The organism is Bacillus cereus group sp. Bc061 (genome assembly GCF_027715825.1).
In the GTDB taxonomy this organism is placed as follows: domain Bacteria; phylum Bacillota; class Bacilli; order Bacillales; family Bacillaceae_G; genus Bacillus_A; species Bacillus_A paranthracis.
In genome coordinates, this window is record NZ_JAQFTZ010000006.1 from 115,343 (window position 1) to 173,013 (window position 57,671).

Here is a 57,671-nt window from a genome sequence, read left to right on the forward strand (position 1 = left end):
CTTCAGCCGCTTTTCTCGCCGCCTCCTCTAACTTTCGAAGCGGTTTAATTAAAAATACGGCTGCTCCATATGCTAAAATTCCAGACCATACTACTCCTAATAGCATAACGATAATATTATATGTAGTTTGACTTACATAACTTTGAAAATAATCATATATCACATAAATAAAAAATATACTTGTTGAATATGTAATTAAAGCTAAAACTGTAGTGAATAGCATAAGTTGTGTACGTAAGCCAAAGGAAAATACCTTCCTTTCTTTTTCCATCTCTTCTTTCCCCCTTTTTATAAGTAATATAAGTACTACCTATATATTATTATCCATATTTTCTTTATAGAAAGATATACAGATTTCCATTTTTTTATTTACATATTAATTACATTACTTTTTCTGTATATAATATGTAAATAATGTATAATTTTATTTGGATGCCCATTATATATTCAACTAAATAATTTAAGGTTAGGTGATTCTATGTTAAAAATTCTATATCGTTTAAACGTTATAAACAGATTAATATTATTAGTAGCAGTACCCATTATTTCCATATTAATTATTAGCGTTGTAAATTATATGAATTTACAACACATGCACAACCAACTTCAAACAGTATATGTCGATCGGCTACAACCTATTAAATGGCTTGGATCTATTGAGAGCAGCCTGTACCAAGAATTTAGTTATGTAAAGGAACTCATTATTACTGAAGATGAAAATCGACGTACTACAATTTTAAATAAATTAAATGATACAAATAAAGAAACCGAAAAATTACAGACTCAATACGAAAATACATATATAACAGGCGAAGAAAAAAAACTCCTTAGCCAATATAAAGAAAAACTAGAAAACTATAAAAAACATCGTGCTCAAATGCTAGATTTCATTAAAGAGAATAAACTGAATCAAGCATATTCATTCTACCTAACTACAGTTGAACCTAATTTATCAGCTACAGTAGGCGCTTTAAAAAATCTTAGTGATTATAATGAAAAGTTAGCTGAAGGTCTGTATAACGACAGCGAACACTCTTATAAACAAGTGATAAGCATAACTATTATTTTATTCATTGCCTGTTTAGTTCTTTGCATTCTTATCTCCTTATTTACTGCTAAATCAATTATAAATCCAATCAATTCATTACGGAGCATAATGAATACAGCTGGAAAAGGGGATTTAACCATTGCCATACCAAAACAATATCATCATGAATTTGGTCATATGTTTAATAGTTTTGATCAAATGATATCAAACTTACGACAAATTATTAACAATGTGATTCAAACAAGTGCAAAAGTCAAAAGCTCTACAAATCATATTGTTGAAACAGCAACCGTTTCCTCTTCCACTATGGATAACATCGCAAATGCAATGAAACAGTTGTCTCACCATATTAATGATCAGTCTGCAAATATTAAAGATAGTTCTACAGCAATGGATGAAATAGCAAATGGAGTGCAAAGCATAGCTGAATCTTCTACAACGATTTCAAACTTAGCTATTTCTACTTCTGATAAGGCGAATGTAGGAACTGAAATCATTGAAAAATCCATTTCTCAAATGACAACTATCCATACTGTCATGGATGAAATATATAAAGTAGTAGATCAATTGGTTGTTCGTACGCAAGATATCGATAAAGCATTACAAACTATTACTTACATTTCTGAACAAACAAATCTATTATCTTTAAATGCCGCAATTGAATCTGCCCGCGCCGGTGAACATGGAAAGGGATTTGCTGTTGTATCTGAAGAAGTTCGTAAACTTGCTGAACAATCAAAACAAGCAGCTACAGATATTACAAAACTTAATTTACTTGTACAAAATGATACAAAAGATGTAGTCAACGTTATGGGGAAAGGACAACAAGAAATTCAAGAAGGCATTCATACTGTGCAAAATGCAAAATTAGCATTCCATAATATTGTGGATCATATTAATGAAGTTACAGATCAAATACAAGATATAACAGCAAGTGCAGAAGAAATGTCAGCAAGCTCAGAAGAAATAAATAGTGCCCTTATTAATATCTCTTCAATTTCACAAAATATAGTTTCGGAGACTAATCATACATCCCAATCTTCACAAGCTCAGTCAGTATCAATACAGGACATTACAAATATGTCTCTTCAAATGCAAAAACTTGTTGACGAATTAGAAAAGTCTGCAACTCAATTTAAAATTTAAAACTTGTAAGTATATGAAAGACCACCTAATTTAGTTGGTCTTTCTATTTTAATTACACATTCAGATTTACTTATATAATAACTGTCCTCCAAAAAAAATAAAGGATTCTGACAATTTGTGACTAATAACAGAAATAAGGGGCAACATTTGTAAAATATATTTTTGACTGGGGGTTTTGTATGATTCAGGTTCGAAATCTAGTAAAATCATTCGGCTCACTTGATGTTTTAAAGGGAATTGATTTAGAAGTAAATGAAAAAGAAGTTGTCGTTTTAATTGGTGCCAGTGGTTCCGGTAAAAGTACATTACTTCGCTGTCTTAACTTTTTAGAAATGTACGATGAAGGTGAAATTCACTTACAAGGTGAACGAATTGATCCAAAGCATTCAAATTTAAACAAAGTCCGCGAAAATGTCGGTATGGTTTTTCAGCACTTTAACCTCTTTCCTCATATGACCTCACTAGAAAACATCATAGAAGCACCTATTCATGTAAAAAAATTAGAAGCAGCAAATGCAAAAGAAATCGGAAATCAGCTTCTGCAAAAAGTCGGCCTACAAGATAAAGCAGATGTAACGCCCCATCTCCTATCAGGTGGTCAAAAACAGCGTATTGCTATTGCACGAGCTCTTGCTATGAATCCTAAAATTATGCTATTTGATGAACCTACCTCAGCTTTAGACCCTGAACTTGTTGGAGAAGTATTGCAAGTTATGAAAGAACTTGCTGAAGAAGGAATGACCATGGTTATTGTTACTCATGAAATGAATTTCGCAAGAGATGTAGCTGATCGCGTCATTTTTATGGATGATGGAAAAATTGTAGAAGATGCTCCGCCAGCACAATTCTTTTCAGCTCCATCACATGAACGAGCGAAACAATTTTTACGTAACGTTTTATAATATAACTTCTGTTTCAAACGAAAAGAAATACATTCATACGGTGCACAACTAATCATCTAAATAAAATATTTCAATAACATACTTAAAACCATCCGTATGATCAATATATAGGAGGGGTTTTATGAAAAGAAAACTATTAACCATTGTTGCGAGTATTACATTATGCACATCCTTTATACTAGGAGCCTGTAGTAAGGAAAGTGCTACTACTTCTTCAAATGGTGAAAAAGAATTTCGTTATGCGATGAGTGGCTTATATAAGCCTTTTAACTATAAAGAAAATGACGGAAAACTTGTCGGTTTTGATGTAGAACTAGGTGAAGCACTTGCGAAAAAAATGAATATGAAACCAACCCCTATTACAAATCCATGGGAAACGCTAATCCAAGGTCTCAAAGCGAAAAAGTATGATGTAATACTGGGCAGTATGGCAATTACAGAAGAACGCTTAAAAGCTGTTAATTTCTCAAATCCTTATTATCGTTCTGGTGCCCAAATTTTTGTAGCTAAAAAGAATACATCTATCTCTTCTCCAGAAGATTTAAAGGGTAAGAAAATTGGTGTTGTAAAAGCTAGTACCTTTAAAGACCTCGTTGCAAAATATACAGATCAAATTACAGAATACGATAGCGATATTACTGCACTTATGGACTTAGAGCCTGGACGTATCGACGCAGTAATTACAGATCAAATGGTTGGTTTACGCATGATCAAAGAAGGTAAATCAAATATAAAAGAAGCTGGAAAACCACTAAACCTTGATGAAATGGGAATTGCTATTCGTAAAGATGATAAAGAAATGGTCGAGAAAGTAAATAAAGCTTTAGATGAAATTATTAAAGATGGTACGTATGAAAAGATCAGTAAAAAATGGTTTGGGCGTAATATTCTTGGTGAAGAGGAAAAAACAAAGTAATTTAGCCCTTCAAAGTTCCCATAAATCATGCCCCACTTTGTGTGGGGCATTTCATTCTCTACTAAAATCTATACAATATGAGGTGAAACGCATGTTTGAAATTTTTATCTCTACCTATCCCACACTCTTAAAAGCTACTATTGTCACATTACAATTAACACTAACATCCCTATTACTCGGTTCAATAATTGGATTACTATTCGCTTTCTTTCGAATCTCTAACAATAAAGTTTTAAATAGTATCGCTCACGTATACATCGCCATTATTCGTGGAACACCTTTAATTGTTCAAATCGCCATTCTCTATTTTGGGATTACATCCGTTGTTGTTTTTACTCCTTTTTGGGCAGGAGCCATTGCTTTAGCAATTCATAACGGTGCATATATTACTGAAATTTTCCGCGGCTCTATCCAATCTGTCGATCGTGGGCAAATGGAAGCTGCTCGCTCTCTAGGTATGCCGTATCCTTTAGCAATGCGCCGTATTGTATTACCGCAAGCATTTCGTCAATCTATTCCTCCTTTAGGAAATCAATTTATTATTGGATTAAAAGATTCTTCACTTGTTGCTTACGTAGGATTGTCCGAATTATGGGGGTCAGGTTTATCAATCGCTGCAGGGAACTTCCAACAATTAGATACATATATAATCGTTGGTTTATATTATCTCGTGCTCGTTCTCCTATTCACTTACCTTGTTAATCTTTTAGAAAAACGATTACAGCGAAAAGAAACAAACTCTATACAAACTGCAAAAAAGAAAACAAAAGAAATTTCTCTTTGAACAAACTAACAGGTTAAGGACTATTTCCTTAACCTGTTTTTATTTCTTCTCCATACTTTTTACTCCAATAATATTTTTCTATGTATAAGAAATTCATTATATTTCTACAGTCTCCCTCTTTACACATCATAAAATTATCCATAATATAGTAAAGATGGATATGCACATCTAGACGTCTTAAATAGTATAAGGAGGTCACTATGCTGGATTTAATTTATAAAGATTGGCTGAAACAAAAATATCAAATTTATAACCTTCAGCAACTTACAAGCTACATAAACAACTTAATTAGCCTGGCTGAAACATTAGGATTCTATCAATTACAAAAGGATTTACAACAATTATCTACAACGTTAAAAGATTCTAGCTCTGTCTACGATGTAGTCGAGCATATCACAGAAATGATGCTTTCCTTTAAACAGGATGATCAATTACTTAAAATTTATATAATTGGTACTATCCCTGAGGTACTTCAAAATGCCTCCATTCAAATTTTCGACAACATAAATAATGCTGATTGTGTTGTTGTATATAAAGAAACTATCCCTTCTTATTTCATACAACAGCCTATCATTTATTTTTATGAGAACGTAGATGATGAACAAATTGTGCATCACGGAGTACAAGAGGTTTTACATACAAAATTACCTTTTGAAACAATCCAGAAGAGATTACAAAAATATATGTCAGTATCTCGCCAAACCCCTCCACTATTAGTAGTAACCGCTGACGACTTATTAACAAAATTTATAAAAACTGAATACACAACTTTACTAAACGTATATCATTTCACTAGTGGAAAGCACTTTTTCACAGAAAAAATCTATGAACAGTTTCCATTCTTCATACTAATTGTGGATTGGATGATGCCACAAATGGATGGTTTAGAACTTATTAATCGATTAAAGAGATTGTTGCCTAGTCGACATTTCCGAATTTTTATGACCTCTACTAAATCAACAGCCCACCACCTGGAGGAAGCATTTAAAGCCGGTGCTGATGATTTTATTGAAAAGCCGTTTTCACCTTTAGAATTTAAGGTTCGTTTGGCGCACTTATTAGAAGGAAGGAATGAAGGCTATTGATTATAGTTACAATTGTACAATCCATAGTTATCTTTTTAATAGTTGCTATTCTTATAGCGTATATATATTTAATTTCACTAAAATTACGTAGTAGAAATTTCAAAAGAAAAAATAATAAATGGAAAGAAGAAAATAGAAAATCTCTATATGAATTTATCATGCATAATAAATGCCATGATTTCAAAATTGAACATACAGCAGATATTCACGCACTAGAATCTCTCTGCATTAAAGCTACACAGCTCGTATCCGGGATTGATGAAAAACAGCGCATTCATCATTTATTACAAGTCTATTTGTTTCCCCATTATAAAGAAAAATTAGTTCACGGCACTCATATAGAAAAACAAAATATATTAGATATTATTTCTTTCTTCAAAATAAAAGAGTTTGAAAATGAGGTAAAAGATATATGCACTCAAACATCTGGATCTATCCAGCATCAAGCATTTACTACATTAAGTACATTAAACACAAGGCAAGCAATTTTACTTGCTACAAGAGTCCATGACTCTATTCCCATCACTATGATCGCTTTAAGTATTTCTCAAACTGAAAATTTTTCTGTTTGGGTTGAGTTTTTCCATACATTACCTAAACAATTTCAATATGAAATTTTAAATGCAATCGGTACACGGGAAGAAAATAGCTACTATCTTTTCCTCATTCAAAACTTAATGAATGAAGATGAGGAAATTATTATTCGCTCGTTACATGCTATTTCAAAGTTAATGCCTAAAACAGAAACAAAAGAGCACATTGAACATTTATTTAAAAAGGACAGTTGGCAAATTCACCTCATGCTTATTCGTGTAATAACCCCCTTTAAAGATGAAGGATACTTCCCTTATTTACTAGAACAAGCAGGGCATCAATCTTGGTGGATACGTCGTGAAGTCCAACATGCAATTCAATATTATTCAAACTGGCAAGAAAAGTATATTGAAATTGCATTACATCACCCTGATCGTTTCGCACGTGAAAGTGCATTAGAGGCTTTAGCACGAAAGGATGTGACAACATATGCATTATCTTGATATATTTTTAAAAATTTCACAATGGCTCTTCTTACTATACATGGGTGTTGCTATCTTATTCTATACAGCTATATTTCTGATTTCTGCATTCACCTTAAGAAAAAAAAGAGAACGTGATGAAAATAGGGAATTACTTCATTATTTACAGTCTGGTATTACTCGACCTGTCTCTATTATTGTTCCTGCCTATAACGAAGGAGTCACTATCGTATCAAGTGTCCAATCACTTTTAACTTTAGAATACCCTGAGTTTGAGGTAATCGTCGTAAACGATGGATCAAGCGATGATACGTTAGAACAATTAAAAGATCATTTCCAACTATACGAAATTCAGAACGTGGTTAGATTACAATTGGAAACAGAGACTATTCGAAAAATATATCGCTCATCTGTTAATAAACAAATTATCGTTGTCGATAAAGAAAACGGCGGCAAAGCAGATGCATTAAATGCAGGTATCAATATTTCCAACTATCCGTACGTTTGTTCATTAGATGCTGATTCTCTCTTAGAACGTGATGCACTTATGAAAGCTATGAAACCAATTTATGAATCTCCAGAAAAAGTTATGGTAACTGGCGGGAGTGTTCGAATTGTGAACGGTTCTTACATACAAAATGGACAAATGATTGAAAATCGTCTTCCAAAACAACCTCTTGCGCTCATGCAAATTATCGAGTATTTGCGTGGATTCTTATTTGGTCGCTTAGCATGGAGCAAGTATAATATTCTTCCTATCATTTCTGGTGCATTTGGTATTTTCGATAAAGGAGAAGTTATTCGTGTTGGAGGTTATCAGCGAAAAACTGTCGGAGAAGATATGGAGCTTGTCGTTCACCTTCATAAAAAAGCTTTACAGGATGGAGAAGAAAAGAAAATCATTTATAACCCAAACGCAATTTGCTGGACACAGGCTCCCGATGATTTAACAACCTTCCGCAAACAACGGAGTCGTTGGCACCGTGGTTTAGGTGAAACTTTATGGCGCCATAAAGATATTTTATTCCGTCCAAAATATAAAGCTTTCGGTATGATTGCAATGCCTTTTTATTTATTACTAGAATGGCTCGGTCCTATTATTGAAATACTTGGCTATTTACTACTACTGTATCATTTACTATTCGATGAAATTTTCACAGAATATGTATTTTTACTGTTAGCTGCTACCGTACTATACGGATCATTCCTATCCGTAGGAGTTGTTTTATTAGAAGAATGGAGTATGAAAAAGCAAAATAGCATTAAAGATTTCACACTCTTACTTCTCTGGTCGTTAACTGAATCATTTTGGTATCGTCCACTGACTGTTTGGTACCGATTTTTAGGACTGTTTCAAAGTCTTTTCCGAATTAAAGGTTGGGGGAAGATGAAGCGTAAATCGCTTGAAAATCAATCCTCAGAGCGTTTTTGGTGGCTGCGAAGAATCACCTTCATCCTAATTATTTTAGCTGTTATTTTCGGCATAGATGCAACAAAACACCGATTGCAACCAACATTCCTAAAAAACCCTGCAGATAATATTTCATATGGTTTTAAAGCAGAGCGAAATAAGCAAAACCTTCAACATTATACAGGAGGCAAATGGGAAGATTGGACAATTAAAGGTGTGAACCTAGGTATGGCAAAACCAGGGGCATTTCCAGGTGATGCTGCAATTACAAAAGCAGAATATAAAAAATGGTTGAAACAAATTAGCGAAATGGGTGCAAATACGATTCGTATTTATACCATTCACCCTCCTGCTTTTTACGAAGCTTTATTTGAATTTAACCAACAAGCAAAACAACCTTTATATTTCTTCCATGGTGTATGGGTTGAAGAAGAACAACTGTTAGAAACAAAAGATGCTTACAAATCAAAAAATGAACTCTTTAAAAATATTGAAAGAACAGCCGATGTAATTCATGGTAATACAACAATCGCTGCTGAAAAAGGACATGCTTACGGTGAATATAATTATGATGTGTCACAATATTTAGCTGGTTGGATTCTCGGGATTGAGTGGGATCCTGACATGGTCATCGAAACAAATAAAAAACATGCTGATAAAACTTCATTTAAGGGTAAATATTTCGAAGCAAAGAATGCTAGTCCATTTGAAATTTGGCTAGCTGAAGGAATGAATCATATCGCTCAATATTCTATTAGCAAATATGAGACCGCTCAGCCTATCGCTTTTTCCAACTGGGTTACAACAGATTTACTAGATCACCCTGCTGAACCGTTCATCGGTGAAGATGCTGTATCTATAAATCCAAATCATATCTTTGCTAATAAGAATTACCCAAGCGGGGCGTTTGCCTCTTATCACGTGTATCCTTATTACCCTGACTTCTTAAATTTCGATCCAGATAAAGCAAATTTCAAAGACCATCGAGGGCAATCCAATAGTTACGCTGCTTATTTAAAAGACTTGCATGATTCACATGAAATGCCTGTTGTTATTTCGGAATTTGGTATCCCAGGATCCCGAGGTATTTCTCATAAAAATATACATGGAAAAGACCAAGGGCATATGAATGAAGATGAACAAGGGAAACGTAATGCAGAGCTCTTCGAAGATATTATTCAGGCGAAATTGGCCGGCGGTATTGTATTCATTTGGCAAGATGAATGGTTTAAATTCTCTTGGAATACAACTAAATATGATAATACGGAAGAACGCCCACATTGGAACAACGTACAAGTTCCTGAACAACATTTCGGTTTGCTATCATTTGAATCCCATACTATTAATGTCGATGGTGATACGAGTGATTGGAAAACAAAAACAAAAATTGGGGATAAGAATGGTTACACGACTTTCGTAACACACGATGAGTCCTATTTATACTTATCCATTGATCGTCCAAAAGCTAGACCTCTTGAAGAGGAACCTATTACAATTGGAGTAAACATATTACCTGAACAAGGAAATAAAGAATTTAACGGCCTTTCTATGAGAGAAGGCGCTGATTTTAAAATTGATTTGCACGGCGGACAATCTAATCAAGTACTTGTTGATTCTTATTATGATGTATTCTCTTATGAATTTGGTTTCCAACGAAATCTAGTTCCTTATACAAAACCAGAAAAAAATAGCGGACAATTCTCTCCTATTTATACAGCGTTAAGTTTACCAATTACATTACCACTAACTCAGGAACAATTGCCATTTGAAAAATTTAATGTCGGAGCATTAACTATGGGAAATAGTAATCCAGATAGTGCTGATTACAACTCACTTGCAGATTTTTCTACTCCGAAAAAAGAGACAATTGAGATTCGGATTCCTTGGATGTTATTAAATGCGAAGGCACCAAATATAAAAGAATTTATTGGTGATATTTATGCAAATGAAGAAATAGATGGTTTAACTACGAAACAAATTATTAACGCAATTGGCTTTACAGTTCAAATTGGAGCTGAAAACATTACAACTGCACAAGATGGAGAATACGCTATGTATAACTATTCAAAATGGGGTGATGTTGTCGAATATACATCACGACTCAAGAAAAGTTACTACTACATGCAAAAAGTATATCAAGCTACAAAATAACAAAAAGCAAGCTACTTTTCAGTAGCTTGCTTTTTTCAAAATGTATATATATTTACTGATTTACTTTTTTAATACTCTCTTCTTCCTCTATATGTTCCTCACGATATGAAATATTATGAGGATCTAGCCCATTTCCTAAAGAACCATAGAAATGCTCTCTATGCGGATCCACTAATTCACTTCCTTGATAATACACACGTGGTGTATTCCATAGCGCTGCCAAAGCTTTTGTCATCGGCATCTCATGATAGCGTTCCGGCCACATTTCTTTAATTTTCTCTTTTACTAACGGGTAGTATTTAGAGCTCATAGCAGGGAACAAATGATGTTCTGTATGATATGAGAAATTGAAATGTAAAACGTCTACCCAACGCGGCACTGTTACTGATAAACAGTTTGCTAACGGATCATTTACTGGAACAATTGGATTTAAGCGGTGATTTGTTGCGATATATGCCATTACAATAAAGTTAGCAATTAACAATGGAATCACATATGCAAATAACCATTTTCCAGGTCCCATAATAAACAATAAACTAATCCAAACAGTCCAAGGCAAAAGAAGTTGAAGCCATACAGATTTTTGATTGGATGACTTAAACTCTTTTATAAAATGAAAGAACATTCGAGTCGAATGCAATGTAAATTGAATTGTTAGTGACAGAAAACTAAAGAATGAACGTACATGAAGAGGCATGCGATATACCCAGCTCAAAAACTTACTCTTTTTAAGCTTCTCAAGTGTAGGCCATGCATCTGGATCATTCTCTTCATGTTGTGTATGAACGTGATGCGTTGCATTATGCCACTTTCGCCAAAGTTTAGGACCTGTTGATAATGGCATAAATGCAATCGCTCCTAAGAAATCACGAAGCCATGCCTTTCTTACAACAGTTCCATGTAAAATTTCATGCCCTAAAAACCCAAGTGAAGCAAAACATAATCCAAGAACGATCGCAATTCCTAGATTAGCCCACACATTCAATTCAAATACACCAATCGATATTAACCCCGCCAATGCCACAAGTAAATAAGCCAGTCCGCCAAATAAACGAGTAGGAACTGGTTTAAATGCTTTTTTCGGCAAATGTGGTGATACACGTGCTGCATACCACCCAAACGTATGAAGCTCCTTCATCCTTTTGCCCCTTTCTTATGCCGCGCCTTGCGCAACTTACATATATCAATTCTTGCTTCCAGATTGATTTTACTAGGTGATTAAAAAGCATCTAGTATAAGGAAAATATACTCACTCTATCGTCACTTATTTTTCGCTTTTATTATCAATGAAAAACATTTATCTTTTTACTCTCTATCAACCTTTCCACATGATGAATCATATCAATAGAATTTCTACATTGTCAATAACTTTTATGACCTAGTAATAAAAGTTGGTTATATTTTTATAATTATACTTTATTTCAATAAAGAAAAAACACATATTTTATAAGGTTTCATCTATTATACATATACGTACCTTGACATGCTATAGACTCTATCTTATTCAAGAACTCTCTGTGTAAACAACAAATACACTCACTTAAATTTAAGCTTTACACAACTTCTACCTCTTCATACCAACAAGACCTAATAATTATACTGAAATAATTTTATCTTTCTTTTAAATAAAAATAGCCTTCCTCTAAAACAGCACACATGAATTTCATCTCATATGGAAATATTAAAAGGAAAATTGTTCTAAATCAGGAGGTTTCCTTAATGACAAGCGATACATTTCCACAATTCCCATCATCTTATTGGATTGAATCTACTCAACTCCCTGCTTTTCCCCCTTTATCTGAAAATATAAAGACAAAAGTCGCTATTATAGGTGCTGGTATTACAGGTATTACTACTGCCTATTTACTTGCAAAAGAAGGCATCGATGTTGTATTAATTGATTCTGGTCTTATTTTAAACGGGACGACTGGACATACAACAGCGAAGATAACAGCGCAACATGATCTTATTTATGATGAATTAATAAACCATTTCGGTATGGAAAAGGCCGGGCTTTACTATGAATCAAATAATCATGCCCTACAATTTATTAATGAAACTTTGCAAACATATAAAATCGACTGTAATTTCTCAAATGAAGATTCATATTTATATACAACTACTGATAAGGGATTAAGAAATTTATCGAAAGAATATGAAGCTTATCAAAAATTAAATATACCTTGTGACTATGTTCAATCTCTATCGATTCCAATTCCAGTACAATCTGCACTTGTCATGAAAAATCAAGCCCAGTTTCATCCCCTTCTTTATTTGAAAACGCTTTTAGAAAAGTTTGTGGAGATGGGTGGAAAAGTTTATGAACAAACGACTGCTATGGATGTAGAAAAAGGAGATTCTCCACAAGTCATTACAAAGGACGGACATCGCATTACGTGTGAATATGTTGTCTCTTGTTCACACTTTCCTTTTTATGATGCGAATAGCTTTTTCTTTACGCGAATGTACGCAGAACGCTCTTATGCTCTTGCTATTAAAACAAAAACAGATTATCCAGGTGGCATGTATTTAAGTATTGATGACCCAAAACGCTCCTTACGCTACACAACAAGCAATGGGGAAAAATTAATTTTAATTGGCGGAGAAAGTCATAAAACAGGCCAAGGAATAAACACGATGCTTCATTATGAAGCACTGTATTCTTTTGCAGAAGCAACGTTTGGGGTAGATGAGGTTCCTTATAGATGGTCAGCACAAGATTTAATCACGCTAGATAAGGTCCCTTATATCGGACATATTAACGAGAGCAATCCAAATATATTTGTTGCAACTGGATATCGTAAATGGGGGATGACAACTGGAACTGCTGCTGCTCATTTACTGAAGGATTCCATTCTAAAAGTAGATAGTCCATATAAAGAACTATATGCACCTTCACGCTTTCATGCAAATCCAGATATAAAAACGTTCTTCTCCCAAAACATTGATGTTGCGAAACATTTAATTGAAGGAAAGATTGAAACTGCATTACGTAAGCCAGAAGATCTCGAAGTTGGTGAAGGATCTGTCGTACATGTTAACGGGAAACGAGCAGGTGCTTATAAGGACAAAGATGGAAAATTACATATTGTCGATACAACTTGTACACATCTCGGCTGCGAAGTGGAATGGAATAATGGTGATTGTACTTGGGACTGCCCTTGCCACGGTTCCCGTTTTTCAATTGAAGGAGATGTTATTGAAGGTCCGGCAGATCAACCGTTAAAACGAGTTGATAATGAGTAAATAAATAAAGAAGTTCAACAGAATGACTGTTGAACTTCTTTATTTGCTATAAAACTTTTTCATATAAATTCCGACATAAGAAGGGAAATATTAACATCAAATGAAATAATATATTCATCTACAAATCAAAAGGGGTGAACATTATGCAACCTTCAGCTCCACCTCATCCAGAATCTACAAAAACTATCTTTTCGAACTCTATTACAAAGCTTGTTGTTTTTATTTGTTGGCTAGCCATTCTAGCTGACGGCTATGATTTAGGTATTTACGGGGCCGTTCTGCCTAAGCTACTGGAAGACAACAGCTGGGCACTATCACCAGCTCATGCTGGTACAATTGCCAGCTATGCTTTGTTTGGAATGTTTATTGGCGCTATTCTAGTTGGAACTATTACAGATCTAATTGGACGAAAATGGACACTTATATGCTGTTTAGCACTTTTTTCTACTACAATGGGCCTAGCTGCACTTGCTCCTTCTCCTGAATTATTTGGACTATGGCGATTTATCGGAGGAATTGGACTAGGCGGTGTCATTCCAACAGCTTCCGCACTTACTGTTGAATATTCACCCAAAAAGCGACAATCTTTTATTTATGCTCTTATGTTTACTGGCTATCCTTTAGGTATCGTGTTAGGCGCTATTTTGTCCATGTTTATGTTAGAAGACTTCGGATGGAGAATTATGTTTGGCATCGGAATGATTCCACTACTCCTCATTCCTTTCATTATTCGTTATTTACCTGAATCCATTCAATTTTTGTTATCACGTAACCGCCAAGAAGAAGTGGATAAAATTCTTAATCGTTTTCAAATTGAATTCCATGCAAAAGAGAAAACTCATCAACCCCCATCTAATATACGAAAGAAAAATGGATTTCTTACTTTATTCTCAAAAGAATACATAAAAGCAACGCTGCTTTTTTGGATCACTTATATAATGGGGATGTTTTTAATATACGGTTTAAATACTTGGTTACCTCAGATGATGCGACAGGCAGGATATCCTCTTGGATCTAGTTTATCATTTCTACTTATGCTAAATATTACCGCCGCTATCGGTGCATTATTTGCTGGAGCAATCGCAGATCGTATAGGAGCCAAAATTGTTATTAGCATTTCCTATCTTATGGCAGCTGTATGTATTGGACTATTAACAATTAAACCATCTGTTACAATCATTTATCTTTTAATTGGTCTTGCTGGAATTGGATCGGTCGGTATTACTCAAATATTAAATGCATATGTGACACAATACTTCCCATCCCATATCCGAGCTACTTCCTTAGGCTGGGGACTTGGACTTGGCCGAGTTGGCGCAATTACTGGTCCTATTCTTGTCGGTATTATTATGACAATGCAATATGACTTAGTATGGAATTTTTACTTATTCTCATTTGCAGGTCTTCTTGCAGCTATATCTGTTTTCTTTATTCCTACAAAATAAAAAGAGCACAAACTTACTTGTGCTCTTTTTCGTATACCGCAAACAACATATCTCGAAACAATGTATTTAAACTCTCAATATCGATCCCTGATCCCTTTTCAATTCCTTTTACATATTGCTGATAGTAATGAATTTGTTCTTCTAAAAATTGATTCAACACATCAATTTTTAATCCAACATCTAATTCAGTACCTGCCTTTTTCTTTATTAACAACTGTTCAATTTCATCTAATACGCTACGCTCCAATGATAATTCTGTAATTAATCGATCGAATTCTACAGGAGGCAAAGTTGTTTTCTCCTCTAGCCACTTACAAGCCAAAATAGGACGCAATACATAAAAGTACTTTTTTAATTTTACATTCTCACCTTGCAAAAATTCACGATAATTTTTTGAAGCCATATGTAAGTAATGATATATCGTTGCTTTCGGATCGAAGTTCTTTTCACTCATTTGCTGAAGCTGTTCTGGAAAATTAGAGTTTTTCGAATAAAAAATGGGTGATCGAATCCATTCGAGTAAAGCTGGGTTTGACTTTGCAAATAGTTGTAACGCTTTTTTAATATCCCATCCGCTTATATCTAAATCATCACTAATCGGATACTCAATTACATCTCGTTTATCATGAATGGATAAATACCATTCTACCGGGTGCATATAAACGAATCTAACATCATAATCACTATCTTTTGATGGAAATCCCCATGCACGACTCCCTGACTCCACAGCGAATAAAATTTTCACATCATTTTCTTTCTCAATTCGTTCTAACTCCAACTTAATATTCTCTCTCATTTCATACCCTCTCCATTTTTTGATTATTTCCTTGGAAATTCGACAAATATATTACTAAGTTTACTACATACTAAAATAGCTGTCAGAAAATTCCCGACAGCCTGTCAAAATTCGTTATTTTTTACTTGTTCTTTTCAGTTACACTAACCGCAATTCGTTCAAACTCTTTTTGGATCTCCTCTTTGTATGCATCTACTTTTGAAAAGTCCATAGCAGCAATATAAATTCGTTCTAATTTATCACGAACTGATTTCGCTTTCGCTAAAAAAGACATCGCCTCATTCATTTTTGCTTTATATTGAATAGAGACGTCACGAATTTCCTCCGCGTACTTCTCATCCGTCCCTGGTGTTACAATAAGGGCATACATATCTATAATTTCATCACCTTCGCGGCTCGGAAAATATTCATGTGGTGCCGTGCTATCGAAAATCGCAAACCCTAATTCTCTTACGATCACCATATCAAGACTATTTGGATCAAACCCACAATGATATACTTCAACTTCAAATCCTTTTTCTTCTGCTGCCTTAGCTAATTTTTTGAGCATTGTTGATTTTCCAGAACCTGGGCGTCCTTTTATAAAATAACGATGTGGTAATCCTTCTGTTAAATTAGGAACAAAATCAACTGCTCCTTTCGGTGTAGCTGCTCCTAAAAACCGATGTTTCACAAGCGATTGTTTCCCAACTTTATCTGTAAATAATTTCTGAATGAGCTGCTCGGTTAGTTCGTTCGCTTTATTAAAATCAATATTACTAATATATATTTTCTCCCACTCATCATGTATAACTAATGCCTCGTTAAAACGAGCGTAAGCAGCTTGAAAAGCTTTGCTTGCTTCTGAAACAAATCGTTCAATTTCCACTTTCTGCTTTCTTAACTTATCTGAATCCCAAGCAATTCCTAAATTAATATACTCCTCGACAACTCCTGGCATTTTTGGCTCAATAACATGCGGTGATGTTCCATCAACAATTCCTACTTTTAACTTCGGGATAATGACACCATCAACCGATTTATTATCAGAAGAACAGTGTAAAAATTCAATATCATATCCCTTTTCAACCCATTCACGACCTATTACCTTAATTAAAGAAGATTTTCCCGTTCCAGGTCCACCCTTTAAAATAAATAATCTGTTTAGTCCTTTTAAATTCTCTTCATATAAATTATGAAATCCTCTAGCTGTATTTCCACCAGCATAATAATTCAATACATTCCCTGTCACTGCACTCACTCCTTCGCAGCATTCTATTTACATAAGCTACAATATGCGAGCAACTTTATTTGGGTGAATACCTATTTTGTGTTGCACAGAAAAAGGAAATGAATTACAATTTTATTATCACGAAAATTCCGAACTTTGAATTGAATATACCTTTATCAAGAGAGGCAGAGGGACCGGCCCTTTGAAGCCCAGCAACCTCAGTTTATACAAACTGAATAGGTGCTAATTCCTGCAAAATGCATTGCATTTTGAAAGATAAAACGTAACTATTGTGTGCAAAACTCATCTTTCTTGATTATGAAAGGTGAGTTTTTTATATTTCAAAATATATACTTGGAGGTATTTAAAGTGAAAGTAATTGACCTATCCCAAACATTTGAAAACAATATGTCTCAATTTCCTGGAACACCAAAAATCAATTTAGAAGCCATTACAAGCGTTGAAGAAACAGGTTATCAAGTTACAGATTTTCATTCTGTCGTTCATGTTGGTACACATTGTGATGCTCCTGCTCATTTCATTTCAGGCGCAACGACTATTGATCAATTGCCCCTAGACCAATTTGTAGGTGAAGCTGTTCTTATCGACGTAACTCATGTACAAGAACGAAAACTACCTAAAGAAGTATTACACAATGCTGACATAAAAGAAGGTGATATTGTCATTTTCCATTCCAACCTATCTAATAAATGGAATACAGAAGCGTATGAACAAGAAGCCTTTTATCTTTCTGAAGAATTAGCTGAAGAATTAGTTCAATTAAAAGTAAAATCTGTCGGTTTAGATTTCATTTCTCCTGACGAGGTAACGACAGAAACATCGCCAATTCATCACATACTACTTGGGAATAATATTTATTTAATCGAAAACTTAACAAACTTAGATGCCATTAATGCGAAACGTTTCTTTTTCTCAGCGGCACCTTTAAAAATTAAAAATAGCGACGGTGCTTTCGCAAGAGCATTCGCTGTAATTTTTTAAACAAACTATACAAAAAAGCAAAGATCATCATTGACCTTTGCTTCTATTTCTTTTATTTAAACTAAGAAAGAATTGCTCAACGCGAGGACGTAACCAAGCTAAATAATCTTTCTCTTTCTTCTTTGTACAAGCTATTTCTTCCCCATCGACCATTCCGACAAGTTCTAGCTCTAACAGTTGCCTCGTAAATGCTAACATATTTATTTCTTCTTCCGGATACTCTTCTTTTAATTTCTCCTCAATTTCCCCTAATAAAAAACCGTCACGCATCATTGCCAATGCATCAATCCAAAGTGGCGGCATTTCATATTTTTCTCCTGTAATTGTATCTTTTACAATATAATTCTTTTGCTCTTTTCGAAATTGAATCGCGTGTAAGCATACAGTCGAATTTAATGTTAATTCCATCATACCACCTCTTTCATAATATCTGCATAGAAAAAAGGATGCGCGTGCACCCCTTCTTTTTCTAACACTACCGAACCGTTACATGAATAACAAATCTCATGTCGATATTTTCCTCCATTATAAACGAAGTATTTTATAAAAAAAACCCTTCTCGAAACATTTTATAAAATGTTTATATTTACGCAACAAGAACACTTTTCTGAAAAATATTTTCTTCTAGCGCATTATGCTATCGGTAAAAAAATCTCCACCTTCATTCCTAGCTCTCCGCTACTTTGAATCGCAATACTTCCTTGCTACTCCTCATGATCAATACAAAAACTCTACATATTATCTCATTAAATGATAAGGAAATTACTTTCAGAGCAATCTGTAACCTTATAACGAGAAAAGGAAGGAGATTTCCCCTTCCTTTTCATCACAATTTATATCCACCTTACTCGATCATGTAGCAATCCATCCGTAAAGTCATTTCCACCAACTACAAAATCATTCATATATAAATTCAAATATTCTCCGTACTTACTTTCTGTATTTAATAATAATTCCTCTACATAATAGGCACCTTGTTTAAAGTTATCGAACAGTAAACTACACAAGCCAGCATAAATGCCACATCCTACTTGGAAGTATGTCGCATTCGTTTTATATTTATGAAAAACTTGACTGCTATTCATCACGTTATACATATAGGTCTCGCTATTTTCATAAACGAGTAATACACCGACTAGATCCTCGCCCGCAATCTCTTCTTCGGCTGGATTAAATACTTTACGATTCCAATTCCATAGATCTTCTACCTTATCTAAGTTCTGTCTAATTATATTTGTTGTATACTCGTTAATTCGGTAAAGAAACCCTACTTCCATATTAAAGTTTTTCCCTAAAATTAAAACTTCCTCATGCGGCATCAAACAACCATAAAATTCTTTCTCTCCCAACTTTACTTTATACTCTGAAGCATATACATCTTCATAAAAGTAAAGAGGACGATGATGACTCATATACATCGGATAACTCCATATCGCTTCATCTAGAAATCGCTCTACTGCCCATGAAGCATACAGTGTATGAGGCTTTATAAGTGCTGTATCATTCAAAAATGACGTATCATGTTCTACTATATAGCATGCTCTTGGCTTTTCATTCGGGCGTTCCTTCATAAGTTCAACAACCATCCATTGAACGACACCTGGATTCATACCTGAGCCTATAATTGCTTTTGTATTTTTAAATTTATCTTTTTCCTTCTCAAATCTCGTATATCTTTCCGTAAGCTGAAAGCCGATTAAACTATCGTCCTGATCTACTGCCTCGTTTTCCAAAGCTGAATTAATATAACAAATTCCAAGTTCATTACAACAGCTTAATACTCTGATCGTATCTGCCCCTGAAACATCAATCACAACGCTCGTACTACTTTCTTTTAAATGTTTTTTAAATGTCACTACATCTTGGAGATCTATTTCGGATAAAAACAATTGATCTTCCAAATTTGGAAACAACTCGTCATAATACGTCCTATCTTTTTGTTTTATATCAACCAAATAAAATGTAACATTCTTTATCACTTCATAAATCGGGTCTTTTTCATTTACTATCGCTTGATTTAAAATCGCTAAAACTGCTTTTGCTGCTCCACCAGCACTACCAAGTAATGTAATCGATAACGAATTTGGAAACTGCTCCACCAACAAAACCCCTTTAATATATTAGTTAAGCAGTTCTCCCTCAAAAAAATAAATTGAATACATCAAAAGATAGCTCGTACATATTCTTTATAATTTAGTACAAAATTTCCTCTTCAACAGCCATACTAACATATTTATATTCAATTCATTTTTCCCCTCATATTCAGATCAAGCTAAACAAATAGGCTCGACCTTTTCTTCTGCATATAAAAGAAAAAGCCAGCCCTTTCAATTAACTTACGGACAATGGACAGATTTTACATGTTGAATATTTACATACATTTTCGCATCACGCGCTTTTAATATTTCAATATGCCCTTCATCAATCTTCGCCATCTTTCCGATTTTATTATATTCCTCACCTAAATCGAACACCATAATTTTTCCAGACATTTTAATAAGTTGTTCTTCAAACGTTCGAGCTAACGTAATATTTAAGGGATTCACGGGGAGTTCATTTTTATTGAGGGCGTAAGGCACTTGATTTTCTTTATACGGAATTAACCATTTCAAGTGTTTTAAAGATATATATACAGTTTTATAAACTGGACTATAAAAAACAATATAATCGTTCATTACACTTGTAACATACCCATGTATTGGAGCATTTCCTGCTACATAAATTTCCGTAAAAATCCCTTTGGAAGTACTTAATACTTTCCTCAAAGAAATTGAAGGTGACTCTCTCTTAATTACAGAATCCACATCTGGTTTTAAGATTTCTTCATCATGTGATCGTAAAAATTTATAATATTGTACATGGTATAAAGATATATATACGTAGTCTTGTCCATTGTAAAGAACAACGATATCATTTCCTACGTCTATTAATACACCTTTAAACCTTTTTTCACCAATTAATTTAACATATATATTTTCTCCAATACTTTTGTTTAACTCATTCATCTATATCCTCCTTCCTATGAATTTCTTCTTTCCTGTCTTTCATTTCTAAAAAAATAATCAGGGCAAAGTTCTGTTTTAATAGTAAGTAATTCCTTTTCATACTATTGAAATAAGAAATTGTTCTTCTCTTTCCCTCATAATGCCCCTCTTATTTATTAAACATTATTCATCTTCATTCTTTTTACATTTAACTACTTGACTCACACTCTTAATATGAGACTTAACTACATAAATCACTTCATCGCAGTTTACTAGTGTAATGCAGCCATGGTGTACCTCACTTAACAAACCTTCCACACATTCTGGACCACCACGATTAATTTTTACCCACTTATACTTCAAGTCTTTTAATATATCTAGAAAAGTATCCTCATCAGAGCAGAAACATGAACTATAGCAATCACCACATTTACTTTCTTTTACTTTCTTAACTAGACTCTTCACATGCTTCAAGTGATAATATACTAATTCACCATGTGGTAATTGTAACGTTAGATAATCTTTGCCTAACGATACAAGCTCACCAACTCGACTTTCTGGTCCGCGAAGGTTTACTTTGACAGTCTCACCAACTAAACATTTAATTTGGTCACAACATAATACATTCTCCAATTTCGTATCCCCCTTTCTTATTATCTTCCTCTACTTGATTGTCTTTGTGCACGAGCACGACCTGAATTATTGCTACTTTCCTTACTATCGTCGCTCTCATCGCTCTCTCCACAAGCTAAAGCATTATAGTTAACACTTTTAATATGCTTTATTGCAATTAAGATAATTTCTTCTTTTACGATTAATGTTACGAAGTCACAAGAAACATCTTGTAAAATGCCTTCCACTTTCTCTGGACCACCGCGATTAATTTTCACCCAGCAATATTTGAAACTTTCAAGCAGTTCTTCAAAGTCTTCTGCACAGGCGCAATCTTCCCACTCGCAATCACTTGATCCACATTCTTTCGCATTTTTTGTGATACTCTTTAGATGTTTAAGTTGATAGTAATAAAGTTCACCTTTTTCATTCTGCAATACGAAGTAGTCCGGACATACTGATATTATTGTTCCTTTTTGAGATTCTGGACCACCCCTGTTTACTCTCACAAAAGATCCAATTAAGTCTTTCAAAAAATCACAATGAAATAAACTCACGAGAAAACCCCTTCCATTAATTTATAAGCTTTTGCACTGATAGTATATGTATCTGTACAGGTTACGTTCTCTATGTTTGTCCTAGCTAGAAAAAAATATGCTTTTAACATGGTAGACTACTACCTATCAAAATTTGAGGAAAGGCTAAGAACTCCTTATGCTTTTAATATCTTTAAACAAAAAAATCCCTTATGAAGATACATTTCTGCATATCTTCATAAGGGATTTCCCATAGTTTAATCTTCGTCTTTAATATCCATATCTTCTGGAATTGGTTCGTTCAATATTTCTTCCACTAATTGCTTATATTTCTCCATTTGTTCTAAATGTGTATTGAATTGTTCTTTATTTAATAAATATTGCTCTCCATCAAATAGTGCACGAATTTTCTTTTGCTGAATTAACTCTTCAATATACGACTTTGGTAAATTCAAATACTCCGCAGCTTCTTCTACTGTTATATACAACTCGTTCATTCCTTTATTATTTTTTCCTATATACTGTATCTTACTTTATTTTTGTAAACAAATAAAAAAGATTTTGTAAATGCAACCTAAAAAGCAGGTAGATGCATTCCATATATTGTATAATAGTGTATAGTAAGAATTTTTTAAATATAGAATGGTATTACCCATTTACACAAAGGAGAGTTAACATATGGCTACTCGTCACATCATTACAATGTTAGAAAAAACATTACAAATTGAAACAGAAAACACAATTTCTCATTTAACTGCATCTTTATCTGATCGTATTCTTTCTCAAAGCGTAGCAATACAGGAAAACAATTGTTACCATACAATTGGAGAATGGTACAAAAATCATTTCTTATTCCAACAAGATGATTTCCTTTGGGCTAAATACGTTTTCTATGACGCATATTGTGAGGAAATAAAAAAACAAGGTCATCTTACAAAACGTGTTCGCCAAATATTAGAATCATTAGCTCGAATGCATGGAAAACAGTACATTGCTTCTATATTAAACATGCCATTTCCTAACGAACGAGCTAAAGGAACAGCATAATGTAATACAGTTCTGCGTCAGCAAAACATAGATTCATTATTTTCTAGGGAGATTTATAAATAAAACGTTCATGTCACATGAACTGATGAAACCGGTGTCATTATAATGATTGAAAATATAGTAAACAGGAAAACCCCCATTTACCTCTCTCGTCATTCGAATAGAGAAGTAAATGGGGGTATACTTGTTCCTTTACTATTTCATCATCTGCTTAATCAATTCTCGATTTCTCTTCTTAAATACCTCATTATGCGAAGAAACCATTCCATACTCACTTGCATCTGGCTGAATAAATTGTTTCGCTTTATTCACAGCATTTCCAGCATCTTGGAATGCTCCCGCAATTAAGTGTAATTTTCCTTCATGCTTTAAAATATCCCCAGCAGCATATAATCCGTCTACTGAAGACTCACTATTTGCATTCCCTGCAATATAAAAATTATCTATAATCGCAACGTCTAACTCACTATTTTCTAATAATGTAATGTCACGTTCATATCCATGATTAATAATAACTTCATCAATAGGTAAATGAGAAACTTCACCTGTCTCATGATTCGTTAATTCTACATATTCAATCGCTTCATGACTATCACCAGCAATTAATTTTGTAATCGATGTATGAAAGAAACACTCAGCTGAGCTGTTCAGCAGTTGCTTCACTTGTGCTTCATGACCAGATAATTCTTCTTTTCTATATGTTACATATACTTTTTTCGCGATTGGTTCTAATTCATTTGCCCAATCAACGGCAGAATTTCCTCCGCCGGAAATAATGATCGTTTTATCTTTGAAACGCTTTAAAGACTTCACTGTATAATTTAAATTCGATACTTCAAATCGCTCAGCACCTTCAATTGATAACTTTTGTGGTTTCAATATACCACTTCCAGTTGCCACAATAACTGTTTTTGAAAAGTGTTCTTTTCCATCGTTTGCTTTTAACGTAAAAGTGCCATCTTTATTACGAATAATCGATTCTACTTTTGTATTTAATACAACTTCCGGCTGAAATGTTAACCCTTGTTGTACAAGTTGCTCAATTAATTTATCACCTGTAACTGGTAATAGTCCTCCTACATCCCAAATCATCTTCTCTGGATAAACATGTATTTTTCCACCTAGCTGTGGTTGAAATTCTATTATTTTCGTTTTCATTTCTCTGAGTCCACTATAAAAAGCTGAATAAAGCCCTGCAGGTCCTCCGCCTATCACAGTTACATCAAACAATTCTTCTCGATTCATTCGTGCTCACTCCTCAGCTACTAATCATTGATTATCATTCTCAATAAAATATAACCTGTTTCCGCAAAATTTACAATTAAAATTACTATTGACAATACAACTAGATAAAATTATATTATTTAATGAATCAATAGTGATAATCATTATCAATTTGTTAATAATTAGAAAATTTGAGATTACATCTTCTTTTATTAGTATGGTTAATACTATATTGTGACATCTCACATTCAAAATTTTTAATAAACATTTTGTATTACCACTACTCTTTCAAAAAGATTGCAGTTAAACAAATTATTGTATACACATATCATCTATTTAAAGGAGACAGACGATGAAAAAGTTATTTATTTCACTAACAGTTCTTTTCGTCCTTGTTATGAGCGCTTGTAGCAATGGCTCTACAGACAAAAAGAACGATGCAAAAGGTAGTAAATCAGAAACCATTACATACCAATCTGAAAATGGTAAAGTAGAAGTTCCTGCAAATCCAAAACGCGTTGTTGTTTTATCATCATTCGCTGGTAACGTAATGTCATTAGGTGTAAATCTTGTTGGGGTAGATTCATGGTCTAAACAAAACCCACGTTTTGATAGCAAACTTAAAGACGTTGCTGAAGTATCAGATGAAAATGTTGAAAAAATCGCTGAACTAAATCCAGATTTAATCATCGGTTTATCAAATATTAAAAATGTTGATAAGTTAAAGAAAATCGCTCCTACTGTAACATACACTTACGGAAAAGTTGATTACTTAACACAGCATTTAGAAATTGGTAAGTTATTAAACAAAGAAAAAGAAGCAAAAACTTGGGTTGATGACTTCAAGAAACGTGCACAAGAAGCTGGTAAAGAAATTAAAGCAAAAATCGGTGAAGATGCTACAGTTTCTGTTGTAGAAAACTTCAACAAACAGCTTTATGTATACGGCGAGAACTGGGGCCGCGGAACAGAAATTCTGTACCAAGAAATGAAATTAAAAATGCCTGAAAAAGTAAAAGAAAAAGCATTAAAAGAAGGTTACTACGCATTATCTACTGAGGTATTACCTGAGTTTGCTGGTGATTACTTAATCGTAAGTAAAAACAAAGATACTGATAACTCATTCCAAGAGACAGAATCATATAAAAACATCCCAGCAGTAAAAAATAATCGTGTATACGAAGCAAACATGATGGAATTCTATTTCAACGATCCACTTACATTAGATTTCCAACTAGACTTCTTCAAGAAGAGCTTTCTTGGTAAATAATACAAACATGAGGAATTCTTATTTTAAGAATTCCTCTTCCTTTATTCTATGAAAAGAAAAGATGTGAAACGAATGACAAAAGAACATGACAATACACGTTCTATAGCTTTTACATACAAATTAATTTTAAGCATAATTGCATTCTTTCTTATTTTTATGGTAGCAATGGTATTAGGTGCTGCAGATACTTCAATAAAAGACGTATGGTCAGCACTCACTTCCTCCGCTAAAGGGGATAAAATATCTATCATTCGCGAAATACGTTTGCCCCGTGAAGTTGCCGCTATTTTTGTAGGAGCTGGACTTGCTGTTTCTGGAGCAATTATGCAAGGATTAACAAGAAATCCACTTGCAGATCCTGGATTACTCGGGCTATCTGGTGGAGCAAATGCTGCGCTTGCACTAACACTTGCTTTCAATCCTTCCATCAGCTATCTTTACTTAACATTAGCTTGCTTTATCGGTGCTGCAGTTGGTGCAATTATGGTATTTGGAATTGGTATGGTGAAAAAAGGCGGTCTCTCCCCTCTTCGAATTGTATTAGCTGGTGCTGCCGTTTCAGCATTTCTACTCGCAATTTCAGAAGGAGTCGGCATTTACTTCAAAATTTCACAAGATGTATCACTTTGGACTGCTGGAGGCGTAATTGGAACTACTTGGAGCCAATTGAAAGTTATTATTCCAGTCATTTCAATTAGTATCTTTATCGCTATCTTACTAGCAAAAAAATTGACAGTTCTTAGTTTCAGTGAAGAAGTGGCTATTGGACTCGGTCAAAAAATTATTGTTATTAAAACCATTCTATTTATCATTATTATCTTACTTGCAGGTGCGTCTGTAGCACTTGTCGGAAATATGGCATTTATCGGTTTAATGGTACCTCACATGGTACGCCCAATTGTCGGTCCAGATTACCGATTTGTTATACCGATGTCAGCAATTGCTGGGGCTTCCTTTATGCTACTTGCAGATACAATCGGACGTACCATTAACGCTCCGTACGAAACACCAGTTGCTGCTATTGTCGCAATTGTAGGATTACCATTCTTCCTATTCATTGTACGTAAAGGAGGAAAAATGTTCTCATGATACCATCTATTCTAAGAAAACAACGTCTTATCATACTCGCTTTACTTATACTAACCATTACAACTATTGTAATTGGAATGGGGCTCGGTTCAGCATCTTTATCTTATGATCGACTACTCCCAACGTTAATGGGACAAGGAACTTTTAAAGAGGAGTTCGTTTTATACTCTTTAAGGCTACCTAGAATTATCATTACATTATTAGCTGGTATGGCTCTCGCTTTATCAGGAGCTATTCTGCAAGGAATTACCCGAAATGATTTAGCTGAACCTGGTATTCTCGGAATCAACTCTGGGGCCGGTGTTGCTGTTGCTATTTTCTTCTTATACTTTCCAATAGATGTAGGTTCATTTCTTTACTTACTACCTATCGTTGGATTTATCGGAGCGTTTCTGACAGCTGTTCTAATCTACGTATTTTCATATAGTAAATCAACTGGACTTCAGCCGGTGCGATTAACATTAACCGGTATCGGTTTTGCATTTGCACTATCTGGAATGATGATCGTCCTTATTTCATCCGCAGATCGTATGAAAGTGGACTTTATCGCCAAATGGATTGCCGGAAATATTTGGGGAGATGACTGGATCTTCGTTTTAGCAATGCTCCCATGGTTAATCGTATTCATTCCGTTCGTTTTCTATAAAGCAAACCGATTAAACATTCTAGCATTAAACGAACCAGTCGCAATTGGCGTTGGAATTGAAATTGAAAAAGAACGCAGATACTTATTAGTGGCGGCCGTTGCGCTTGCAGCTGCAGCTGTTTCCGTAACAGGAGGAATTAGCTTTATTGGACTAATGGCTCCTCACATTGCAAAATCTTTAGTAGGTCCAAGGCATCAAATCTTCATGCCTATCGCCCTTTTAATCGGCGGATGGCTATTACTATTAGCAGACACAATCGGACGAAATATCGTTGAACCTAACGGTATCCCAGCAGGTATTGTTGTCGCTTTAATTGGTGCTCCTTACTTTATGTATTTGTTGCTTAAGAAGGCGTAAAAAACACCCTCAAGAATGAAATCTTGAGGGTATTTTTATCTCCAGCATTTTATTCACCTTTATACATATCAACGCGTTTTACAAAACCATCAGCGACACTGAAATAGATAGCGTAGCCCTCCTTGCGGTATACAAGGGCATCACTATCTATCCCTTCTTCTATTCCATACGGCTCACCTAACCAACTCTTTAACTCATTTACAGGAATATTCATATGTAACCAAATTTTTTTAACTTTTGAAGGAAACATATCCAGGTTATAATCACCATAAGTAACAGTATTAGCTGCATCACAAGCTGTACACTTTGCTTCCTGTAAAGCATCAGGTGTACCAAATTCTTGTTTCACTGCAGATTGTTCTTGTCCAATCACATTCAATCCAAATGGTCCCAAATTCCCGTCAATTAAAGCTGTTTCTAGAACCTGTTTTAGTTCTTGCTTTGTTTTAACTTTAAAATTATAAGAAGAACCAGCGCTATCATTCACCGATATTGATGGAATTGACTTATCTGCATCCGATTCTTTTGCAAGAGTAGTATTTTCTTGAGAAGAACTCTTCTCTCCATTACTACGCCATACTATTTTCTCTCCATGCCAAGCACTGTTATTGTCCTCTTTCATCAAGTACATTCCACTTATACCAAATAGCATCAATATAACCATGCCAAGTGGAATATAGATTCTTTTATCTTTTTTTATAACCTGTAGTACACCTTTCACCTTATTGAAGGTCTTTGAAAGTCTTTCATTAGTTGTACAAGCGAGTAAATATTTATAGAAAGAATCCCATCCCTGTGTCTTTTTATACAATCTTTTCAAACTAATCATAACAGCGAATGGTACCTCTTTATTTTGTGATATTCGGTAAAAAGAATTTACTTTCTGACGCTTCGATTTCATAAATCGAGCAAGTAAAGTAGCAAGGTATTGAGAAGAGCTAAACTCTTTTAATTCTTCACCAGGATATAAATCATGCTCATCTTTTCGTTTAACCATACGCATTTCATAGTCCAAAATCAGATTTAATTTTTGATTCTCTTTCAAACCATGATGCAAAAATTTCATTGTAAACTCAGTCTTTGTCATCAAACCTAAATTCCTAAGATCATGATCATGAACTACCATCGGTAATTGTTTAAATAACTCTGCAGTAAAGGTGATAAAAGTATCCTTTTCTTTTTCGCATAGTTCTAACGATTTGCACATAAGCGCTGCAAATTTTAATAAGTTCGCATAATATTTAATACTTTTCCCATTCTTTATAATTGTTCGTTCCATAATTGGATACTTGCTAACGTGTTGATAAAACTGGTTAGATACTTGGACTGCTTTGTCAATTTCTTTTTTCTGTAATAAAGATTGTATATGAGAAATCGTTTCTATTGCCCATGTTACTACCTGTCCTTGCTCACCTTTAATTAATTGCAATTTATAAACGTTATCTTGCAAATATAACTTTTGAAATTCTATGCCACTCTTTTTCAGCTGCTTATTAACAGTTACAAATGCGCCACCATATAAACTCAATTGAACATACTTATAATGGGTTTTTAATTGTTCCAGATCCACCTTCAACTGTTCATTATATTTATCCCACATTTGTCGTACATTCTCTTGCGCGTTTACTATTTTTAAAGCATCTGGGTCTAATAATTTTGCAAGTCCTTTAACTAAGAAGGAGCCTCCAAACCCCATAATTAACGATGCCATTATTTGTGATACAAGCTGCACAAATTTTTTCCCTGGAAGCCTACTTTGTATATCTCTTAATAATTCTGTATATTGACCATATGCCTCATAGTAATTTTGAAAGTTTTTAATCGTGGTATCCATTGAAAGGTTCATTCTTTTCTTTAACCCCTCAAAAACATTACCTGTAAAATATAATTTTTTAAATAAATGTCCATGTTGATTTTTTGATATTTCTTCAAGAAATTCATAATACACTTTCCCTAAATATGGAAAACTTAGTATCCCCTTCAGCTCATCTCTAATTTCGCCCACCTGAGTTAATTGAAAAAAACGGGTAATATATTGTGAATACATTTCTTTATTATCTGGATTTTGTAAAGGCTTAAAGACTTCTTCTTCTAGCATTTTATTCCGTTTTTCAATACTTTCATGAATTTTTTGGAAAAGTGCCTCTCCTACTCTCTCGACAAAAGATTCAATTTCTTCTGCTACATTATGAGTAAGTTGCTCATATAATTGTTTTTTGGTTTCTAAATACAGCTCTACTGGATTATCAGCTTGCTCTTTTTCTTTTATATAACTCAAAACAGATTCCCCAACAAATCTAAAATATCTAATCCATCTACAGACGTAGACAAAATAGAACCCGCATCCGTTATATCCACAACACTATTCACTACATCTAAAGCGTCCAAATGAGTAGTATCAATCACATCTATATCTATATTCGGGGATATGAATTCTGGACTTGTATCAATTGTCATCCCTTCCCCTAGTGGATTCGAGTTCATATCATATAATTTTTCTCCCGTAGCTGTATTCATTGTTAAGCCACCCGAACTATTAGGCTGTGAGTACCCTATTATCCCTTCAACATTATCATGAAAAGTTTCCCCACCATACATATTTTGGCTAGAAGAAACGGTATGTCCACCTCCAAAATCAAAGGTCGTTCCATCATACGCATTCTCTTGAACACGAGCAATTGTTTCTCCATGACCATCCATTATAACGCCACCACCTTCAACAGGAGACGGCTGATACTCCGCGACTACTTCTCCGCTTCTGCTTTTCAAATCATATCCGCCAGTCAAATTCGGTAAAATAATCTTTTCTTCCAAACTATCATTAGTAGACTGTATTCCCTGAAATAATTGATTCATTAACATTTCACTATTCCCCAAACCTTATCCATCCCTTCATTCTCTTCACTTTATCAGTTATTCTCCCCAAAATATGTATATACTTTTCTAAACTACTTATATTTTATGCTTCTCTATCCTTAATAAAAGTTACAATATTTACCTCATTATATCATTAAATTAAATTATTCCCTTAAAAGGATTTAATATTTATAAAAAAATCTACTGCAATAGATCCTTTTCCGAATCTATCGCAATAGACAAAACACTCCATAGCTAACTACTGCTGCCCATACCCTTCAAACTTCTTCGCCAAATTCTCCATCTCGTCTTCTGGCAATAGCTTCGGTTCCCCAATGCTTTTCGTTTGATAATAAATTTGCGCACAAAACTCAATTTCTTCCGCAACGGTAAATGCCATTTTTATATGATTTGCACCTGCAATTAAACCGTGGTTCGCAAGTAAAACGGCACGGCGATCAATCATCCCTTCAAAAGCAGCCTCTGCTAATTGCTTCGTACCAAATGTTTCATACGGTGCACAACGAACATTTGGGCCTGCGAAAGCAATTAAATACGATACTGCGGGCAGTTCCCATCCTAATGATGCAATCGTCTTTGCATAAGGAGAATGTGTATGCACAAGCGCATTTATATCTTCACGCTTTCTATAATAAATAAGATGCATATCCAGTTCGCTTGATGGTTTTCTCTCTCCCTCTACTACATCGCCATCTAAGTTTAATATAACTACATCTTCAGGCTTCGTTTCATAATAATCTAAACCACTTGGGCTAATGGCAACAAGACCTTGCTCCCGATTGAAAATACTAATATTACCGCCTGTTCCCTTTGTTAAACCGCTAGAAATCATTTTCTTTCCATACGCTACAATTTCTTCTCTCTCTTTTTGTAATAACATATACATCCCCCTAAGTATGAAGCTTATGATGACTGACTTTGTATCTATCTACTTATTGAAATAGCTTTTTTAAGTTCTCCGTAAACGGTGCTTTTACAATCCCTTTTTCCGTAATAATCGCTGTTACATTTTCATGTGGCGTGACATCAAATGCTGGATTATATACTTTACTTTCTTTCGGAGCAGAATATTGCCCAAAGCGATTAATCACTTCAGAAGCATCCCTTTCCTCGATCGGAATTTCTTTTCCTGTCGGTGTTTTTAAGTCGATTGTCGGTGTTGGTGCTGCTACATAAAACGGAATGTTGTAGTATTTCGCTAAAATAGATACGCCTAATGTCCCAATTTTATTTGCTATATCACCATTTGCTGCCACACGGTCACATCCAACGATTACCGCGTCAATCTTCCCTTGTGACATGACCATAGCTGCCATATTATCTGTAATGACAGTGACGTCAATTCCCGCTCGCTGTAATTCTAATGCTGTTAACGTTGAACCTTGTAATCTAGGACGTGTCTCATCTGAATAGATTTTCAAGTCCCATCCTTTTTCTTTCGCTAAGTACATTGGAGCTGTCGCAGTACCATACTTAGTCGTCGCTAACGCACCTGCATTACAATGTGTTAATACTCCCATTCCATCATGGAATAATGTTAGTGCATGTTCTCCAATGTGACGGTTAATTTCTTCATCTTCTCTATGAATCTCTTTTGCCTCTTCTAGTAATCTATCTTTCAACTGGGCGATTGATAAGTGTGCGTTCTCTGTCGCGACTGCCTCCATTCTTTCAAGTGCCCAAAATAAGTTTACTGCTGTCGGTCTTGATGTTGCTAAGTATGCACATACCTTTTTTACTTCCTCTATCAATTCTTCCACCGTATTTTGAGTAACTTCCTTGGCTCCTAAATACACCCCATAAGCTGCTGAAACACCAATCGCTGGCGCACCTCTTACTTTCATTACTTGAATGGCATCCCACACACCTTCAGCTGTTTTAAAAGATTCATAGACAACCTCATTCGGTAATAATGTTTGATCTAATAAAACTAAAGCATCATCTTTCCACTGGATTGGTATTAATTGCTCTTCCATCATCTTCTCCCCTTACTTCGCGTAGTGCATTGACTGTTCTTTTAACGTTTCTACAAAGCTTGTACCTGTTTTATATTGATTCGCTCGTAAAATAAATTTCTTCGCTACTTGAAGACAAATACGTTCCGCTCTAGCACGTGCTTCCTCATTCTCAATACAAGTAATGTCTTTTACTTTCGCTAGCCCAACAATACGACGAATTAACTCAAGTCCCGTCACCGCAGCCGTATCCTCTAATACAGATTGTAAATAGATTTCGTTAAAGCCTTCTTCCTTCGCCATAATCTCTGTCACATGAATATCCCAAGCGTCTAAAAACTTCTTCTTAAATAAATCAATTACCTCTATTATTGTCGATTGTAACCAATCCATATACGTATCTTTCTCAGCTCCAGCTGACATCATTGCATCTGCATTTACCCAAGCAAACATTAAATTCGCCATTACATTCCCAACGTCATATCCCATTGGTCCATAAAAGGCAAACTCAGGATCGATTACTTTTGTGGAATCATTTTTTACAAAAACAGAACCAGTATGCAAATCACCGTGAATAAGCGCCTGTGCATTCGTCATAAAAGAAAACTTAAGTTTAGCTACTTCTATACGGAGCTCTTTATCACTATAAATATGTTCTCTAATCCATCCATCATTTAACGGAAATAACTCATTACGCTTATTATGATTTGTAAATGGCTCAGCGTATACGAGTTCTTCTGTAATCTCACATAACTCAGGATTTATATAATTCTTCACAAGCTCCTTCTTCTCTTTATGATTCATTACAACATCCGATGTTAATAAGAGTGTATTTACCATAAAGGTAGTTAAATCATCCGCAAGCCTCGGAAATATTTCATGATTTATAAGTGCTGTACGTAATATTGTGTGATCCGATAAATCCTCCATTACGCAACAATTCATCACACTATCAAACAAATACACCTTCGGAACAAGTCCAGGTGCTAACTCTTCCTCTAACTGCAAAACATCTGATTCTATACGAATACGATTCGTCGACAACTTAAACTCATCTGAAATACGTGCTGTATCCCCAGCTTGCTTTACAATGACAGAAATGTTCTTCTGTTCATCCCAAACGCGGAATACATAATTTAAATTACCATCGCCTATTTCTTTACACTGTAACCCCTTTGCATGTTCAAACTTACATAATTTCTCTTTCACATATACAATCACATCGCTAGCTTCCATTAAAAAATACTTCGTGAACTTAGACATGGTTTCCCCTCCACACTAATTGTAAGCGTTTTCTAAAAGCTATAAAAAATAATAGGATTAAATCTTTCATCCTATAATATATGTTCTTCTTTTTGAAATGTATATCTAGGTTTTATTATATCTTGTTAATATCTTGAGTCAATGTTTCTATATCATTGCAATATGCTTCCTAATTATATATTTGAGAGGACAAAAATTGTTCAAAAAGATTCTAGTTCATTTTATTTTATTTATCACACAATTCTTTGTAAAATAGAAATACGCAGTTCCTTTTCAAAAAGACAACTTCTAAGAAATATTTCCTTCCTAAGAATTTATACTTACATCATATCTCTAACATACACACTACTCATTCAAGCACTCATTGAAAATTTATAAACTTAAAATTACCTTTCCATTCCCTGTTATCCTTAATTGAGAATAAATATTAATTAAATTGATATAAAGTTCGTTTATTCGCTTGACAAAATAACCACTTCTATATGATAATTAATATCGAATTAGAATTATTATAGTTAATTAAAAAATATATTTTATGAGCACACTATTTTTTGATGCTCAAAACCAACATTTAGGAGGAATTTTAATATGTTATTAATCGGCACAGAAGTAAAACCGTTTAAAGCTAATGCTTACCATAATGGAGAATTTATCCAAGTTACTGACGAAAGTTTAAAAGGAAAATGGAGTGTAGTTTGTTTCTACCCAGCTGACTTCACATTCGTTTGCCCAACTGAACTTGAAGACTTACAAAACCAATATGCAACTCTTAAAGAGTTAGGCGTTGAAGTATACTCTGTATCTACAGACACTCACTTCACTCACAAAGCATGGCATGATAGCTCAGAAACTATCGGTAAAATCGAGTACATCATGATTGGTGACCCAACTCGCACAATCACTACAAACTTCAACGTTTTAATGGAAGAAGAAGGTCTTGCTGCTCGCGGTACATTCATCATCGATCCAGACGGCGTTATCCAATCTATGGAAATCAATGCTGACGGTATCGGCCGTGACGCAAGCATTCTTGTTAACAAAATTAAAGCAGCTCAATACGTACGTAACAACCCAGGTGAAGTTTGCCCAGCTAAATGGCAAGAGGGTTCTGCTACACTTAAACCAAGCCTTGACCTTGTAGGCAAAATCTAAGGAGTTCGATCAAAATGATACTAGATGCAGATATAAAAACACAACTATCCCAATATCTTCAATTAATGGAGAACGATATTTTACTTAAAGTAAGCGCAGGAGACGATGACGTATCTAAAGATATGTTAGCTCTAGTAGAAGAATTAGCTACTATGTCATCTAAGATTACAGTAGAAAAAGTTGAATTAGAGAGAACACCAAGCTTTAGCGTAAACCGCCCTGGTGAAGACACTGGTGTCGTATTCGCTGGTATTCCATTAGGACACGAATTTACTTCATTAGTGTTAGCTTTACTACAAGTAAGTGGACGCGCTCCAAAAGTTGAACAAAAATTAATCGATCAAATTAAAAACATTCAAGGCGAATATCATTTTGAATCTTATATCAGCCTAAGTTGTCATAACTGTCCTGATGTTGTACAAGCTCTTAACGTAATGAGCGTTCTTAACTCTGGTATTACACATACTATGATTGATGGCGCTGCATTCAAAGAGGAAGTAGAAAGCAAAGACATCATGGCAGTACCAACAGTTTTCCTAAACGGCGAATCTTTCGGCAGCGGTCGTATGACACTTGAAGAAATTTTAGCTAAAATGGGTAACGGTCCAGATGCATCAGAGCTTTCTGATAAAGATCCATACGATGTTCTTGTTGTTGGTGGCGGCCCTGCTGGTGCAAGTGCAGCAATTTATGCAGCACGTAAAGGAATCCGCACTGGTATCGTTGCTGAGCGCTTCGGCGGTCAAGTAATGGATACTATGGGCATTGAGAACTTCATCAGCGTAAAACGCACTGAAGGTCCTAAGCTAGTAGCAAGTCTTGAAGAGCACGTTAAAGAATACGACATCGATGTAATGAATCTACAACGTGCGAAACGTTTAGAGAAAAAAGAACTTATTGAAGTGGAACTTGAAAACGGCGCTATTCTGAAAAGTAAGAGCGTAATCGTTTCAACAGGTGCTCGCTGGCGTAATGTTGGCGTACCAGGTGAAGCTGAGTTCAAAAATAAAGGTGTAGCATACTGCCCACACTGTGACGGTCCATTATTCACTGGAAAAGACGTAGCAGTTATCGGTGGAGGTAACTCTGGTATTGAAGCAGCTATCGACTTAGCTGGTATTGTTAAGCACGTAACTGTTCTTGAATTCATGCCAGAATTAAAAGCTGATGCTGTATTACAAGAACGTCTTAACAGCTTACCAAACGTAACTGTTCTGAAAAACGTTCAAACAAAAGAAATTACTGGTACTGATAAAGTAAACGGTATTTCTTACATCGATCGTGAAACTGAAGAAGTTCATCACGTTGAATTACAAGGTGTATTCGTACAAATCGGTCTTGTTCCAAACACAGACTGGTTAGGCGAAACAGTTGAACGCGTTCGCGGTGAAATCGTAACAGACAAGCACGGCGCTACAAACGTACCAGGAGTGTTTGCTGCAGGTGACTGTACAAATAATCCGTACAAACAAATCATCATCTCTATGGGTTCAGGTGCAAACGCAGCTTTAGGTGCATTTGATTACTTAATCCGTAACTAATTATATAGACGTGAGTAAAAAAAGCGGGTGCCTTGGCACCTGCTTTTTTATAATCTTAATGTATAAATTAAAAATCTCTCATTCCCATTCTTCTCATAAGCACCTGGCAATCTAACTTCTTTCTTCAGCTCAAACGCAGTCTGATTTTCTAAGAAGAAAATATAGTCCTCAGAAGGATAATACAAAATAATATCCACTTCTCTCCCCGTTTCTTCTACTGAAAGCAAAATGTTATTTACTACATTCATAAACACTTGTACAGAAAATGGATTAAAGAAATAAAAACGGTTATCGCGTGGATCAATTTCATATTCCTGCGCTAAACAACATTGGAATTGAATTTTCCCCTTACTGTTTCGTGCCTTTCGTGCATAACGATCTCGATTATCCATCGCTTCTTTATAAAACTCTTCATTCATTTCAATTCCAACTGCTGAAGCACCACATTTATGATGCATATAAAAGTTTAATCGCCCTTTTCCGCATCCAAAGTCTACAATTCGGTCGCTACTTCGTATTTCATATTGATTCAATAACTCATCTAATCCGCTATACGGCGTCGGTTCATAACGATGATAATGCATAGACTTGTTAAATCCTTTTTGCTCACCGACTGTTTTTATATGTAAAACTGCATCGTAATATTGTTCGTTCATTCGTTTTCTCCTATTAAGAAATGGTACTTATTATTATACACCATGTACTGGATGCTCATTTTTCATCAAATTAATAGGTACGTGAAATTATATCGACGATTTTCTCAATATATCTATCGTAATTTCAAATATATCAACGATTTTTTCAATATATCGACGTTTCGACAAAGGATATCGACTTAACGACAAATTTCTACAAAAAACAGGAGCTCCCTAGCCCCTGTCTTCTAACACTTTCAATACAGTTTGTTTTAATATTTCTACCCCATCCATAATGCAACTATGATCGAACTTCATATACGGATGGTGTAATCCAGGTTGTAGGTCTGCTCCTAATCCAAGCATGACAGCTTTTAAATGTGGTCTCTTCACTGTGTAGTAATGGAAATCATCGCTTCCTGTCGTATAAAGTGGTCCCGTACATTTATCTTCCCCATACACTTCAAGAATGCCTTTACGCATAAATCGCTCAGCTTCTTCTGAAACTTCAGCTCCTGGCGCGAGATCAATCCACTCATATGAAGTTTTCGATCCCATCGATGCAGCTGATTCTATGACATGCTCTATTTTTTTCTTCAATTCTTCTAATAATGTATTACTCTCCGCTCTGACATCTAAGCTAAAATGCCCGTTACCCGGAATAATATTTAAATTATCACCACCAGCTTGGCACCTCGTCATCTTTACTGAATAGGAACTTTGCGGTGGTAGCCATATGTTTTTCAAACCGATATTAATCATGGAAATAACATCAATCGCATTTATCCCTTGATGTGGGCGTGCTCCATGTGCATCTTCTCCGTGAATCGTACCCTCTAAAAATCCTGCTGCTCCGTGACGAATTGATGGGGCAGCCTGTTTCAAAGATAGTTCTTCAATCGGGCGCAAATGAACACCGAATAGGAAATCCGCATCATCCACAGCACCTTTCTCTACCATTTTTAAAGCGCCATTCCCTTTCTCTTCTGCTGGCTGAAAAATAAATCTAACTGTACCACTTTTCCATCTCATATTCTTTAATTGTAAAATAAGTCCCATTACAATCGTCATATGAGCATCGTGACCACACGAATGATTCGCTTTAAATTCTCCATTCACTTCTTGCCAAAGTGCATCCATATCAGCGCGAATTGCAATAACAGGATTTCCGCTTCCAATTTCAGCAATCACCCCTGGGCAATCATCAAATATTTTATATGAAATTCCTTCTTCTTTTAAAAAGTTAGTAATATACGCTGTCGTTTCATACTCTTTCCAACTCACTTCAGGGTTTTCATGTAAATGCTGAAAAATTTCAGTTAAACGCTCTTGTAGTTCTAATGTTTTCAAAGCTACATTCTCCTTCCCAAATTCCAAACCATTCAGGTTAATTATACTTATGAAAAACAGATGTTTTTATGAACATATTGAATTTTAAGAAAAAAGTCAATTGTTTATTTTTAAACACTAAAAAAGCTTACTCTACATCTATATTACAAACTAAACAAACAACTAGAATATTACTTATTTTCTGTCTTTTATGTTGACGCTTACATATATTTTTAGTTATCATAACCTAATAAACGTCTATTTTGCGACAATTCTAAAAATACAAACAAACATACATAACAAGGAGGACATTTATGAAAAAAGAAATACCTTTTGGTGTAGCCATGATCCCTATTATCATTACAGTTGCAGTTATGATGGTCACAATTGTTGTATTAAAACAAAGCCCTCACGTCCCACTTATTATCGGTACAACCGTTGCTTCCATCGTCGCTTGGCGTTACGGTTACAAATGGAACGACATTGAAGAAGCAATGTATAAAGGAATTCGCCTCGCATTACCCGCTATCGTTATCATTATTCTAGTAGGTTTAACGATCGGTGCTTGGATTGGTGGTGGAATCGTCGCAACAATGATTTATTACGGTTTAAATCTATTAACACCATCACTATTTTTAGTTTCAATTACAATTATTTGTTCTATTGTTGCATTAGCTATTGGTAGCTCTTGGTCTACAATGGGAACAATTGGTGTTGCAGGAATGGGTATTGGCCTAAGTATGGGAATCCCAGCTCCGATGGTTGCCGGTGCTATCATTTCCGGTTCTTATTTCGGCGATAAAATGTCACCGCTTTCAGACACAACAAACTTAGCCGCAGGATTAACAAATACAGATTTATTCACACATATTCGTCATATGTTATTTACTACAATTCCAGGTTTAATTATTACTCTTATCGTTTACGCGTTCTTAGGAAGAAGCTTCGGTGCTAACAATATCGATGCAAAAAGCATCGAGCAAACATTACAAGTATTGCAACAAAACTTTGTTATCTCACCTTTCCTATTAATCATACCTGTAGTTGTTATGGTATTGGTCGCTAAAAAAGTTCCTGCTATACCAGCTATTCTCGTAGGTATTATTTTAGGATTTTTATCACAAGTCTTTATTCAAGGTGGTTCTGTCTCATCAGCTGTCGCTGCACTCCAAAGTGGATTTGTCATAGACACTGGCAACAAGCTAGTAGACGAGCTATTTAATCGTGGTGGTTTAAGCTCTATGATGAATACCGTCTCTATGACAATTGTCGCTATGACTTTCGGAGGAGTATTAGAACATACAGGTATTCTTCGCTCCATTGTAAATCAAATTTTAAAATTAGCGACATCAGCAAAAGGACTTATCGCTTCAACTATCGCATCTTGCTTTGCAACAAATCTTACTTGCTCTGAACAATATATTTCGATTGTTGTTCCTTCAAGAATGTACGCGAATGCATACACAGAAAAAGGACTACATTCTAAAAATTTATCCAGAGCATTAGAAGATGGCGGAACATTAACTTCTGTTTTCGTACCTTGGAATACATGCGGCGTATTTATACTCGCAACACTTGGCGTAGGTGCCTTCGAATATGCTCCTTATGCTATATTGAATTTCATCGTACCTATTATCTCGATCATTTACGGTATAACTGGTCTCACAATTACGAAACTATCTGACATTGAAAAAGCAGAACTACTAAAAAAACAAAACACTCAATTAGAAGCTTAAAGATAACGGTAAATTCAGTTCATATATTGCGCGAGGACGCCCTTGTTGATAAGGCATTTCCTCGCCGCAAATATGAGCATACCCGTAATCAACCAATTTCTTTAACAACCTTTCTGTCGATCTTCGAGTCACTTGTAAGTACTCAGAAAGGTCAGCTGCTGTAAACTTTAATGACGGATGCGATTGACTAAATTGAATGATTTTTGATAAATTTGCTGGGCTAAGTTTCGTTTCCTTCGCTATTTTCATTAGTTCCGGATTATCATTTTTCAAACTTTGTACTCTCTGTTCTTTCGGGAACGGACCAAATAGTTCTTTATCACTTGTTAGTATATAAAAACAGTGGTCTATTGGATTATTCTTCGCGAAACCTTGGGCGATTTTAGCATTTTGCTCCGCTTCTTTCACAGTTTTTCCGTAACCAAATCCAATAGCTATCGTTCCTTCTATACTCGCAAATAAATTATTCATCGTATTTGTTTTTATAATGGATTCAATATCACCACGAGTCGTATATAAAATGAACGTCATTTCATCAATTGTTTTAAATGAACCACGTAGTTCTTTTGAAATAACATCTAATTGCTCAAGCAAACCATCTCGTAATTCTAAAGAAGAAATAATACAAGCACCAACAGTAGCTGAATGGCTTCTTGCTAACTCAGCTTTTATTTTTGCATCTTTTAGCCCATGTATAATAGATTGCTTCGGATCTATCATACGTTCTGAAGGAATACCTATTTTTTGAAGTTCATCATAGACAGCGTGAATACTAGTTAAAGCTAAATGAGCTTCTCCAGATTGATATTTAGCTACATGAAAATCAATAACTCTATTTATTTCATCTTTACTCCACAGCATATTTTCATAATCAAACACTTGTGGACTTTCTTTTATGCCAATATCATGGAACACATTTATAATGAATGAACGGTCTACTAAATCAATTGAAATGTTATGTGGTTGAACCCCTTGGTGATACATGACAGAAAGAATAGAAGATGCGACAGTCGTCTCGTCTTGCTGTAAGTACGTACTTGGAATTCGTAATTGTTCTCTTATTTCTTTTGCCATATAATAAGGTAAAGCACCTGAGAAAAAGATGAAATCACAAGGCTTTAAACGCTTTAATAGTTCAGAAGATTCTGCCGGATGAAGGTAAACATATGGATCAATTTCTATTTCTTCTAGTTTATGAGCAATAGGTAAAAGTGTCTCCATAAACTCTTTTGAACCGACAACTGCAATTTTTATCATCATTTCTCTAACTCCTTATCATTAATTAACGACTATTTAACGTCAACTATATCAAATGTACAAAACCATTGTAAACAGGAAGGGGTCTCTACCTAATGAAAATTACAGCTATTCATCTTTATGCAATTCGTTTACCGCTTCGCGATCCGTTTGTTATTAGTTACGGTTCTTATTCTGATATGCCTTCTATTATTGTCAAAATGGAAACAGACGAAGGCATTATCGGTTACGGTGAAGGCGTCGCTGATGATCACGTTACAGGCGAATCTTGGGAAAGTACTTTCCATACTTTAAAGCATACACTAGCTCCTGCTCTTATCGGGAAAAATCCAATGAATATCGAGAAAATACACGATATGATGGACAATACAATTTACGGTGTTCCTACTGCAAAAGCTGCGATTGATATTGCTTGTTTTGATATAATGGGTAAAAAATTAAATCAACCTGTATATCAATTAATTGGTGGACGATACCATGAAGAATTTCCTATCACTCACGTATTAAGTATCGCAGATCCAGAAGAAATGGCTGAAGAAGCTGCCTCTATGATTCAGAATGGTTACCAATCTTTCAAAATGAAAGTCGGTACAAATGTAAAAGAAGATGTAAAACGAATTGAAGCAGTACGTGAGCGTGTAGGAAATAACATCGCAATTCGTGTTGATGTAAACCAGGGGTGGAAAAATAGTGCAAACACATTAACAGCACTTCGTTCATTAAGTCATGTAAACATCGACTGGATTGAACAGCCTGTCATCGCAGACGATATTGACGCAATGGCTCACATTCGTTCGAAAACAGATCTTCCACTTATGATTGATGAAGGATTAAAGAGCTCTCGTGAAATGCGCCAAATTATTAAATTAGACGCTGCTGATAAAGTAAACATAAAACTAATGAAATGCGGCGGCATATATCCAGCTGTAAAACTTGCTCATCAAGCTGAAATGGCAGGTATTGAATGCCAAGTTGGATCCATGGTCGAATCATCCGTTGCCTCTTCCGCGGGATTCCATGTCGCTTTCTCGAAAAAAATTATTACGAGCGTTGAACTTACAGGTCCATTAAAATTCACGAAGGACATCGGAAACTTACATTACGACGTACCATTTATTCGCTTAAACGAACAGCCAGGACTAGGTATCGAAATAAATGAAGATACACTACGAGAACTCACCGTCTTTCAAGACAGTGTACGCTAAAGGAGGGCTAACGCATGACAGTTCTATACGAGGGCAGATTAAAACAAAATAACGAGCTATTTCACGTTACATTACTATCACTAGAGCACATCGAACAAATTTTATTACTACAGAACGTTGTAGTTGAAGCACTAGAAGATAAAAGTCGCTTACAACCACTCTCATTAGAAGAATTTCAATACATTCTAGAAGGAAACGGTATGATGATCGGTGCTTTTATCGAAAACGAACTCATCGCATTTCGCGCCCTGCTCGTCCCTCCTATCGACGATGAACATTTAGGACTCGATATCGGCTTACCAGAAAGGGAACTGTACCGCGTCATCTATCAAGAAATCTCAAACGTGCATCCGAACTGGCGTGGAAATGGTATGCAAAAAATATTAGCGACAGTCATCATGGATGAATTACAAAAAGAAGATAGCAAATACGACTACGTTTGCTGCACCGTTGCCCCTTTTAACATTCCAAGTTTGAAGGATAAGTTCTCACAAGGGATGAAGATTGCTGCGCTGAAGGAGAAATATGGTGGTAGTATGCGGTATGTTTTTGTGAAGGAATTGAGTGGGAACAATGAAAGGGATTGGACCGATATTAAGAGCATTCCAATGACCAATGCTGGTGGACAGCAGGCGTTGCTTTCGGAGGGGTATCGCGGGTATGAGATGGAGAAGGTGGATGGAGATTTTGTTGTGAAGTTTGGGCGATAATTGCTACGCTAGAAAAAAGGAGATGTCTGCTGTGACATCTCCTTTTGCTTTCTCTTCCTTGAACATATCGATTGCAACTTCAAATATATCAGCGATTTCCAAAATATATCGACTTACCGACAAAGATTGACAATAAGTGCACCACTAAACCGTCATCTTCCAACTAGATAACGCTAACCAGTTCTCCATTTCCTTATAATCAGGCATGATTTTCCCGACAAGACGCCAAAAAGAGCGATCATGATTTAAATGAACCATATGACACATTTCATGAACAACTACATAATCAATTACTCGCTGTGGTGCCATCGCTAGCTTCCAATTGAATGTTAGCTGTAAATTTGAACCGCAAGTGCCCCACGTACGACTACTATCTGTAATACGAATAGAACGCGGTTTTGTTTTAAAGTTACTTTGATGTGCTTTAATACTCTTCTCTACTAATGACTTACACTGCTTATAGTAAAATCGTTTTAAAGCTTGCTGTATTTTCTCATCTTTAAGATCTTTCACATAAATATGTAGCTTATCTCCTTCAAACACTGCATTGTCTTGCGTAATATTTGTATCTTGAGAAATTTGTATCGGATACGTACTTCCTAAATACAAAAAGCCTTCTCCTTGATCATAATCCTTTTCCTGTGGTCCACGCGCTCGCTCCGCCATTTCCTTACGTGTTGTCTGAATCCAATCCCACTTCTCTTCTAGCAACTGGACTAAATATTTAACAGGTGTCCCTTTTGGAGCTTGCACCTCAACATTCCCATAAGAATCCACCAAAAAACGCACCGATTTTTTCTTTTTATAAGTTATATGAAAATTAATTGTTTCGCCTAAATATGTATGTACCATTTCATCACCTAGCATATTATTTTTACAAATAAAAAGGAGTAGGATACAAACGTCCTACTCTACCTATTATATCATTTACCGCTTTAACGGAATCATTATCCTCTATACTTTACAGCTAATCCTTTAATGAAATTCCTTGCGTATCTATCGCCGCACTCTTTGTAATTTTTATGGCCTTTTTTTCTTAATAGAGCGCCTAGTTCTCCCTTAGTCACCGTAACGCCTACGCTATCTAATATGTCAAGTACATCCTCACTCGTTAAAGATAGTGCTATTTTCATTTTCTTTAGAAGAAGGTTATTCGCACTTTCTTTGCTTTGTACAGGTGCCGGTTGCCCTGGTTTCGGATCTTGCTTACCTCTTTTTAAAGTAATAAATCCATTTAAAAATGCCTCTAACATCATCATATCGCATGTTTTTACGTACTCATCTTCTTCCACATCAGGGTTTTCAGGTTCGTGCTGAGGCGCTCTCTTTATTTTTGTAAGCATATCAACTACGTCTTCTTTCGTTACTTCCATTCCGCCAAGTTTAAAAATTTCTACCATATCTATATCTTTTATATCTAAAGCATATCTTACTCTTTTTAATATATCGTTGTTGCTCATTGCCATTGGGTTTCCTCCTGAAATGTTGATTATTTTTAACTTTTTATTTGTAATACAGTTTACCGTAACTAATCTAAATAAGATTATTTTTTATTATTTTCATAATTAAATTTAACAAAAAAGGTAGTGCCTTCCGATCCTGTTTGAATTTCTATTTTTGCATTATGACGGGTAGCAATGGCATAACATACGCCTAATCCCAATCCAGTTCCATTATCTTTGGTTGTGTAAAATGGAGTCCCCAGTTTCTCTAATACTTCAGGGCTGATACCTTTCCCTTCATCCCGCACTGCAAGCACCACACAATTTTGCCCTTCCTTATAGGTGCTAATGGTTAGAGTTTTCCCTGTACTCATCGCTTCTAAGCCATTACGGTATAGGTTCATTAATAATTGCCGTATCTCATTACGATTTAAAAGTAATGCTGGAACGTCATTTGTATCGACTTGAATATATTTATTTTGATTATGCGTATCTATCTTTATTAAAGGAATAATATCGTGGATAATTGAGTTTAAATCTAACATCTGCAAATCTGATTTCTTTGTATTACCTATTGAGAGAAATTCAGTAATAATAGAATTGGCACGGTCAAGTTCTTCAACCATTAAATTAAAGTAGTTATTATGTTTCTCATAGTTATTCTCTTCTTTTAATAACTGCAAAAATCCTCGTATTGTTGTCATTGGATTTCTAATCTCGTGGCTGATACCTGCTGCCATTTGCCCTATTAACTCTATGTTGGATAACCTTTTCAATTCCTGCTCATATTGTTTTTTTTCTGTTATGTTTTTACAAATACAACAAATACCATCATCATACGGATATGCAATAACTTCATGCCAATATTCATCAGAAGTAGAAAAAAATTCAAAATGAACTGTAGTTCGCTCTGACATTACACGATGAAGCTCCTTATATATAACTGTATCTACGCTACTTGGGAAGACCTCCCATATATTCTTACCTAATACGTCTTTTGCTGTTTTTCTTTGTGGGAAATGTTGATGTTTATTTACATAAGTAAATTCCCATTTATTATTCAAAGTCAAGAATCCATCCGTAATACTTTCAATCACACTTGTGACTTTTTCATTAGCAGCAGCCAGTTCTCTCGTTCGTTCTTCCACCATGCTTTCAAGTTGATCCATATATAACAAGTTTGAAAACGTAGGAGCTGTGGCATCAACGATAGATTTTGCCAGTTGAATTCGGGAATCATCGTAATTATGAGTTTTTTCCTCTTTGCCAACGACGATTACCCCTAATACTTCTCCCATTGAAACCAATGGCATCATCAGTAAACCCTTACTATCTATATGTTTTGTTCGAATAATCTCTTGAATCTTGGCTTCATAGCTTTTCTCCATCCAATCTGCTTCTATCCAATCACAGCCCGAGCTTAACTTCGTTGTCTTAATCGTTGTTTTGTCTAGCGGATCTAAAAGGTGGGCAGCCATGTTTTTACTCTCTAAAATCTGTCCTAAGTAAAAAAAGCATTTATCAAAACTCTCCTGTATTGAGGAACACATTGATAAATCACGGGTAACATTTAGTAACAGCTGCTTCTCGGCAATAAGATTTTCTTTTTGGGTTAAATTTTTTGCATTTTGAATGGCGACCGCCGCCATGTTTACATAAGCTTCAACACTTTGAATTTCTGAATCTGTTAAGTTCATTGGAACTCCATAATCAAATAAAAAAACAAGACCAAATAACTCTTGCCCAAATGAGATAGGCAGAGCTAATAAAGACTTAATTTTGAACGCATCGACTGGTCTCGGATCCGGTCGATGATCCTTTGAGGTATCAGGAATATAGATGGTTTTTTTAGTTTCAATAACTTCTTTTGCCAGTAAGTCTACTTCAGGGTCAATTACTTGAGTATCGAGCATTACGCCATTTATGGTCTCTGGTTTTCCTGCAAACCCTCTAAATGTTCCATCTTCTTCAGGTAAATAAATTCCAACAGCGTCACACCTAACAATCTCCTCTGATATCGCCATTGTTACACGCTGCAATACTTCACGTAGTTCTAATTTTGTATTTATTATTTTGGTTATATTCGCGAGCCTAGAATATCTCGTTTGATCACTTAACATTTGCATAGCCTCCAATTATAGGCGTAATAAAGTGCAACTTTAATAAGTGAGGGGTGATTCATCCCCCACTTATTATCAGCCTGAATCCAACCTAACCCCTTTGCACTAGCAGAATTTTGAGGTGGGAGTTTTACTGCCTGCAAATAGCGGGATAAAATAAACATGCTAATATCAGTGAAAATCAAGATCAACCTACCATTTTCTCCTGTATTCTTTTCTTACCCTTGTTTTATATAGAATACCTCACTTACTTCTGATACGGTTCACCTTACACTAATAAAATTACTACACTCCATCCCTCTAACTTTCAAAAGTTACACCGTTTCACTACCCTGTGTCTCACTAACACTCGCCTCAAACTTATTAAGCAATGCGCGTACTTCATCCGTTGACTTCGTGCTCATCAATTGATTTCGTAGTTCAGCAGCCCCAGGGAAGCCTTTTACATAAATTTTGAAGAAGCGATGTAATCCTGTTATGGATCTTGGTAATACTTCTGCATATTGATCTTGAAGATCAAGTTGTAGTCTTAAAAGATCCAGATGTTCTTTACTGCTATGCTCTCTTGGTTCTTTTTCGAAAGCAAATGGATTTTTAAAGATTCCTCGTCCGATCATTACGCCATCAATGCCGTATTTTTCAGCAAGTTCCAGCCCAGTTTTACGGTCAGGAATGTCTCCGTTTATCGTTAGGAGCGTATTTGGTGCAATACGATCACGTAATTTTTTAATCTCCGGAATTAGCTCCCAGTGTGCATCTACTTGGCTCATCTCTTCTCTTGTACGTAAGTGAATAGAAAGGTTTGCAATATCTTGTTTGAAAATGTGCGTTAACCAATCTTCCCACTCGCTTAACTCTTTAAAGCCAAGTCTTGTTTTTACGCTGACAGGTAATCCGCCCGCTTTTGCAGCTTGAATAAGTTCTGCCGCAACGTCTGGACGCAAGATAAGGCCACTACCTTTTCCTCTTGATGCTACGTTTGGCACAGGGCAACCCATATTAATATCAATACCTTTAAATCCTAACTCTGCCATACCAATACTCATTTGACGGAAATATTCAGGATTATCTCCCCAAATATGTGCCACCATTGGCTGTTCATCTTCTGTAAAAATTAAACGACCACGTACGCTTTTCATACCTTCTGGATGACAATAGCTATCTGAGTTTGTGAACTCTGTGAAGAATACATCTGGACGACCAGCTTCACTTACTACGTGACGGAAAACAACGTCTGTCACATCTTCCATTGGTGCAAGTACGAAAAATGGTCGTGGTAAATCACGCCAAAAATTATCTATCATTTCAAATTCAAATCCTCTCACTATGAATACAATTTCAAACTCTCAATAAACCAAAAAGCAGATGGTATAGATTTTCCTATATCAACTGCTTTCCTATTATACCAACTTAAGCCAAGCTACACACTCTACATGAGTCGTATGCGGGAACATATCAACAGGTTGTACTTCCTGCGTTTTATATCCGCCTTCTTCTAGTACTTTTAAGTCACGTGCTAATGTTGCTGGGTTACATGATACGTATACAACGCGTTTTGGTTTCATGTCGATGATTGTGTTAAGTAGTGCCTCATCACAACCTTTACGCGGTGGATCTACGACCATTGTGTCAGCGATTACGCCTTCTTTATACCATTTTGGAATAACTACTTCTGCTTCTCCTACACCAAATTCAGCGTTTGTCATGTTGTTTAGTGCTGCGTTACGCTTTGCGTCTTCGATCGCTTCCGGGACGATTTCAACGCCGTACACTTTTTTCGCTTTTTGTGCTAGGAATAAGGAGATTGATCCAATTCCGCAATAGGCATCAATTACTGTTTCGTTACCATCTAATTTTGCGTATTCTAACGTTTTATCGTACAGCACTTTCGTTTGTTCTGGGTTTACTTGATAGAATGAACGTGCTGAAATCGCAAATTTAATATCGCCAATAAAGTCATAAATATATTCTGATCCGTACAGTACAGTCGTTTTGTCTCCGAAGATTACGTTTGTACGTTTCGTGTTTACGTTTTGAACAATCGATTTTACTTCTGGGAATTTCGCTGCAATTTCTTCAATGATTGCTTTCTTGTTTGGTAATTCTGCTGTACGAGTAATGAAGACAAGCATAATTTCCCCTGTTACTTGTCCGTAACGAGCCATTACGTGGCGAAGTGTTCCTTTGTTACGCTCTTCGTTGTACGCTGAAATACCGTGCTTTTCACAAATACGTTTTACTTCTTGGATTAATGTATCGTTTTCTTCCGCCTGAATTAAACATGATTCCATATTAATGATGTCATGCGTTCCTTGACGATAGAAACCAGCTACAAGTCCGCCTTCACGTTCTCCAATTGGCACTTGTGCTTTGTTACGGTATACCCACGGGGTTTTCATGCCAAGTACAGGATGAACAGGAACATCACCTAATCCGCCGATGCGCTGCATAACGTCGCGTACTTGTTTTTCTTTCGCTTGTAATTGTCCTTCATATGTTAAATGCTGAAGCTGACAACCGCCGCATTGATTGTACACTGGGCATTCTGCATCTTTACGATATGGGCTCTCTGTATGAAGCTTCATTAAACGACCGAATGCGAAGTTTTTCTTTACTTTAATAATTTTAATTTGTGCTTCTTCACCTGGTAATCCGTTTTTAACGAAAATAGGATAGCCTTTTACTTTCGCAACACCGGCACCATCATGTGTTAAATCTTCAAATACTACATCTATAAACTCGTTTTTTTCAACTGGTGGCGTCATTTTTGTACTCATTTTCCGACCTCTCTTTTTCATAACACTGCGTTACATTTTATCATACTTATATGGTCTATTTCTATTGGAAGAAAAAAAGCTATTGACGATAGTTCTCCGTTAATGTTACGCTACTACTAATTTGATACGGACGATGTTACCTCATATATACTCGATAATATGGATCGAGAGTTTCTACCCGGCAACCTTAAATTGCTGGACTATGGGGAAAACTAATGAATATTAGCCCATGTGCAAAAAGGACTCATATTGATTAGCTTTCTCTCATAGATGAAAGTGAATCCATATGGGTCTTTTTTTATTTTTATTTTTCTAAAAGGTCAGACATCTTACGTATGACATAAAACCTCCTTGTTTTATTTTTAGTAATATAACGAGCGTTTTATGTACAAACTTTATACGAACTTCTGAAAGGGGCAACTACATGCAATATGTAATGAGCATTATCGGTATTCTTGTCGTTTTAGGTTTATGTTTTGCTTTGTCAAACAACAAAAATAAAATCAACTTCCGTGCAATTGCTATTATGATTGGTTTTCAAATTTTAATCGGTTGGTTTATGTTTGGCACAAAGATTGGTCAACAAATCATTATTTTCATTGGTAAAGTTTTCAACAAACTAATTAAACTTGGTACGACAGGTGTCGATTTTCTCTTTAATGGGATTCAAAGAGATTTTGTCTTTTTCTTAAACGTACTATTAATTATCGTATTTTTCTCAGCACTACTTTCTATCTTTAGTTACTTAGGGGTTTTACCATTCATCGTTCGCGTTGTCGGCGGTGCCATTTCAAAAATTACTGGTTTACCACGCGTTGAATCATTCCACGCAGTAAACTCTGTATTCTTTGGTTCAAGTGAAGCGTTAATCGTTATTAAAAATGATTTACAACATTTCAATAAAAACCGTATGTTTATCATTTGTTGTTCTGCAATGAGTTCAGTTTCTGCCTCTGTTACAGCATCATACGTAATGATGTTAGATGCGAAATATGTACTAGCAGCTCTTCCGTTAAACTTATTCTCAAGCTTAATTGTTTGTTCGTTATTAACACCTGTTGATACGAAAAAAGAAGACGAAGTAGTTCAGAAATTTGATCGTACTTTATTCGGAGACAGCTTTATCGGCGCAATGATTAACGGTGCGCTTGACGGTTTAAAAGTAGCTGGTATCGTTGCCGCATTAATGATCGCTTTCATCGGTGTTATGGAAGTTGTAAACTACGTAATTAGCGCCGCTTCAGGTGCAATGGGATATGCTGTTACGTTACAACAAATCTTCGGTTATATACTTGCTCCATTCGCGTTCTTAATGGGTATTCCAACTCAAGATATTATCCCAGCTGGTGGTATTATGGGTACGAAGATTGTATTAAACGAGTTTGTAGCAATACTTGATTTAAAAGGTGTTGCAGCAACATTATCTCCACGTACAGTTGGAATCGTTACAGTATTCTTAATTAGCTTCGCAAGTATTAGCCAAATTGGTGCAATCGTTGGTACAATCCGTGCCCTTTCTGAAAAACAAGGAAGCGTTGTTTCTAAATTTGGTTGGAAAATGCTATTTGCATCAACACTTGCTTCTATTTTATCTGCGACAATCGCTGGATTGTTTATTTAATAAAAAATCACCTTCGCTTAGACAGCAAGGTGATTTTTTTATTATCATCATTTAAGAAACTGAAGAAAACTCTAATGCCTCTTCCTTATTAATAATTTCTCCCTTATATTTACCTTTCACCGAAATATCAATAATGGATTTATTTCCTGTCTCCATTTTCCCTAAAGAAAAAATATATATTAAGTCATCTTTTTTTAACATCCATTGTTTTCCGTGCCAAGGACCAGTTAACTTCTGTTCTGGCGATGCCAATATTTCTCCAAAATATTCACATTCGCCTAGAGATGTTTTTACTGTATTCTTCTCCGTATCAATAACTATATATTTAAGAAGCTTTATACTTTCATTTGAGAAAATCTCTACTTCATGATCACTTTTTTTCTTGAATTTCAGCTTTCCATCCTTTGTATTAACCAATTTACTTTGATCAATTGCATTCAGTACAAACTCATACTCTTCTTTTGTAACACCGAAATTAGGATGATATGGAAAACTTTTTTTCTCTGCATGCTCTTCTACGTATTTTAAATACCATTCCATATTATTCACTAGATGCTCTCTCATTCTTTGACCAATATTCCCTACCTTTTTAAAAGTATCTGGATCCATCTCTAGCGTCATAATATCCGCCGTAACTTCCGCGTTCATAAGATGCGCTGGAATATACTCTTCCACACTGTTTGCTTTACTTACTTCACTTTGACAACCGACTATAAATAGCGATATGAAAAGGATATATACTATTTTTTTATATTTCATTTCTGTTCTCCACTCCGTACATCATTCTTACTTAATTTTATAGCGTTCTTATTATAGTCTAAAATTCTTATATTTCAATAAAATTCATTAACCATATACAAAATTGCATATTCATAAGTCTTATTACTTTAAAATTAGCTTAAATTACTTTCCAAATTATACAAATAATAAGCTTCAAATGTTATAATTTGTAAAAAAATAATTGGAGGACCTTATGAAAATTCACGCACTTGCCGATTTCTTACATTTACTAGTCTTAACCCTAAAAAGCTATTATGTATGGGGAATGCCTATCTATGTCTTCATTATTCCTCTTATCTTTGTAGTCGGTTATATTATTATTAATTCTAATAAGAAACAAAAAAATACCTCTATTCAAAGTCACTAATCTATTACCTTAATAGCCTCCTAAAAATCATATTCCCCTCATTTTCTTCAAATGATATGATGAACAAGGGTATATCCCCACCACTCTTACAGCGGTGGGGATTTTAAATATAAATATGTAACATAATACACAATAGAAGGTGATTTTATGAGAAAATATGCAGCAATCGCTTTATGCACATCTGCCATTCTAGCAGGTTGTAATACTAGCAATGTAAACCAGGAACCTAAAAAAGAGAAAAGGGTTCAAGAAGTTAAGAAACAAACAGAAACTGTGCAAGAACAAGGTAAAATTTCTTATCAGCCCATTACACACGAATCTACAAATACTACTATTCATATGACAGATATAAAAGATACTTTAAGTGAAGTACAATATAAAATTTGGCGAACAGCTGATGGGAAGGAACACACTAAATCTTTTTCTTCTAAAGAAAAGGAGAAGCAATTTTCACTTCCTTTTGATATAAAAGAATTTGAAGGAAAACGCGGTGAATTTCAAATTGAAGCAATAGGAATAAAAGAAGATGGGAAAAGCATCCCACTCACAAAAGCTGCTATTACTTTCGAACAAAAGGTTCCCGTTCTTATGTATCATGCAACCGATGATTATCACGGACAAGGCATTAAAGATTTATTCGTCTCACCTGCTAACTTTGAAGCCCAAATGAAATATTTAAAAGACAACGGCTATACATTACTAACTTTTGAACGTTGGGGTGATATTAATAAAGTAAATAAACCTATCTTTGTTACATTTGATGACGGTATGAAAAATAATATGAATGCATTCCATGTTTTACAAAAGCTAAAAGACGATACATTTAAACCGGCGGCAACAGAATATATGATTGTTGATAACGTTGATGTAGAAGGATCACTGTCTACTTCTGAAATAAAAGAAATGGTCGATTCCGGCATTTTCTCAGTGCAATCTCATACAGCGACGCATGCAGACTTACCGAAAATTACAAACTATGAAGAGGAATTAAAAGGATCAAAAGAAAAGTTAGAAAAAATAACAGGTAAGCCCGTTATCGCAGTGGCTTATCCATTCGGTCATGTAGATGATAAAGTCGTTGCAGAAACGAAGAAATATTATCAATTTGCGACGACAACAAAACCCGGAAAATTCATTACAAAAGGTGAACCCGATGAATTGTTAAAAATGAAGCGTGTTCGCATACACCATACGACGACCGTAGAACAGTTTGCTTCTTCGATTAAATAACGATGAGGGCTCAATATATTTTGAGCTCTCTTTTTACGCTATATTTATATATATTTTTTGAATTTTCTTGTATTATATATAGTAAGAAATCTTTCAAATTAAAGGAGATTATACATATGTCATTTGAACAAACGTTAGAGAAATATGCTGCCCTTGCAGTCAATGTTGGTGTTAATATTCAACCAGGACAAACATTATCAATTAGCGCACCTCTTGAAGCTGTACAATTTGTACGCCTCGTTACAGAAAAAGCATATAAATCTGGTGCAAAACACGTATATGTGGATTGGAATGATGAGACGTTAACACGCTTAAAGTTCGATCTAGCTCCTGAAGAAGCATTCGCTGAGTTCCCATCTTGGAAAGCACACGCTCGTGAAGAATTAGCAAAAGAAGGCGCTGCATTTATGTCTATTTATGCAGAAAACCCTGATTTATTAAAAGGTGTAGAACCAACGCGTATCTCAACAGCTCATAAAGTAGCTGGTGAAGCAATGAAAGTATACCGTGATTACGTACAAGCTGATAAAGTAAGCTGGTGTGTCATTTCTGTTCCTACGAAAGAATGGGCTGCGAAAGTATTCCCTGACGTTGCACCAGAAGAACAAGAAGCAAAACTATGGGATGCTATTTTCAAAGCTACTCGTGCTGATTTAGAAAATCCTGTGGAAGCATGGAAAGAACACGATAAAACATTACATACAAAAGTTGATTACTTAAACGAAAAGCATTATAAAGCTCTTCACTATACAGGTCCTGGAACAGATTTAACGATCGAACTTCCAGAAAAACATGTATGGGCTGGTGCTGGTAGCTTAAATGAAAAGAACGTACCATTTATGGCGAACATTCCAACTGAAGAAGTGTTTACAATGCCACTTAAAACAGGTGTAAATGGCCAAGTATCTAGTACAAAACCGTTAGCATTTGCAGGTAACATTATCGATAACTTCACGTTAACATTTGAAAACGGACGTATCGTAGATTATAAAGCTGAAGTTGGAGAAGAAGCTTTAAAACATTTAGTAGAAACAGATGAAGGTTCTCACTTCTTAGGAGAAGTAGCTTTAGTACCTCATGATTCACCAATTTCAAACACAAATATTTTATTCTACAACACGCTATTTGATGAAAACGCATCTTGCCACCTTGCAATCGGAAATGCTTATGCATTTAACTTAGTTGGCGGAAAAACGATGTCTAAAGAAGAACTTGCTGAAAATGGCGCAAACGCTAGTATTACACACGAAGATTTCATGATTGGATCAGCTGAGCTTGATATCGACGGCATTACAGCTGATGGCAGACATGAACCAATCTTCCGTAAAGGTAATTGGGCGTTTTAATAAAAGCAAAAGGCTATCTTCCACACTGGAAGATAGCCTTTTATGATGCAGATGAAACCTTAAGCCCAATTACTCCTAACACGATGAAAAGAATACAAAATGCTTGGAATAGGCTAATGTGCTCTTTAAAAAAGTACACACTAATAATCGTAATAAGTAACGTCCCAACACCAGACCAAATTGCATAAGCAATACTTAAATGAATCTTTTTTACAACGATGGCGAACACGCTGAAACAAATTCCGTAAAATACAAAAATAAGTACACTTGGAATGAGCTTTGTTAAACCGTTTGATAACTTCATCGCAATTGTTCCAGCTACTTCAAAAATAATTGTTACAAGTAATAATAGCCAATATACCATACTAGAATCTCCTTCTCTGTTACCTTATAGAGATTCTAGTATACTACTTATAGTCCTAATGAAATATATTTAATTTCTAAATATTCCTCGATACCGAAATGACCTCCTTCACGACCAATGCCACTCTCTTTAAAGCCACCGAACGGCGCTTGTGCAACTGATGGGAGGCCATCATTTAAACCGATAATACCATACTCTAGTGCTTCACTAATTTGGAATGCTTGGCTAATGTCTTTCGTGAAAATGTACGCTGCTAAACCGTATGGCGTATTGTTTGCACGTTCAATTACTTCTTCAACCGTTTTAAATTTCGCAACAGGTGCAACTGGTCCAAATGTTTCTTCATTCATACAAAGCATCGTATCATTCGCTAATCCAATTACAGTTGGTTGAATAAAGTGTCCATCTAGCTCTGTAACCTTTTGGCCACCATATAAAACTGTTCCACCTTTTTGAATAGCATCTTCAATATGTTCTTGTACTTTTGAAACTGCATTCTCGTCAATAAGTGGTCCTACAGTCGTTCCGTCACTGAAACCGTCCCCTACTTTTAACTGCCCTACTGCCTTTTGAAACTTCTCTACAAACGCTTCATACACTTCTTCCTGAACAAATACTCGGTTTGTACATATACACGTTTGTCCTGCGTTACGGAATTTCGAACCGATTACTGCCTCTACTGCTTTATCTAAGTCTGCATCATTCATAACAATAAACGGTGCGTGACCACCTAACTCAAGTGAAACCTTTTTCATCGTTTGTGCCGCACTAGCCATTAACTCTTTCCCAATTTCCGTTGATCCTGTAAAGGACACTTTTCGAACACGCCCATCTTCCATCCACGTATCAGCAATTGCTTTCGCACTACCTGTTACAATATTTATTACGCCTTTTGGAATGTCTGCTTCATGAGCTAATTCAGCTAATTTTAACGCAGTTAACGGCGTTTGACTTGCAGGTTTTACAACCGCTGTACATCCTGCTGCAAGCGCCGGAGCTACCTTTCTCGTAATCATAGCAGCCGGGAAGTTCCAAGGCGTAATAGCTGCCATAACACCAACTGGTTGCTTCATGACTAAAATACGTTTATTCGGATGAGAAGCAGGAATCATTTCACCATATACGCGTTTTCCTTCTTCTGCATACCATTCAACAAAACTATTTGCATAATTCACTTCACCAAGCGCTTCTGCAAAGGGCTTTCCTTGTTCTTTCGTCATGATCGCTGCAATCTCTTCTTTATTTTCCTCAATAAGTGTGAACCATTTTTTTAATTTCGCTGCACGATCTGCCGCTGTTAACTTAGACCATAATTTAAAAGCTTCATGCGCAGCATCAACAGCTTGCTTTGCCTCTGTTACCCCGCCCTTTGGTACAGTCGCAAATATTTCCTTCGTTGCTGGATTATTTACTTCGATTTGCTCTTGCAATGTAATCCACTCACCATTTATATACATCGCCTTTTTCTCTACATTTACAAACGTCGCTTTTTTATCCAATATTCTCTTCCTCCTCTATAAGTTTCTTTATTTTCCTAGTCGCAGCAGATTGACTTATTTTTAAAAACTCGGCTACTTTATAACTCGATCCATATGTTTTATATGCTTTCAAAATAATATTCCGTTCTACTTCTTCTAACATTTTATAGAGACTTTGACCGGACTGTTCAACCGTTGATTCTTGCATCGCTATTGGTAAATCTTCTATCGTAACGATATCATCGGCAGTTATAACAATTCGCTCAATCACATTTTCAATCTCTCTATTATTTCCTTCCCACGGGTAACCAACAAACATTTGTAATGTGCTAGGCGCTAATTTTACATTTCTACCATATTTCTCGTTAAAGTGTTGTAAATAATGATAAATAAGTGGCAAAATGTCTTCTGTTCTTTCCCGTAGTGGCGGGATTACAATGGGAATGACATTCAGACGATAATATAAATCTTTCCGAAATGTTCCTTGTTTCACCATCATACTTAAATCTCTATTTGTTGCCGCTACAATTCTAACATCCACCTTTTTTAATTCTCTTCCGCC

General features: G+C 35.4%; 50 protein-coding genes and 2 riboswitches (2 of these 52 running past the window's edge). Of the genes, 22 read left to right on the forward strand and 28 right to left on the reverse strand.

Features of this window, described 5'->3' with window-relative positions; genetic code table 11:
• Positions 1–271: the beginning of a methyl-accepting chemotaxis protein gene (locus tag PDQ40_RS19685; RefSeq protein WP_000410248.1), read on the reverse strand. It extends 1,022 nt beyond the left edge of the window; the window shows 271 of its 1,293 coding nt (coding positions 1–271); the start codon lies at positions 269–271; the stop codon falls past the left edge of the window.
• A 207-nt stretch (positions 272–478) separates the two neighbouring features.
• Between PDQ40_RS19685 and PDQ40_RS19690 the strand changes: the two genes are divergently transcribed.
• The 7 genes from PDQ40_RS19690 to PDQ40_RS19720 all read left to right on the forward strand — a co-directional run bounded on the left by PDQ40_RS19690 (position 479) and on the right by PDQ40_RS19720 (position 10,459).
• Positions 479–2,194 (forward strand): methyl-accepting chemotaxis protein, encoded by a 1,716-nt coding sequence (locus PDQ40_RS19690; RefSeq protein WP_074531852.1) that lies wholly within the window; start codon positions 479–481, stop codon positions 2,192–2,194.
• 179 nt (positions 2,195–2,373) lie between these two features.
• On the forward strand, positions 2,374–3,096 hold the full coding sequence (locus tag PDQ40_RS19695; protein WP_000616936.1) for an amino acid ABC transporter ATP-binding protein: 723 nt from the start codon (positions 2,374–2,376) through the stop codon (positions 3,094–3,096).
• 121 nt (positions 3,097–3,217) lie between these two features.
• Positions 3,218–4,012, forward strand: coding sequence for an ABC transporter substrate-binding protein (locus tag PDQ40_RS19700; RefSeq protein WP_000823738.1), 795 nt, complete (start codon positions 3,218–3,220; stop codon positions 4,010–4,012).
• A gap of 91 nt (positions 4,013–4,103) precedes the next feature.
• Entirely contained in the window at positions 4,104–4,796 is a 693-nt protein-coding gene (locus tag PDQ40_RS19705; RefSeq protein ID WP_000461538.1) for an amino acid ABC transporter permease, read from the forward strand.
• 200 nt (positions 4,797–4,996) lie between these two features.
• Complete coding sequence (locus PDQ40_RS19710; RefSeq protein WP_000886124.1) at positions 4,997–5,881, forward strand: response regulator; 885 nt, start codon at positions 4,997–4,999, stop codon at positions 5,879–5,881.
• A 158-nt stretch (positions 5,882–6,039) separates the two neighbouring features.
• Entirely contained in the window at positions 6,040–6,918 is an 879-nt protein-coding gene (locus tag PDQ40_RS19715; RefSeq protein ID WP_229136775.1) for a HEAT repeat domain-containing protein, read from the forward strand.
• On the forward strand, positions 6,905–10,459 hold the full coding sequence (locus PDQ40_RS19720) for a glycosyltransferase family 2 protein (protein WP_270691597.1): 3,555 nt from the start codon (positions 6,905–6,907) through the stop codon (positions 10,457–10,459). The genes PDQ40_RS19715 and PDQ40_RS19720 overlap by 14 nt, the downstream gene beginning before the upstream one ends.
• 52 nt (positions 10,460–10,511) lie before the next feature.
• On the opposite strand, the gene PDQ40_RS19725 is transcribed toward PDQ40_RS19720, so the two are convergent.
• The gene (locus tag PDQ40_RS19725) at positions 10,512–11,597 is read right to left on the reverse strand and encodes a fatty acid desaturase family protein (RefSeq protein WP_000661225.1); all 1,086 of its coding nucleotides are present in this window, start codon (positions 11,595–11,597) and stop codon (positions 10,512–10,514) included.
• 581 nt (positions 11,598–12,178) lie between these two features.
• Between PDQ40_RS19725 and PDQ40_RS19730 the strand changes: the two genes are divergently transcribed.
• Both PDQ40_RS19730 and PDQ40_RS19735 read left to right on the forward strand, forming a co-directional pair.
• Positions 12,179–13,705, forward strand: a complete 1,527-nt coding sequence (locus PDQ40_RS19730) for an FAD-dependent oxidoreductase (protein WP_000199956.1) — start codon at positions 12,179–12,181, stop codon at positions 13,703–13,705.
• Between the two features lie 143 nt (positions 13,706–13,848).
• Positions 13,849–15,150 carry an MFS transporter gene (locus PDQ40_RS19735; protein ID WP_001183120.1) on the forward strand — a complete coding sequence of 434 codons (1,302 nt, stop codon included), beginning with the start codon at positions 13,849–13,851 and terminating at the stop codon, positions 15,148–15,150.
• Positions 15,151–15,163: 13 nt separating this feature from the next.
• Here the strand turns inward: PDQ40_RS19735 and PDQ40_RS19740 are convergent, their stop codons facing one another.
• A complete protein-coding gene (locus PDQ40_RS19740; RefSeq protein WP_001208934.1) occupies positions 15,164–15,946 on the reverse strand; it encodes a nucleotidyltransferase domain-containing protein in 783 nt (260 codons plus the stop codon).
• Between the two features lie 121 nt (positions 15,947–16,067).
• Positions 16,068–17,177, reverse strand: coding sequence for a PRK06851 family protein (locus tag PDQ40_RS19745; protein WP_000147495.1), 1,110 nt, complete (start codon positions 17,175–17,177; stop codon positions 16,068–16,070).
• A gap of 149 nt (positions 17,178–17,326) precedes the next feature.
• Positions 17,327–17,439: riboswitch (SAM riboswitch) on the forward strand.
• A gap of 86 nt (positions 17,440–17,525) precedes the next feature.
• Between PDQ40_RS19745 and PDQ40_RS19750 the strand changes: the two genes are divergently transcribed.
• Entirely contained in the window at positions 17,526–18,158 is a 633-nt protein-coding gene (locus PDQ40_RS19750) for a cyclase family protein (protein ID WP_000862960.1), read from the forward strand.
• Between the two features lie 27 nt (positions 18,159–18,185).
• Here PDQ40_RS19750 and PDQ40_RS19755 read toward each other — a convergent pair whose 3' ends face one another.
• The 6 genes from PDQ40_RS19755 to PDQ40_RS19780 all read right to left on the reverse strand — a co-directional run bounded on the left by PDQ40_RS19755 (position 18,186) and on the right by PDQ40_RS19780 (position 22,787).
• Positions 18,186–18,566, reverse strand: a complete 381-nt coding sequence (locus PDQ40_RS19755; RefSeq protein ID WP_000424100.1) for a hypothetical protein — start codon at positions 18,564–18,566, stop codon at positions 18,186–18,188.
• Positions 18,567–18,991: 425 nt separating this feature from the next.
• Complete coding sequence (locus PDQ40_RS19760) at positions 18,992–20,257, reverse strand: hypothetical protein (RefSeq protein WP_000434741.1); 1,266 nt, start codon at positions 20,255–20,257, stop codon at positions 18,992–18,994.
• A 237-nt stretch (positions 20,258–20,494) separates the two neighbouring features.
• On the reverse strand, positions 20,495–21,163 hold the full coding sequence (locus PDQ40_RS19765; protein WP_001004282.1) for a hypothetical protein: 669 nt from the start codon (positions 21,161–21,163) through the stop codon (positions 20,495–20,497).
• Between the two features lie 162 nt (positions 21,164–21,325).
• Positions 21,326–21,775, reverse strand: a complete 450-nt coding sequence (locus tag PDQ40_RS19770) for a spore coat protein (protein WP_000432501.1) — start codon at positions 21,773–21,775, stop codon at positions 21,326–21,328.
• Positions 21,776–21,795: 20 nt separating this feature from the next.
• Entirely contained in the window at positions 21,796–22,311 is a 516-nt protein-coding gene (locus PDQ40_RS19775) for a hypothetical protein (protein ID WP_000051521.1), read from the reverse strand.
• Between the two features lie 236 nt (positions 22,312–22,547).
• Complete coding sequence (locus PDQ40_RS19780) at positions 22,548–22,787, reverse strand: helix-turn-helix domain-containing protein (protein ID WP_205602248.1); 240 nt, start codon at positions 22,785–22,787, stop codon at positions 22,548–22,550.
• A gap of 181 nt (positions 22,788–22,968) precedes the next feature.
• Here PDQ40_RS19780 and PDQ40_RS19785 point away from each other — a divergent pair, with 181 nt between their 5' ends.
• Positions 22,969–23,337 carry a hypothetical protein gene (locus PDQ40_RS19785; RefSeq protein WP_000235473.1) on the forward strand — a complete coding sequence of 123 codons (369 nt, stop codon included), beginning with the start codon at positions 22,969–22,971 and terminating at the stop codon, positions 23,335–23,337.
• Between the two features lie 195 nt (positions 23,338–23,532).
• Here PDQ40_RS19785 and PDQ40_RS19790 read toward each other — a convergent pair whose 3' ends face one another.
• A complete protein-coding gene (locus PDQ40_RS19790) occupies positions 23,533–24,582 on the reverse strand; it encodes an NAD(P)/FAD-dependent oxidoreductase (protein WP_001078293.1) in 1,050 nt (349 codons plus the stop codon).
• Between the two features lie 331 nt (positions 24,583–24,913).
• Between PDQ40_RS19790 and PDQ40_RS19795 the strand changes: the two genes are divergently transcribed.
• The 3 genes from PDQ40_RS19795 to PDQ40_RS19805 are packed head-to-tail and all read left to right on the forward strand — an operon-like array spanning position 24,914 to position 27,924.
• A complete protein-coding gene (locus PDQ40_RS19795; protein ID WP_000732578.1) occupies positions 24,914–25,831 on the forward strand; it encodes an iron-hydroxamate ABC transporter substrate-binding protein in 918 nt (305 codons plus the stop codon).
• Between the two features lie 48 nt (positions 25,832–25,879).
• On the forward strand, positions 25,880–26,920 hold the full coding sequence (locus tag PDQ40_RS19800) for a FecCD family ABC transporter permease (protein ID WP_000823048.1): 1,041 nt from the start codon (positions 25,880–25,882) through the stop codon (positions 26,918–26,920).
• Positions 26,917–27,924 (forward strand): FecCD family ABC transporter permease, encoded by a 1,008-nt coding sequence (locus tag PDQ40_RS19805; protein WP_000613088.1) that lies wholly within the window; start codon positions 26,917–26,919, stop codon positions 27,922–27,924. The genes PDQ40_RS19800 and PDQ40_RS19805 overlap by 4 nt, the downstream gene beginning before the upstream one ends.
• A gap of 49 nt (positions 27,925–27,973) precedes the next feature.
• Here the strand turns inward: PDQ40_RS19805 and PDQ40_RS19810 are convergent, their stop codons facing one another.
• From PDQ40_RS19810 to mtnK, 5 genes are all read right to left on the reverse strand, one after another.
• The gene (locus tag PDQ40_RS19810; protein WP_000120378.1) at positions 27,974–30,202 is read right to left on the reverse strand and encodes a hypothetical protein; all 2,229 of its coding nucleotides are present in this window, start codon (positions 30,200–30,202) and stop codon (positions 27,974–27,976) included.
• Entirely contained in the window at positions 30,199–30,801 is a 603-nt protein-coding gene (locus PDQ40_RS19815) for a hypothetical protein (protein ID WP_014297624.1), read from the reverse strand. Before PDQ40_RS19815 ends, PDQ40_RS19810 begins: the two co-directional genes overlap by 4 nt.
• 238 nt (positions 30,802–31,039) lie before the next feature.
• A complete protein-coding gene (locus PDQ40_RS19820; protein WP_000926545.1) occupies positions 31,040–31,681 on the reverse strand; it encodes an L-fuculose-phosphate aldolase in 642 nt (213 codons plus the stop codon).
• Between the two features lie 52 nt (positions 31,682–31,733).
• Positions 31,734–32,777 (reverse strand): S-methyl-5-thioribose-1-phosphate isomerase, encoded by a 1,044-nt coding sequence (mtnA, locus tag PDQ40_RS19825; RefSeq protein WP_000392482.1) that lies wholly within the window; start codon positions 32,775–32,777, stop codon positions 31,734–31,736.
• A gap of 12 nt (positions 32,778–32,789) precedes the next feature.
• Positions 32,790–34,019, reverse strand: coding sequence for an S-methyl-5-thioribose kinase (gene mtnK / locus PDQ40_RS19830; protein WP_000033261.1), 1,230 nt, complete (start codon positions 34,017–34,019; stop codon positions 32,790–32,792).
• 588 nt (positions 34,020–34,607) lie between these two features.
• On the opposite strand from mtnK, the gene ahpC reads away from it, so the two are divergent.
• Both ahpC and ahpF read left to right on the forward strand, forming a co-directional pair.
• Positions 34,608–35,171: an alkyl hydroperoxide reductase subunit C gene (gene ahpC / locus PDQ40_RS19835; protein WP_000924422.1), complete on the forward strand. Its 564-nt coding sequence runs from the start codon at positions 34,608–34,610 to the stop codon at positions 35,169–35,171.
• Positions 35,172–35,185: 14 nt separating this feature from the next.
• Positions 35,186–36,712 (forward strand): alkyl hydroperoxide reductase subunit F, encoded by a 1,527-nt coding sequence (gene ahpF, locus PDQ40_RS19840; protein WP_270691598.1) that lies wholly within the window; start codon positions 35,186–35,188, stop codon positions 36,710–36,712.
• A 47-nt stretch (positions 36,713–36,759) separates the two neighbouring features.
• Here ahpF and PDQ40_RS19845 read toward each other — a convergent pair whose 3' ends face one another.
• Positions 36,760–37,368: an SAM-dependent methyltransferase gene (locus PDQ40_RS19845; RefSeq protein WP_001005629.1), complete on the reverse strand. Its 609-nt coding sequence runs from the start codon at positions 37,366–37,368 to the stop codon at positions 36,760–36,762.
• Positions 37,369–37,581: 213 nt separating this feature from the next.
• Positions 37,582–38,697: a M20 peptidase aminoacylase family protein gene (locus PDQ40_RS19850; RefSeq protein WP_000853529.1), complete on the reverse strand. Its 1,116-nt coding sequence runs from the start codon at positions 38,695–38,697 to the stop codon at positions 37,582–37,584.
• A 293-nt stretch (positions 38,698–38,990) separates the two neighbouring features.
• Between PDQ40_RS19850 and nhaC the strand changes: the two genes are divergently transcribed.
• Complete coding sequence (gene nhaC / locus PDQ40_RS19855) at positions 38,991–40,412, forward strand: Na+/H+ antiporter NhaC (protein WP_000711545.1); 1,422 nt, start codon at positions 38,991–38,993, stop codon at positions 40,410–40,412.
• Here the strand turns inward: nhaC and PDQ40_RS19860 are convergent.
• Positions 40,401–41,672 carry a hypothetical protein gene (locus PDQ40_RS19860; RefSeq protein WP_000972842.1) on the reverse strand — a complete coding sequence of 424 codons (1,272 nt, stop codon included), beginning with the start codon at positions 41,670–41,672 and terminating at the stop codon, positions 40,401–40,403. The two genes, nhaC and PDQ40_RS19860, sit on opposite strands and share 12 nt — an antisense overlap.
• A 92-nt stretch (positions 41,673–41,764) precedes the next feature.
• Here PDQ40_RS19860 and PDQ40_RS19865 point away from each other — a divergent pair, with 92 nt between their 5' ends.
• On the forward strand, positions 41,765–42,874 hold the full coding sequence (locus tag PDQ40_RS19865) for a mandelate racemase/muconate lactonizing enzyme family protein (protein WP_000704454.1): 1,110 nt from the start codon (positions 41,765–41,767) through the stop codon (positions 42,872–42,874).
• Positions 42,875–42,888: 14 nt separating this feature from the next.
• Entirely contained in the window at positions 42,889–43,584 is a 696-nt protein-coding gene (locus PDQ40_RS19870; protein WP_000217514.1) for a hypothetical protein, read from the forward strand.
• 144 nt (positions 43,585–43,728) lie between these two features.
• On the opposite strand, the gene PDQ40_RS19875 is transcribed toward PDQ40_RS19870, so the two are convergent.
• From PDQ40_RS19875 to rlmD, 5 genes are all read right to left on the reverse strand, one after another.
• Complete coding sequence (locus tag PDQ40_RS19875) at positions 43,729–44,436, reverse strand: M48 family metallopeptidase (RefSeq protein ID WP_076856257.1); 708 nt, start codon at positions 44,434–44,436, stop codon at positions 43,729–43,731.
• A 95-nt stretch (positions 44,437–44,531) separates the two neighbouring features.
• Complete coding sequence (locus PDQ40_RS19880) at positions 44,532–45,050, reverse strand: DUF1456 family protein (protein ID WP_001251709.1); 519 nt, start codon at positions 45,048–45,050, stop codon at positions 44,532–44,534.
• 77 nt (positions 45,051–45,127) lie between these two features.
• The gene (locus PDQ40_RS19885) at positions 45,128–47,146 is read right to left on the reverse strand and encodes a GAF domain-containing sensor histidine kinase (protein WP_000947565.1); all 2,019 of its coding nucleotides are present in this window, start codon (positions 47,144–47,146) and stop codon (positions 45,128–45,130) included.
• A 314-nt stretch (positions 47,147–47,460) separates the two neighbouring features.
• Positions 47,461–48,450 (reverse strand): tRNA dihydrouridine synthase, encoded by a 990-nt coding sequence (locus tag PDQ40_RS19890; RefSeq protein WP_000566689.1) that lies wholly within the window; start codon positions 48,448–48,450, stop codon positions 47,461–47,463.
• Between the two features lie 96 nt (positions 48,451–48,546).
• Positions 48,547–49,923, reverse strand: coding sequence for a 23S rRNA (uracil(1939)-C(5))-methyltransferase RlmD (gene rlmD / locus PDQ40_RS19895; RefSeq protein ID WP_000105042.1), 1,377 nt, complete (start codon positions 49,921–49,923; stop codon positions 48,547–48,549).
• A gap of 121 nt (positions 49,924–50,044) precedes the next feature.
• Positions 50,045–50,146: riboswitch (purine riboswitch) on the forward strand.
• 201 nt (positions 50,147–50,347) lie between these two features.
• On the opposite strand from rlmD, the gene PDQ40_RS19900 reads away from it, so the two are divergent.
• Positions 50,348–51,544 (forward strand): NupC/NupG family nucleoside CNT transporter, encoded by a 1,197-nt coding sequence (locus PDQ40_RS19900; RefSeq protein WP_270691599.1) that lies wholly within the window; start codon positions 50,348–50,350, stop codon positions 51,542–51,544.
• Between the two features lie 51 nt (positions 51,545–51,595).
• Here PDQ40_RS19900 and PDQ40_RS19905 read toward each other — a convergent pair whose 3' ends face one another.
• On the reverse strand, positions 51,596–52,303 hold the full coding sequence (locus PDQ40_RS19905) for a hypothetical protein (RefSeq protein WP_046199383.1): 708 nt from the start codon (positions 52,301–52,303) through the stop codon (positions 51,596–51,598).
• A 535-nt stretch (positions 52,304–52,838) separates the two neighbouring features.
• Here PDQ40_RS19905 and PDQ40_RS19910 point away from each other — a divergent pair.
• Both PDQ40_RS19910 and PDQ40_RS19915 read left to right on the forward strand, forming a co-directional pair.
• A complete protein-coding gene (locus PDQ40_RS19910) occupies positions 52,839–53,921 on the forward strand; it encodes a polysaccharide deacetylase family protein (protein WP_229136770.1) in 1,083 nt (360 codons plus the stop codon).
• A 116-nt stretch (positions 53,922–54,037) separates the two neighbouring features.
• Entirely contained in the window at positions 54,038–55,267 is a 1,230-nt protein-coding gene (locus PDQ40_RS19915) for an aminopeptidase (RefSeq protein WP_061536379.1), read from the forward strand.
• Positions 55,268–55,307: 40 nt separating this feature from the next.
• Here the strand turns inward: PDQ40_RS19915 and PDQ40_RS19920 are convergent, their stop codons facing one another.
• The 3 genes in view from PDQ40_RS19920 to PDQ40_RS19930 are tightly spaced (at most 47 nt apart) and all read right to left on the reverse strand, a layout consistent with a single transcriptional unit that may run on beyond the window.
• Positions 55,308–55,631 (reverse strand): DMT family transporter, encoded by a 324-nt coding sequence (locus PDQ40_RS19920; protein WP_000263254.1) that lies wholly within the window; start codon positions 55,629–55,631, stop codon positions 55,308–55,310.
• A gap of 47 nt (positions 55,632–55,678) precedes the next feature.
• Positions 55,679–57,130: an NADP-dependent succinate-semialdehyde dehydrogenase gene (gene gabD, locus PDQ40_RS19925; protein ID WP_000358101.1), complete on the reverse strand. Its 1,452-nt coding sequence runs from the start codon at positions 57,128–57,130 to the stop codon at positions 55,679–55,681.
• Positions 57,123–57,671, reverse strand: the end of a protein-coding gene (locus PDQ40_RS19930; protein ID WP_000225164.1) for a sigma-54 interaction domain-containing protein. The gene runs 819 nt beyond the window's last position; the window shows 549 of its 1,368 coding nt (coding positions 820–1,368); its start codon lies off the right edge, out of view; its stop codon occupies positions 57,123–57,125. Before PDQ40_RS19930 ends, gabD begins: the two co-directional genes overlap by 8 nt.

Excerpts from the sequence above, each read along its gene's own strand:
- PDQ40_RS19690 (WP_074531852.1), top strand. The coding sequence starts at position 479 with ATGTTAAAAATTCTATATCGTTTAAACGTTATAAACAGATTAATATTA.
- PDQ40_RS19695 (WP_000616936.1), top strand. The coding sequence starts at position 2,374 with ATGATTCAGGTTCGAAATCTAGTAAAATCATTCGGCTCACTTGATGTT.
- PDQ40_RS19700 (WP_000823738.1), top strand. The coding sequence starts at position 3,218 with ATGAAAAGAAAACTATTAACCATTGTTGCGAGTATTACATTATGCACA.
- PDQ40_RS19705 (WP_000461538.1), top strand. The coding sequence starts at position 4,104 with ATGTTTGAAATTTTTATCTCTACCTATCCCACACTCTTAAAAGCTACT.
- PDQ40_RS19710 (WP_000886124.1), top strand. The coding sequence starts at position 4,997 with ATGCTGGATTTAATTTATAAAGATTGGCTGAAACAAAAATATCAAATT.
- PDQ40_RS19715 (WP_229136775.1), top strand. The coding sequence starts at position 6,040 with ATGCATAATAAATGCCATGATTTCAAAATTGAACATACAGCAGATATT.
- PDQ40_RS19720 (WP_270691597.1), top strand. The coding sequence starts at position 6,905 with ATGCATTATCTTGATATATTTTTAAAAATTTCACAATGGCTCTTCTTA.
- PDQ40_RS19725 (WP_000661225.1), bottom strand. The coding sequence starts at position 11,597 with ATGAAGGAGCTTCATACGTTTGGGTGGTATGCAGCACGTGTATCACCA.
- PDQ40_RS19730 (WP_000199956.1), top strand. The coding sequence starts at position 12,179 with ATGACAAGCGATACATTTCCACAATTCCCATCATCTTATTGGATTGAA.
- PDQ40_RS19735 (WP_001183120.1), top strand. The coding sequence starts at position 13,849 with ATGCAACCTTCAGCTCCACCTCATCCAGAATCTACAAAAACTATCTTT.
- PDQ40_RS19740 (WP_001208934.1), bottom strand. The coding sequence starts at position 15,946 with ATGAGAGAGAATATTAAGTTGGAGTTAGAACGAATTGAGAAAGAAAAT.
- PDQ40_RS19755 (WP_000424100.1), bottom strand. The coding sequence starts at position 18,566 with ATGGAATTAACATTAAATTCGACTGTATGCTTACACGCGATTCAATTT.
- PDQ40_RS19765 (WP_001004282.1), bottom strand. The coding sequence starts at position 21,163 with ATGAATGAGTTAAACAAAAGTATTGGAGAAAATATATATGTTAAATTA.
- PDQ40_RS19780 (WP_205602248.1), bottom strand. The coding sequence starts at position 22,787 with ATGAACGAGTTGTATATAACAGTAGAAGAAGCTGCGGAGTATTTGAAT.
- PDQ40_RS19785 (WP_000235473.1), top strand. The coding sequence starts at position 22,969 with ATGGCTACTCGTCACATCATTACAATGTTAGAAAAAACATTACAAATT.
- PDQ40_RS19790 (WP_001078293.1), bottom strand. The coding sequence starts at position 24,582 with ATGAATCGAGAAGAATTGTTTGATGTAACTGTGATAGGCGGAGGACCT.
- PDQ40_RS19795 (WP_000732578.1), top strand. The coding sequence starts at position 24,914 with ATGAAAAAGTTATTTATTTCACTAACAGTTCTTTTCGTCCTTGTTATG.
- PDQ40_RS19800 (WP_000823048.1), top strand. The coding sequence starts at position 25,880 with ATGAAAAGAAAAGATGTGAAACGAATGACAAAAGAACATGACAATACA.
- PDQ40_RS19805 (WP_000613088.1), top strand. The coding sequence starts at position 26,917 with ATGATACCATCTATTCTAAGAAAACAACGTCTTATCATACTCGCTTTA.
- PDQ40_RS19820 (WP_000926545.1), bottom strand. The coding sequence starts at position 31,681 with ATGTTATTACAAAAAGAGAGAGAAGAAATTGTAGCGTATGGAAAGAAA.
- mtnA (WP_000392482.1), bottom strand. The coding sequence starts at position 32,777 with ATGGAAGAGCAATTAATACCAATCCAGTGGAAAGATGATGCTTTAGTT.
- mtnK (WP_000033261.1), bottom strand. The coding sequence starts at position 34,019 with ATGTCTAAGTTCACGAAGTATTTTTTAATGGAAGCTAGCGATGTGATT.
- ahpC (WP_000924422.1), top strand. The coding sequence starts at position 34,608 with ATGTTATTAATCGGCACAGAAGTAAAACCGTTTAAAGCTAATGCTTAC.
- ahpF (WP_270691598.1), top strand. The coding sequence starts at position 35,186 with ATGATACTAGATGCAGATATAAAAACACAACTATCCCAATATCTTCAA.
- PDQ40_RS19845 (WP_001005629.1), bottom strand. The coding sequence starts at position 37,368 with ATGAACGAACAATATTACGATGCAGTTTTACATATAAAAACAGTCGGT.
- nhaC (WP_000711545.1), top strand. The coding sequence starts at position 38,991 with ATGAAAAAAGAAATACCTTTTGGTGTAGCCATGATCCCTATTATCATT.
- PDQ40_RS19860 (WP_000972842.1), bottom strand. The coding sequence starts at position 41,672 with ATGATGATAAAAATTGCAGTTGTCGGTTCAAAAGAGTTTATGGAGACA.
- PDQ40_RS19865 (WP_000704454.1), top strand. The coding sequence starts at position 41,765 with ATGAAAATTACAGCTATTCATCTTTATGCAATTCGTTTACCGCTTCGC.
- PDQ40_RS19870 (WP_000217514.1), top strand. The coding sequence starts at position 42,889 with ATGACAGTTCTATACGAGGGCAGATTAAAACAAAATAACGAGCTATTT.
- PDQ40_RS19875 (WP_076856257.1), bottom strand. The coding sequence starts at position 44,436 with ATGGTACATACATATTTAGGCGAAACAATTAATTTTCATATAACTTAT.
- PDQ40_RS19880 (WP_001251709.1), bottom strand. The coding sequence starts at position 45,050 with ATGGCAATGAGCAACAACGATATATTAAAAAGAGTAAGATATGCTTTA.
- PDQ40_RS19885 (WP_000947565.1), bottom strand. The coding sequence starts at position 47,146 with ATGTTAAGTGATCAAACGAGATATTCTAGGCTCGCGAATATAACCAAA.
- PDQ40_RS19890 (WP_000566689.1), bottom strand. The coding sequence starts at position 48,450 with ATGATAGATAATTTTTGGCGTGATTTACCACGACCATTTTTCGTACTT.
- rlmD (WP_000105042.1), bottom strand. The coding sequence starts at position 49,923 with ATGAGTACAAAAATGACGCCACCAGTTGAAAAAAACGAGTTTATAGAT.
- PDQ40_RS19900 (WP_270691599.1), top strand. The coding sequence starts at position 50,348 with ATGCAATATGTAATGAGCATTATCGGTATTCTTGTCGTTTTAGGTTTA.
- PDQ40_RS19905 (WP_046199383.1), bottom strand. The coding sequence starts at position 52,303 with ATGAAATATAAAAAAATAGTATATATCCTTTTCATATCGCTATTTATA.
- PDQ40_RS19910 (WP_229136770.1), top strand. The coding sequence starts at position 52,839 with ATGAGAAAATATGCAGCAATCGCTTTATGCACATCTGCCATTCTAGCA.
- PDQ40_RS19915 (WP_061536379.1), top strand. The coding sequence starts at position 54,038 with ATGTCATTTGAACAAACGTTAGAGAAATATGCTGCCCTTGCAGTCAAT.
- PDQ40_RS19920 (WP_000263254.1), bottom strand. The coding sequence starts at position 55,631 with ATGGTATATTGGCTATTATTACTTGTAACAATTATTTTTGAAGTAGCT.